Consider the following 43,198-nt stretch of genomic DNA (forward strand, 5'->3'; position numbering starts at 1 on the left):
TCCGGTCGGAGCGTCTTCCCTGTGTCTCATTTACGATGGGACAGGTCGTTGACGCAGCCGAAGGGCTGCCGGGGTGAAGAGAAGACCGGCAAAGTGGCGGCACCGGATGGCATGTTGGCCGTCTGGCGCCGCCGTCATTTTTATAGATATCAGATTCTAACGGTTGCCATGGCGCTTATTTCACTTAATCCCGGCTATTTTCACCTGGATTAAGGCAAATAACGGCGCCTGCAACCGTTAGAATTTTGAAAAGGTCTTTTTTCGTAGAATAGCCGCTGCTACAACCGTTAGATTTCCAAAGGGCGATAGCATCGCTCGAAAACTTAACGCCCCCCCCCATCCCCCCTACATTACCTCGCCAATCCAAACGTAAGAGTATGTGCCAAACGTAGGAATCTAGGTAAGATACAGGCTCAATCCGCATCTTTTGTAGTATTATTTTACCATTTTTAGAATTTTTATAGTTTTATCTGTAGATTTATGGTTAAATATTTATAAAATTCCATAATTTAATAGAAAGGCGTGATCGTCATGGCATTCGTATCCTGCTCTGAAGATGCTAATCGTATCAGCGGATTATGGGAATTGGACCATGCGGAGGACCTGTTCAGGGATAAGCTGCTGAACCGGACCGAAACGGCCGCCGATGCCGTTCAGGAAACGCTGCGGCTCGATGTAGACGGCCCTTATCCGCAAATGGCCGCCAGCGGCGCCTGGAAACACCCGCAATTGTACCTCCACTGGACCGCTAAATTAGCCGCGATTGGCCCGTCTGCCTGGGAAGGGCAAATCATTTTCAAAGACGGGGATACTTCGCAGTTTCCGTACACGACCGTCAACATCGCGCTGGAGGCAGCGCCCTCCAACCTCTTACAAGTGATTTTTTCCAACGGCAGTTCTTTTACGCATACTTCGTATTACCGCTGGGCTTCTCCCTATTTCCATCCCGTTCAGTTCGAATTTGACAGTGAAGCTGGAGTAACTCCTGTTCTGGCTATCGACACGCATGCGCACCCCAACCATCCCGCCACTTTACCGAATGAACAGCTAACGATTGAAAATGTATTCCGCCGCGCCGGCTTCGACGTGAGTATATCCGCGGGCGCAAACTCGATCCCGATCTCCGAAGCGGGGCTGGATGTGCGCTGGAGCGACGCGGAGATGCATGACGCCATGCAAAGGCATTGGTCGCAATTTGCCAATGAGCCGAAATGGGCCTTGTGGGTGTTTTTCGCTTCCCTGTATGAAGAAGGGGCTTCCGTGGGCGGAATTATGTTTGACAGCATCGGCCCGCAGCACCGCCAGGGAACGGCGATTTTCAATCGGTCGTTCATCAGCGTCCCCGCAGAAGGCGAAAGCCATCCGGAGGCATGGGTGGAACGGATGAAGTTTTGGACCGCCTGCCATGAGATGGGGCACGGGTTCAATCTCGCCCATTCCTGGCAAAAAGCGCTTGGCGAGCCGTGGATTCCTTTACGTAACGAAGGGGAAGCGCGCAGCTTCATGAACTATCCTTACAGTGTACGGGGGGGCGAAACCGCCTTTTTCGCCAACTTTGAATACCGGTTCTCCGATAACGAGCTGTTGTTCATGCGCCATGCCCCGGAGCGTTTTGTGCAAATGGGCAACGCCGAATGGTTCGACCACCACGGGTTCGAGCAACACCGGCTGCTGGCCAAGCCGACCTTCGAGCTGTTGCTGCGGGCCAATCGTGAAACTTTACGCTTTGAATTTATGGAGCCCGTCGTGCTCGAGCTCAAATTGACCAACCGGACTTCCGAACCGCAAATCATCGACCGGCATATATTGACCGACCTGGACCACATGACCATCATCGTAAAAAAACAAGGGAAAACCGCGCGCAAAATATCGCCTTTTGTCCATTATCTTCAGAAGCCGGAGCATGAAGTGCTGGCCGCGGGACAATCGGTATACAACTCGTTATTTATCGCGGTGGGGAAAAACGGCTGGGAGGTGTCCGAGCCCGGGGATTATACGATTCAGGTAGCGTTGCATTGCAAACACGAGGATATCGTGTCCAATCCATTAACGGTGCGCGTGGAGCCGCCTATGGACCGGACGGAGGAATTTTTGGCACAGGATTTCTTTACGGAAGCGACGGCCAAAACCATTTATTTCGACGGGACAAAATATGCGGAAAACAGCAACGGCGTGCTGGAAGCGATCACGGAACGGCTGCCCCATCGCAAAGTGGCCATACATGCGCAGGTGGCGTTGGCCATGCCGATGACCAAGCCTTACAAGCTGCTGGGCCAAGACGGGCGGATTCACATCATCCCTCCCGCAGTCGAACAAGCCCGCAAAACGCTAGCCCCCAGCCTGCTGGAGAACAGCCACCTTGCCGCCAATACGCTTGGGCATATCGATTACCGGCATTATATGGACCGTCTCTCCGAATCCGTTGCCACCCGGGCCGGCGATCCCCAAGCCGCTGCCGAAATCCAAAGCAAGCTGCTGCAAACTCTGGCGGATCGCCAGGTGCGGCAAGACGTGCTGGCCGACATTAAAGACAAGGAAGAAGATTACCGGAGCATGCGCGTTTAGGAAGAAAAAACGGCAAACGTTGAGGCAGTTGAAAAACTCAAGCGGAAACATAAGGACAAAAAATGTCGCTAATTCGACGGGATCACCCATTTTGAGAGAAATAAAGGAAATTTATGTCGCTATATGCTTGAATCACAGGGCGATGGCCAACTTTTGCTCCGCTCCTTGGAAAATAAGGACATATAATTCCGCTAATAGGATGAACATGCTCGATTCCGGAAAATAAGACCATGAAGTTCCGCTATTTTTTAGGAGGAGATACTCACCCGCCTCGCGGATCGCGTTATTAGCAGATCGTTCTACTAGTGTCCTTACGCCTCGGCCCTCCCGTTTTCCTGATGGAAACTGCGGGAGGGTTTTTTCGTGCGATTTTTAACCAATCCACCCTTTGATCAAAAACCAAACCACCGGCACAAGCAACGACGGCAGCATATTCAGTGTTTTACTCTCCTTGATTTTAAGAATCGACAGCCCCGAGCTGGCGATCAGGACGCCACCCACGATCGAAATTTCCGTCAGCAGGTCGGCCGTCAGGAAGGGGGCCAAGTAATCGGCGCTCATGTAGATGGCTCCCTGCCAGAGAAACAACACCACCGCCGTCAAAATAATGCCGATGCCATAGGTGGAGGCCAGCACCATCGAGGTGACCAGATCCAGAGTGGCGTTCATGAACAAATAAGTGTGGTCGCCGCGGATGGCGCTTTCGATCGGCCCCAGAATCGACAGCGTCCCGATGCAGAACAGTAAAATCCCCGTGGATAACCCTTGTCCCAAATTCGAGGTTGAAAAGCGGCCAACCAGCTTTTGAAACCTGCCGTCGATATCAAGCGCGGTGCCGATCAGGCTGCCGACGGCCAAGCTGATGATAAACAATACCGGGAACGCACTGTTTTTCATGTTGGTGACTACGGCATTGATGCCAAGCACGGTCGCGGCAAAACCGATGGCCGTAAACAGCGCGGCCTGGTATTTTTCGTTCAAGCCTTTTTTGAAAATGCTGCCGATGAGGCTTCCGGCGATAATCGCCCCAACGTTAACGAGTGTACCAATCATATGAATTCCTGGCTCCTGTCCGCGGGTAAGTCATAATCCTAGTCCATGATAACGTATTGCTGGCGGTTTATAAACCCTAACTTTGCTTTCCTCCGGGGCACGGCCGCTCCGAAGAACGGGGTTGACTTTGACACTAGTGTCAAACTTTAAAATAAGGTCGATCACGAAAGAGGAGGTTGGAATCATGGAAATCAAGCAAAGCGGCCAGCCGCAAAATCAACCAACAACAGGGGCTGCGGGAAGCGTGCAAAGCCCCGCCCCGGTGACAGTCCTCGGTCTGGGTCCGATGGGCCAGGCGCTGGCCGGCGCTTTTCTGAAAAACGGCCATCCCACTACGGTGTGGAACCGCTCGCCGGAAAAGGCTCGGCAGCTCGTGGAGCAAGGGGCCGTCCTTGCCGGTACGGCCGGCGAAGCGGTCCTCGCCAGTCCGCTAACGATCATCTGCGTGTTGGACTACAATGCCGTGGAGAGCATACTCGGTCCGCTTGGGGATGAGCTTGGCGGACGGACCATCGTCAATCTTACGGCGGACACGCCGGAAAAGGCCCGCAGCATGGCGGCATGGGCTTCCCGGCACCGCATCGCCTATCTGGACGGGGCAATTATGACTCCGACCCCAACGATCGGAACCCCCTCCGCCGTTTTTCTGTACAGCGGACCGGAAGCCGTTTATCAAGCCGCATCCCCGTCCCTGGCCAGCTTGGGCGGCACCGCCAGTTTTCTCGGCGAAGATCCGGGGCGGGCGGCCGCGTACGATGTCGCCCTGCTTGATCTTTTCTGGACATCGATGAGCGGTTATACGCACGCCCTGGCCCTGGCCACAAGCGAAAACATTGCAGCTAAAGACTTCGCCAAGTTTGCGCTCGGGATCGCAGCGATCCTGCCCGGTCTTATCGAGGAGTGGGCGGACCATGTTGAGGCGGAGCATTATCCCGGTCACGCCTCCAATATCATCTCCGCCGCGGCCGGTATGGAGCATATCATCGACGCGTCCCGGAATCGCGGCATCGACGCCAGCGTACTCAGCGCCGCTAGGGCCACGGCTCAGCGGGCCATCGATAAAGGACACGGCGCGGACAGCTTCTCGCGGCTGACACAGGTGTTTAAGCATCCGTCCGTATAAAGCCCGATTCAGCTTGCAATGATCACCATTCATATAAATGGAGGAACTACCGATGAATCCTGCGATTTCCAACCCAGCAAGCCATAATCCCGCCGACTCCCCGGTTACCGTGTTAGGTCTGGGCAACATGGGCTTGCCGAAGCCGCTCTTTGAGGCGCATCAACCGATGCTGAAAGTATTGGGCGGCCAAGCCGCTTACCTCAGCCCCGATCACGGCGTGCCGCTGCTTTACGATTTGGCGCTGCTGACCATGCTTTACGGGGCATGGTACAGCTACTTCCACGCACAAGCTCTGCTAAGAACGGCCGACATCTCCGCTACGGAGTTTTTGCCTTATGCGGAAGATTGGCTGAAGCATTTGATCGTCCCGCTGCTCTCCGATCCGGATGCGGCGGCCGCGCTGGACCGGGGAGACCATGCGACCGATGTATCCAACATGAACGTCAACAAACAAGCGTTGGATCATATCGTGCAGTTCAGCCAAAACACGGGGATTCCCGCCGACTGGCTGCTGCCGATTCAAGCGTTGGCTGCCCGCAAGGTAGCCGAAGGTTACGGCCAGGATGCCTTTACCCGGGTTTATGAGGCGATCCGGGGTTAAGCAGTCCGAAAAAAAGCGCGAGCAGAGGGCGATAGAGCCCCCTTAGCTCGCGCTTCCGTTTTTACCCTAATATGCGCCAGGCTCCTGGCGTTAGTTCGCCGCTTCGACGAGAGGCGTTTTTGCGGAAACCCGCCGTTCCTTCATTTGCTCGATCTGCCGCCCCAGCCTTAGCTTTACCGTTTCCAACTCGTTTATCTGCTTATCGACCTGGTCGATTTTTTCCTGATACAGATCCAGCATTTCCTGACAGAAGGAGTATTCCACAGGGCCCGCATCCTCGCAGCCCAGGATGTTCTCGATTTGCTCAGTGGTCAGACCCAAACCAAGATAAAGCTGAATGATGCGGATCCGCTCAACGGCGGATTCGTCGAACTCCCGGTAGCCATTATCAAGGCGCACCGCCTTAATGATGTTCTTTTTCTCATAATGACGGATGGATCTTGCGCTTACACCGGTTTTTTGGGACAACTCGCTGATCTTCATGACCTGCCCTCCTCCTTTGCTCCATTGCTACGACATATTGTAACGCCGGAAGCCTCGCGGGTCCATAACGGGCGAAAAGACGAAAAATCACAGGCATGCATGCCTGTGATTCCTTCGTTTAGCGTGGGCAAAAACATCATTAAATTATATTATTTTGCGAATGTATTATGTACTGGATCGAAAGCTTTTGGATTCGGTCCGTATTTGTTATCGCCCGCCTCGCTGTCAAGGCAATAAAATACGAGTAAAATGATACCACCGACAAAAGGAATCAATCCGAGCAAAATCATCCATCCGCTTTTTCCGATATCATGCAGTCTGCGGACTCCAACCGCCAAAGAAGGCAGCAGGACCGCCAGCATGTAAATGTAACTTAAAATCGTACCCACACTAATATCAATGAGTCCTCCCACAAAACCAAGAATGAACGATACGATCACATTGAACAGAGCAAACATCCAAAATTCTGTGCGCCGCGCTCTCCCTTGAAACCCTACGTAGTTTTTCAGTACCTTCAAATACCATTGCATGTAAAACTCCACCTCTTCTTAAATTGATTGTTAGCCTTTGCCCTCCTGCTTTAGAATATATCGGAATTATTTCAGGAATATTAATAAAATTCTTATTAAATCAGCAAAAAAGTCCTGGTGTCTTGTCCGACACCCGGACTTTTAGTACCTTAGTACCATTTCCCCTTATTTTCCTCCATGACATGCTCTCCACACACTTATCAAACATATTTTTTGCTGCTATGATTATATACAGCGAATATAGATAAATAAAATGAATGTTTATGATGACTTGCATTTATTTTTTTCATATTAAAGGAGCTACCATGAGTCTGCAAAAATACGAGATTTTGTTGAAGGCGGTTGAAACGGGAAGTCTGACAAAGGTGGGGGAGCAGTTGAATTTAACCCAATCCGCGGTCAGTCACGCGATTTCCAGTTTGGAGCAGGAGCTGGGACTCACCTTGCTCATCCGCAACCGTGCGGGGATCCGCCTCACAAGCAGCGGGGAACGATTGTTTCATTTTTTTCAAGGCATACAGCAGTTGAATGAGAGATTGCACCAAGAGATCGCCTTGATTAAGGGATTGGTGGCGGGCACCGTTAAGCTCGGCGTCTTCTCAAGCGTATCGATCCACTGGCTGCCGGGAATGGTAAAGGCTTTTAACGCTGAATTCCCCCATATTGAAGTAAAGCTGCACGATGGCCATTATCAGGAAATCGAGCAATGGCTCGCCACCGGCCATGTCGACATAGGTTTTGTCAGTTTGCCTACTCTACAGCCGCTTGATGCAACCGAGCTGAAAAAAGACCGGATGTTCTGCGTTCTGCCTCCCGGTCATGCTCTGGCAGACCAATCCGTCATTTCTTTGGATCAAATCATCAATGAGCCTTTTATTATTCCGAGCTCTGGCTGCGACGCGGACGTCCGGCGGATTTTTATGAAGTATAAGGGGCCGCTGAATATCAAATATGAACTGGAAGATGATCATGCCATTATGTCCATGGTCGAGCATGGTCTGGGGATCAGCATTCTCCCGGAAATGATTCTCGCCCATATGACCCATAACCTGTGCCTGCGGCCGTTGGAAGGCGAACATTACCGCACGATTGGACTTGCCGCGATTTCCAGAAACAATCTTTCCCCGGCCGCCGCCAAAATGTTTCAGTTCATAACGGAATGGACACAGTCATCATCTGCTCTGACCTCCAGTGGTGCTTAGGCCGGCAATGAAAGATACGGATTCTTTATTCGCTTGTAGCTGCCGAATCGTATCCGCAATCCCTTTCTCATAGGGGGTACTTGGGATTTCGCCGATGCGGCGCCGGTATTTTTCCCCGCTTAACGTCAGCGGTTCTTCCGTCAAATAAAGCATCTCCACAATTTCTTTCATAGGCTTTTCAAATAAGCCGAGGAGCGACAGGGTGATTTTCCCTACAGGCCAAATCTTGCCCTTGTAGCCTGCGGCCCGCGATGCGATCGCAACGATTTGTTCGCCGGAAATGACCCCCGGTCCGGGAATGTGCCAGTTTTCCCCGTAGGCGTCGTCGCGGCTGGCCAGTTCAACGATCATGCGCGCCGCATCAGGCAAATAGACATACTCGCGCGGCACCTTCATCGTCCCGATAAATACGCCGTTTTTGCCCGCCGCGATGGCTTCCATCGTCGCATTCAAATACGATTGCTTCGCCGACGGGCCGTAGTAGTCGGGCAGCCTGGCAATCAGAGTATTTTTCCCTCCCCAGCCGTCCCGCATAAACAATTGTTCGTAGGCATGGCGCGCCTGGCCCTTCCGGGTGTGCGGTCTTTTCGGGTGATCTTCGGTGATTGGGTCCTGCGATGCTCTGCGTCCATACGGATAAATGCCGTCGACGAGCACCGTTTTCGCTTGCAGACGCTTCGCCGCTTCCAGCACCGATTCTCCCAGCGGCGGCAGCTTCTCCGCCAATTCGTGATAAGCCACGTTCGCGCTGTTGATGATGGTGTCCACGCCTTCCGCCGCACGGACAATATCGCCTGGGCTAAACACATCCCCCTCTGCCAGCTTTAAATGGGACGGGTTTCCCAATTGTTCCGCCATGGCGCGCAGCTTGTTCATGGACCGGCCGAAAACGACCGTTTCGATGTTTCGTTTCAAGAGCTCTGCCGTGACGGGATTGCCCACACCTCCGGTGGCGCCTAATACGATTGCTTTTTTCATAAAATCGATCCCTCCATTTTAGTGATTGATTGATCAATTACTATTGCAGTTATAAAAGCTATTGTCAGCCAAATTCGCCCATTCATCAATGTTAGTGATTGATCAATCACAAATTAATCTTACCCCGTCTTCCGTCATATCGCAAGCCCTAAATGGAATCACGTTCGCTCTTTCGCTTATCGGAGCCGTCAGAATTCCTTTAGCTCCGGCATGTCTATCGCTACGGAAATGTTGCATAACATGCCCCTTGCCAAAAACAACATCGTCCGCTCCTCCGGATTTTCACTGCCGGTTTCGCGAAACGCATCCAGCACCATTTGCCGGACCTCGCTGAACCCTTGCCGCATCGCGGCCTTAATGGAATCCTCCGGGATCGTCTGGGCCTGCATCTGCAGCATGATTTCATTTTTATAAGAGGCTAAAATATCCTCGTACGCCGCAATCAGTCCGTTTTCCACCTGCTCCGAAGATGCCGTTTCGACGACTTGCCGAAAAGAGCGGATGACCCGGGACCATGAAGCTTCAAGCGCGGCCAGCAGCAAAGCTTCCTTGCTCTTAAAAAAACGAAATACGTAAGGTTGGGATATCTGGGCCCGTTCCGCTACCTGCGCAGTCGTTGCCCGGAAATAACCAATCTCGGAAAACACTTCGATCGCGGCCGAAATAATCTCTTCCTTCCGATTCACTGAGGTTGCGCCGTTTTTTGCCATGCTTTTCCCGCCCTTGGATTAATGTAATTGATCAATCACTAGTTTAAATGAAATATCCCAAGGAAGCAACCACCGGGAATCGTTTGTCACAGGCTAAACTTTTGGTATACTGTAACAAACAACTAGGAATGGGTGTCGCCTCATGAATAATGAAGATCTGATTGCTGTGCTGAAGGCTCTGTCGAATGAGACCCGCCTCAACATCCTTTGCTGGCTGCGGGAACCGGAAAAGCTGGACTGGAAGCTGCCGGACGCCATAAAACAAGAGTTTCCCGGCAGCGTTTGCGTAGGGAACATTCAGGAGAAATCCGGACTGACACAGTCGGTGATCTCCTCGTACCTTGCCTTGATGCAGAAGTCCGGCCTCCTGGAGTCCCGCCGCTATGGCCAATACACGTATTACAGGCTAAATGAAGCGGGGATCGCCGCATTTATGGAAGAGCTCGCCACCAAGCTGCAAACCGGGAGGTAACCCCAAGTTGCTTCGCGGGGTTGCATTTCGATCTATTCATCTATATATTTAGATGTATAGATGTGTGATTTTTACGATTTTATCCTAAATATAGGAGGAGAGAAATATGCCCCAATCTAAAGCTGCAGCCTTGTTCAAGCCTTTTGAAGGGGGGCGCCTGAAGCTGGACAATCGTATCGTTATGGCGCCGATGACCCGATCCTTTGCGCCGGACGGCATTCCCGGACCCAATGTGGCCGGATATTACCGCCGGAGAGCGGAAAATAGCGTTGGCCTGATCATCACCGAAGGCACGCTCATTAACCATCCGGCGGCAGGGGCCGATCATGACGTGCCGCATTTTTACGGAGAAGCGGCGCTGGAGGGCTGGGCCCGCGTCGTTCGCGAAGTGCATGAGGCCGGCGGCAAAATCGCTCCGCAAATCTGGCATACCGGCACCGCCCGCCAGCGCGAGAAATTCCCCGATTCGGACGCCGATCCAATCGGCCCGTCGGGCCTCAGCCTGACCGGTGAGCCGGTATCGGAACCGCTGACGGTCAGCGAGATCAAAGGGCTCGTTCAGGCCTATGCCCAGGCTGCGGCTGACGCGAAACGCATCGGTTTCGACGCGGTAGAGCTCCATGGTGCGCACGGCTACTTGATCGACCAGTTTTTCTGGGAAGTGACCAATAAACGCACGGATGAATACGGCGGCGACCTGGTGGGCCGCACCCGCTTCGCCGTGGAAGTTATTGAAGCGGTACGGGCCGCGGTTGGCCCCGACTTCCCGATCATCTTCCGCTTCTCGCAATGGAAGGCAGTCGATTACAGCGCCAAGCTGGCGGCAACGCCGGAGGAGCTGGAGCGCTTCCTTGCGCCGCTGTCCGCGGCTGGCGTCGATATCTTCCATGCCTCGACGCGCCGCTTCTGGGAGCCGGAGTTTGCGGGCTCAGACCTCAACCTGGCGGGCTGGACGCGCAAGCTCACCGGCAAGCCGGCGATCACGGTCGGCTCCGTTGGCCTGAACTCCGAGTTCACCAGCTTGTTCGAGTCCGGCAAAGGCGGCGAAACCGCCAGCATCGACAACTTGATCGAACGCCTGGAACGCGAAGAGTTCGACCTCGTCGCCGTCGGCCGCGCCCTGCTGACTGATCCGGCCTGGGCGGCCAAGATCAGAGACGGCCGCACCGACGAACTGCAACCGTTCACCCGCGAGTCGCTCGCCACGCTGAGCTGATTTTCGCTGAGCCACCGGACTGTAGGAGTCCGCTCAACTTCCAAGACCTTTTCGGACCAGAGCCGAAAAGGTCTTTTTGCGTAAGAAAAACGTATATCGACGTACATTCTAGGGTGACGGGACCGCAATTAGTGGAGTTTTTCCCACATTTATTCTCGTAACGGACCGTAACGACGCTAATCGCTCATTTCCCGGGTATTTCCTGACCTAACGGACACAGATGACGCTACTCAGCTCCAAATGGGGCTATTTTTGCAGATTTACCGGGAATAAGGTCGCCACTGTCCCTTAAAATTCGGAACCCCCTGTTTTTGACCAATTAGGGGCTCTGCGGTCCGTTAGCATTCACCGTTTTGCGGCTCACACCCACCTGCACTCAACCTCTGGCGCCTCGTGAAGCCCTCACTTTCAGCTTCCTTTCAATGTGTTCCTCTTATCACTATTTCCGCTTGACTTAAGGTCACCTTTAATCTATATTTAAGGTGACCCTAATAAGGAGGTGAACTTTTGGGCAATAAAAAAATGGGTCGGCCTACAGATAACCCAAAGCCTTACAGAATGGCAGTCAAATATGACGAAGAATGCAAAGAAATTTTAGAAGCGTATTGCAAGCAGGAAAATGTTAATAAAATGGAAGCTGCCAGACGAGGTATTAAGAAACTGAAGGACGACCTCAAAAAATAATAGGAAGCGGCGCGCTCTCACTAAAGACAACGCCACTTCCCTCCTGCAACCGCCTAAAAGGCAGACTGCATAAATATCCTATCATGTGCGGACTTTTCCTTCAAGGAGTTGCAAATAAGACTTGAAAGGATTGAGTACATAACCGTATTTACCGGCTTGATCAGGTACTGGAACGTAACCACATCGAAGCTCTCCAGCATATACTCGGCATAGCTCGTCAGAAACACGACCTGTTCGCTGTGCAGCTTCATCTCCCTCAACTTCCGCGCCGTCTGGATGCCGTTCAATCCGTTCATTTCAATATCAAGAATAAGGATGGAAAAGGCTCGCCATCTTTTTCGTAGTGCTCAATCAATGCTTCGCCCGCTTGGAACAAAGCGACCTCGAAGTCGATTCCGGTCTTGACGGATAAAGCAAGCAGCATCCGCTTGACCTGCTGCCTTTGCTCCTCTTCGTCGTCGCAGATTGCGATCCGGTACATGAAAACCGCCTCCCCCGCCTAACTGATTTTCTCCAGGTGAAGCAGGGGATACGGCCGGCCCGAACCGTCCAATTCCGAGCGTCCGGTCCGGACAAACCCCAGCCGCTTGTAAAATGCGTAGGCCCCGTCGTTCTGCTCGTTTACATCGACCCGCAGATGGCTGCCTTTTATTTTTTCGGCGTGTTGGATCAAACGTCTGCCCGTTCCTTTTCCATGACCATTCGGATCCACAAACAGCATCTCGATTTTCGTTCCGTCTAGCCCGATAAACCCAATAGGTTCCATGCTTTCGGCTAATTCAACCCAAATCTCAACTTCCTTTAAGGCCCCGTTTTGAACCATTTGCCGGTAAAATTCAAGATCTTGCCCGGCCAAAAATTTGTGTGTATGTACTACGGCTTGATACCAAATCTCTACTAATTGATCGTGATATTTTTCCTGATAAGGAACAATGAGATTAGACAATTCTCTACCCCGCCTTTCTTTATGCTATTACTAGTTTAAAAGGGATGGTTAACAAAAGAAAGGCCGGTTCTTTTACAAAAAGCCGGTGGTAAGCTCCCGGAGCCTGATGATTACATCGCTCCTGATTGGAAATATCCAATTGAATGGGAAATGAAGCAGAACGTAAGTAGTTAGATTGGATATTTCCAATAGACTAGGCTCAGCAGGCCTGAAACGGGGCGTTTGTGCGAAATCTATTGGATTTTTCCAATGTGGGGTGGAGCGGGTTTAAACATCGCTTCCTTCACGGCATATCGGCATAATAAATAAATCATGATTGGAGCGCCAACAGTAGAAACGATAAATTTCCATGGAAGTTCATAAGGTGTTATTATTGTGCGGTTAACTACACCGATGACTACCATTAGATTAGCGCCGAGAATAACTGAAATCGGAAGTACCCAACGATCATCTTTGCTTACCCATCGCCGTACCAAAAGCGGCACCAGTGTCCCTACAAAGGCAATTGCACCAAAAGCTAAAGCCACGCCTGCCGACAATTCAATGATTACGATTACCGATAGAATCTTGATCTGTTTTTTCCCAAGCTCCGTAGCGGGCCGGGCGAATACAATCGTAAAAGCGCCGATAAGGCCAATTGCCAACCAAGGAATAAGCCAATTCATCAGAGACCAGCCTATACCTGACGCTGGAGCATACCATAGTGAAATAAAATTATCGGTATTCTGTATAATTAGCCTTACACTAACTTCAATAATCAATAGTATTAACATGCCCGCAAACATACTTCGTATCGCCATGCTGCCTCTTTTCACTCTCGCAGCGAGAAACCACACAATTCCGCTTGTCACAATTGAACCTATTATCGAAGCCACAAAATGATGAAAAACAGAAAAATCGGATAAATAATGTGCTGCTAAGCTTAGAACAAATGCCCCGCCTCCTGTCATTCCCATCGTTCCCGGGTCCGGCAGCGGATGCCGCATTGCGCGCTGTAGAATGATACCTGACGCGGCTAACCCCATCCCCCCAAAAACGGCAGCGAGGACGTTAGGAAACCTCATTTCATAAATTACTTGATAAGCGGCGCTTTCACCAGGATTTTGAAGAGCATCCCATACATCCTTTGGGGAAGCCGAAATCGCCCCACGGGTCATGGACCAAGCTGACGTCAACAACAAAATTATTATTAAAATAATTAACAAGAGCAAATGTCTATGATGTCTATGATCCGCACGTATATCTCCCTCATAAGTAATTTGAGCGTCCTTTGTCAAAATGTTACCTCTCTCTCCGTTTATTTTCTAAGGTACTATGTAATAATTTCTTTGCCCTAGGCAATTTTCCCTCCCCAAATAAGGCTCAGCCAAGAAAACACCCTTGACTGCAAGGCCAGTCGGCCAATCCAATTTGTTTGAAGTTAACGCTAACGGTTGTAATCGCGCCTAATTAGCCGAAAAGACGGGAATTCAATTTCTAACGGTTGCAGGCGAGCTTATTTGGTGAAAAGGGCTGCGAATTCACAGAAAAAGGGCAAAATAAGCTCTACCACAACCGTTAAATTTGGTTATCCCTCCATTTTGCTGAAATAGCGGCGATTGCAACCGTTAGAATGACGGCCTCGCTTGAAGGAACTACGCCTTATTCCCTTGAAAAGAAAGGGCGTGTCTGGATTGATCTCCACAGGCGACCGAGGTCATTAAAGACAAAGCGCATGCCGACATCGGCATACGCTTTTTAAGGCTGCGACAAGTTTTTTTATTCCTCTTTGGCACTTTCCGCATATTTTTTGAAATTGTCCAAAATCGCTTGCCACCCGGCTTGCTGCATCTCGATGGCGTTGGTCTCCTCCGCTTCGAACGATTCGGTGATTTTCGTGTCGCCCCCTTGGCGAATAAAATCGATCTTCACTTTTCTGCCGTCGCCAAGCGTATAGGAAATGCTCTCGTTGATATTCACCTCATCGTATACTCCGCCGAAATCAAATCCAAAGCTGCCGTCTTTAGCTTCCATTCTCGAAACAAATTTACCGCCGGCTCTCAGATCATTCTCCGCGTATGGCGTATGCCAGTCTTCGGAAGCCTGATTCCACTTCGTAATATGCGTTGGTTCCGTCCAATACTTCCACACGCTTTCGACAGGGGCATGAACGATTGCTTCCACGGTGATCATTACCGGATTACCATTTCCCATGACATAACCTCCATTTTTGAATATATTATACTCAAGTATTACCACCCGTCATTCATTGCGAAACCTCGCGGAACGTTTTTACTCACGCCTATTTTAGCATGTACGCGGAAGCCGGATTTCTTACGGATTGCTATTTGTTCTCCATTACAAACAAAACCACCTGCAATTCATATTGAAGTTATGAATTACAGGTGGTTTTCTATTAATTAGCCATAAGACTCCCAATGTTGTTCTTATGAATATCTTCCGTTCCGGCATCCAGTGCAGTCTTGTAATAGAAGCATTTATGTTCGATAACGGCCATCGTTTTTTTAAGTTCTTCCATCTGCGCTTCTACAGCAGCTTTTCGTTCCAGGAACATGTCATATCTTTGTTGCAAGGTGGCGTCCCCTTCAGAACACCAGTCAATAAAATTTTTAATTTCCTTGATCGGCATCCCTGTGGACTTAAGACATTCTATTATTTTCAAAGCGTCGATATCGGATTCTTTAAACAAACGTGTTCCGCCGGCTGTCCGTTCTACAAAAGGGATAAGTCCCTCTTTGTCATAATAACGCAAGGTATATGGCGTTAGATTCAGTTCTTTGGCAACTTCGCTGATCGAATACGTCTTCAACATGAATCTTCCTTTCCTTAAAATATAGACCTCGAGCTAACTCTAATATATAAAATAATTATACCATAAAATCGTCACTTGACCTAGAGTTAACTCTAAGGAGTAAAATTTTCTTTGTAAGAGATTGTAAAAAATAACGATAGGAGGATTTATGAATGATTACTGCTAAAGCACGCGCTGTCGATGGTCCGGACAAACCGTTTCGAGAGGCTGAAATTAAAAGACGCGATCTTGATTCACAAGATGTTCTAATTGAGATTAAATATGCAGGAATATGCCATTCCGACATCCATACGGCTCACGGTGAATGGGGACCTGTAAACTATCCGCTCGTACCTGGACACGAAATTGCGGGAATTGTCACGGCTGTAGGACCTAATGTCACAAAATACAAGGTCGGTGACCGGGTTGGGGTAGGATGTATGGTCGACTCCTGTGGGGAATGTGAGAACTGCCGAAAAGGAGAAGAACAATACTGCCTAAATGGGAATGTCCCAACCTACGCGGGTGTGGACAAATACGGCGAACCGACTCAAGGCGGCTACTCTACCCATATTGTCGTAACTGAGGACTTCGTTGTCAGAATTCCCGACAGCATTGAGCTTGATGTCGCAGCACCATTACTTTGTGCAGGTATTACGACATATTCTCCGCTAAATCATTGGGGAGCTGGCCCGGGTAAAAAAGTAGCAGTTGTCGGCATGGGCGGTCTTGGTCATATGGCTGTCCAAATTGCACATGCCATGGGTGCCGAGGTCACCGTCCTGTCCCAAACGTTAAATAAAAAAGACGATGGCTTGCAATTGGGCGCAGAGCACTACTATGCCACAAGCGATCCGGAAACATTCGAGAAACTGGCCGGGCAATTTGATTTGATTATAAACACGGTAAGCGCCAGCATCAATTTGGATGCTTATTTCGGACTGCTTACGCTTGACGGAACTTTGGTGAACGTCGGTGCCCCTGGAGAGCCGTTGTCCCTAAATGTAATGTCCCTCATCGGTCACCGCCGTTCATTTGCAGGGTCCATGATTGGAGGCATTCGTGAGACTCAGGAGATGTTGGATTTCTGTGCCAAACACAATATTGTTCCTAAGATCGAAGTGATCTCGGCCGATCAAATTGACGAAGCCTACAAACGAGTATTAGCTTCAGATGTGAAATATCGATTCGTAATTGACATCAGCACAATGTAAGTTGTGTAAATAGCCGCCTCTTATCTGACTAAAAAGCTTGATAACTTTGAAACGCATTGTCTGCGACAGTGCGTTTTTTTACTTCGTTCAAGTTGCAGAAAGTTTCAATTTTCATATATTTACAGAATTTGGTACGTGTGCTATATTTACTATAAATCGCCGCCATGAGTTGATAGATTTCGCGATTATTTCTCATATTTTACATGGAAAGGAATGATAATTATGAAAAATTTGTTGAAAAAGGCAAGCACAATGATGCTGGCATTTACTCTGCTGCTTGGATTGTTTGGATCGATGGCAGCGCCCGTTCATGCAGACACCGCACTTTTCACGATTGAAGGCGAAGATGCTCAGCTCAGCTCCGATCTTCAAGTGGCGACTGAAATTTACGGACAACCTAAGCCCGGATTCTCGGGAAGCGGGTTTGTCTGGATGCAGAATTCCGGCACAATCACTTTTACTGTGACCGTCCCGGAAACCGGCATGTATGCGATCTCCACCCGCTATATGCAGGAGTTGAGTCCTGATGGCAGGCTTCAATATTTGACCGTTAACGGCGTTACCAAGGGTTCGTATATGCTGCCCTACACGACCGAGTGGTCAAATTTCGATTTTGGCTTTCATAAGCTGAACCAAGGAAGCAACACCATCCAACTGAAGGCCGGTTGGGGATTCGCTTATTTTGACACCTTCACGGTGGATTATGCCGATCTGGATCCCTTGGATGTGCAGCCTGTCCTCACCGATTCCGAGGCTACGTCGGAAACACAGACTTTGATGAATTATTTAACGGAGGTTTACGGCAAGAATATTATCTCCGGCCAGCAGGAGATTTACGGAGGCGGGAATAACGGCGATTCTGAGTTGGAGTTTAATTGGATTTACAATTTAACCGGAAAGTATCCGGCCATCCGCGGCTTCGATTTAATGAACTATAATCCGCTCTACGGTTGGGAAGACGGCACAACCGAGCGGATGATCGATTGGGTAAATAACCGGGGCGGGATCGCGACAGCTTCCTGGCATATCAATGTGCCCCGAGATTTCAACGCCTATCAGCTCGGGGAGTTTGTGGATTGGAAGAACGCTACCTACAAGCCGACGGAAACCAATTTTAATACAGCCAATGCGGTGGTTCCCGGTACGAAAGAAAATCAATACGTGATGATGACCATTGAGGATTTGGCGGAACAGTTGCAGATTCTGCAGGATAACAATGTGCCGGTTATTTTCCGTCCTTATCATGAGGCGGAGGGCAACGGCGGGTTGAATGGAGAAGGCGCGTGGTTCTGGTGGGCTTCGGCTGGCGCGGATGTATACAAACAGCTGTGGGATCTGCTCTATACCGAACTTACGGAGACGTACGGCTTGCACAATTTGATCTGGACCTACAACAGCTACGTGTATAGCACTTCCCCCGCATGGTATCCCGGCGATGACAAGGTGGATATTGTCGGCTACGATAAATACAATACGATCTACAACCGTTATGACGGTTTGTCCGGCGTACCCAATGAGGATGCCATTACCTCGATTTTCTATCAGCTTGTTGACTTAACCGGCGGCACAAAAATGGTGGCCATGACGGAGAACGACACCGTTCCAAGCGTACAGAATCTGACAGAGGAAAAAGCGGGATGGCTCTACTTCTGCCCCTGGTATGGCGAGCATCTCATGAGTACCGCCTTTAATTATCCGGCCACCCTGAAAACACTTTATCAAAGTGATTATGTAATCACATTGGATGAACTGCCCGATTTAATGGGTGAAAATCCAACCCCAAGCGCGTCGATCACACCTGCAAACATCGAATTTGACAAATATGCGCCGGGTCAAAGCGACAAAGCCATAACCGTGAATTTTAACGGCAATACGTTAACCGCAATCCGGGCAGGCGCCAAAACATTGACCGAGACTCAGGACTATATTTTGAACGAAAGTACACTGCTGTTGAAAAAAGAATTCCTGGCCGGGCTGCCGGTTGGCGAGCATTCGATCATCTTTGATTTTAATCAAGGAAAAGACCCCGTATTAAAAGTCAAAATTGTCGATTCAACACCAAGCGCTGCGATTACGCCCGTGAATGCGACATATGATAAAGCGGAGAATCTAGGGAAGGATATTTCCGTATCCCTTACTTTAAACGGACACCAGCTTACAAACATAACGAATGGAAATTATACTCTTACATCGGGCCAGGATTATACGGAATCAAGCGCTGCTGTTGTTCTGAGCAAGTCCTATCTTTCCGCGCTGCCGTTGGGCCAAAATGCGATAACCTTTCACTTCAGCGGAGGAAATAACGCTGTTCTTACAGTAAATGTAGTGGATAGCAGTACTCCTGTTCCCGCGGGAAACTTGACAATCCAGGCGTTTAACGGCAACACGAGTGCCTCCACCAACGGAATTTCACCCAAATTCAAAGTAGTCAACACCGGTGATTCGGCGATTCAGTTAAGTGATGTTAAACTCCGGTATTACTATACGATTGACGGGGAAAAGGCACAAAATTTCTGGTGCGACTGGGCCAGTATCGGGAGTGCGAATGTAACCAGCAAATTCGTTAAACTGGCAACTCCGGTTGCCGGAGCCGATTATGTTCTGGAAATTGGCTTTACAAGTTCGGCTGGAACGCTTAATCCCGGCCAAAGCGCAGAAATTCAAGCACGTTTCTCCAAAACCGACTGGTCCAATTACAACCAGGCTGACGATTACTCGTTTAAGGCATCCAGCAATCAGTTCGCAAACAATGAACAGGTTACCGGGTATATGAACGATCAGCTTGTATGGGGGATTGAGCCGTAAGGAAGTAAAAAAGGGGTTGGAGCAGGGGTTATACCCTGTTCCAACCCCTTTTTGTTGTGTTAAGAAAGACACTATTGTCAGATGTAAAAAAAACTCTGGGACCAATTTTGTTGATTTTATTTGGTTTGCTGTGGCATGTGATAAACTCGAAAAATAAAATGTTTGGAACCACTAGAAAGTACCGTGAAAAGAAAGTTGGAAACTAATTTATTTTCTTTTAAAAGCTCAATATACACTTTGATTATTCCAACTATGTAGTCTCGAAAAAACGTTGAAACTAAATTTTTTAATAAATCTGATTCCAATGCCTCACTTGCATCACTCCTTGGCAGTTTGTACTTCCGAAGCTAGCTCTTCTCCCAGCCAGGCGCCTTGCCGCACCAACTCGCGCTGAAGTTCACCTACATCCACGCTGCGGCTGTTGCCATCCGCTTCGGCGGCCATCGCTGCGGCCAACCCCGATGCCTGCCCCATTGCAAAACAGTTTGGCATCACGCGAAGCGAGCCTTGAACGACCCGGTCCGCAGAGGCCGCACGTCCGGCTACCCACAGGTTGTCGAGCCCAACCGGCAGCATGCAGCGGTAAGGCACGCCGTGCGACCGGCCGGGCGGCAGATGATGGATATGCATGGCGCCGGAGCTGTGAGCCATATGAATGTCGATGAAATAGGCGTTGCGCGCAATGTCATCGGCGAAGGTAGCCATGTTCATGAAATCCTCTTGGGTCAGCACATAATCGCCGACAATCCGCCGGGTCTCGCGGATGCCGATCTGCTCCCCGGTCGAGATCAGATGCGCCTGCTCGAAGCCCGGAACATAGGCGCGGAAGAAGTCGAGCTGCTGCTTGACCAGCTTGCGGCCTTCCAGAGCGCCGACGGTCAGGTCCTCTGCCTTCGAGCCGTCAATGCCGAAGACATGGCCGAAATTCACGCCTACCAGATAGTCGGCGATCCAGGCCAGACCGGATACCGAATCGCGGCCTGCCGGCAGCTTGCCTTCCGCCTGCGCCTTCTGGACCGCCTGATGAATTTGCTCCGTATCGCCGCTCTCCTCCAGATACTGAAGGAACCGCTGCCGGTCTACATTGGTCAGAAGATAACACATTGTGGCTGCCTGAAGCTCGCCCGCTTCGCCGCCTTTATGGAACGGAGCTCCCGCCATCGCCGCCAGATCGGCATCGCCGGTCGTGTCGATAAACGTCTTTGCCCGGATGAAGCTTCTGCCGGATTTGTTGACCACAACAACCCCGTTTATTTTACTGCCGGCCGCATCCATGACAATTTGGCTGACAAAAGTATGCAGCAGCAGCTTGGCGCCGCTTTCAATTACAGCTTCGTCATACACTCGCTTCAGCACCTCAGGATCGATAGGCACCCAGTCAAGCGCTGCGCCGAAGCGCTCGCGAAAACCGGGCTCGCAGCCTGCCTTCATCCGGTCAAGCAGTTCCAGACCGATGCCGCGGATGATCGCCTTCTCTCCGTCACTGTAAGGACAAAACGCCGGGACAAGGGCAACCGTCCCCATGCCGCCAAGAAATCCCCGCTGCTCAATCAGCAGGGTCTTAGCCCCCGCTCTGGCGGCTGAAATAGCTGCAGCAATACCAGCGGGACCGCCGCCGGCGACCAGCACATCTACATCCTGCGATATGGTCAGCGCCTCTGCGGGCAGATTTATCTTCATTTCGCTCATGGTTCTCCTCCTTTATTAGCTGTTTGTTTATTCATAATACAGAGAAAGTAAAGCCGGGAACGTGTATCCTCATTGCCTGTTAACGTGTAAAGTTTCGACTTCATTTCTCCGTTTCGCTGCAGACGGACATCTGGTTTTTGTATTCGCTGGGGCTCTTGCCGCTGTATTTCTTGAATACTTTGGAAAAATACGCCCGGTCGGAGAAGCCGAGGGTGTACGCCACATTCTCTACCGTTTCGTTCTGCCGGCTCAGCATCGTAATCGCCATATTTATTTTGTACTGGTTGACATAATCGGTGAAATTAACCCCCGCCAGCTTCTTGAAGTATCTGGAGAAATAGCTGGGATTTAAATGCAGATGCTCCGCCATTTCCACGGAGGTGATCATCCGGTCGGCATGCTCGTCGAGAAATTGGTCGACCGCCAGCAGGCGGACATCCTTCCCCTCGGCGGGAGCCGGAGCAAGCGTATGCTGCCGCCACAAATTCCGCAGTTCCCGTTTGGTCAGGCGAACCGCTTCATCAATATGCACAGCCTGCCCGAGCAAGATAAAAAAGCTGCTCTCGGCAACTCCGCCCGATTCAAACACCATCTGACGGACAAAGTCGCCACAGATTTCCTTCACCAGCCGGGGCTCAAGCCGCTCGGAGGCGACATGCTGAATCCACGGATTGACCGCCATATCGATCCACGCGGCATTGCCCTCCTCGAGCGACAGCGACAGTATGGCCCGTTCCTTATCCCATCTCCGTTCCGCCGTTTGCAGAAAAGCAGCCCGGAACCCCACAGCGGTAACTGCTTTATTCTCCTCGTAGAAGCTGTCGTCCCGGCATTCGCTCAGCGTGTTATACACGGTATCGAACTGCTGCAGCAACACGGTCTGCACCGAATAGAACCCCCGTACCTTAATCTTCAAATATTGCTCCGCTTTTTCCCGGACCGATTCCAGGAAATCGATCAAGGGCTGATACGAAGCATCCGGTTCGGCCACATTCCAAATGAGATAGATCCCCATATCTTCGGTCAGGATCGGCGTAATCGCCGTCGGCCCCGCAGATAATTCCACGGCAATATTGTTCACGGCAAAATAAAGCAGCCGCGCATCCCCGTAGCTGTAACGCTCGGTCAGAGAAGCGGCGTCGATATGGATGAAGCCTTGCCGGAAATAGGGCAGTTTCCAGGAGATCCCCAGTCGTTCTCCCATTAAGAGCGTATGGGCCGAGTCACTGCCCGGGGACAACAGTTGCTTCAGGAAGCTCTGCCGCAGCACCTCTTTGTTCCGTTCGACCGCCTGCCGGAACGAATAGCGCTCCAGCAGTTCCTCACGGCTGCGGAAGCGGCTTATCGCCTTGCCCAGACTGGCCTTAAGCTGCTCGGGCGATAGTTCATCCTTGATCAGATAATCATCGGCTTCGAGTTGGAACGCCCGCTTGGAATATTGGAAATCCTCATAACAGGTCAGGAAGATGAGCCGGACCTCCGGTTTGGTGATCCGAAACGCCTCGGCCAGCTCAAGCCCATCCATACCCGGCAGTCCGATATCGATGACCACGAGATCCGGCAGCGTCTCATGGAAGTCCTCCAGCGCCTGGCCGCTACTGGAAGCAGCAGCAACAAGCTGCAGCTCCAGATCCAGCACCCCCAGCAAATGCGCCACATACTCCAGCATCGGTACATCATCATCAATCAACATTACCTTGATCAAGAATAACCGCCTCCTTGCCGCTTGCTATCGGAATGTATAGGGTGAAACTCATGCCGCCTTCCTCGCACGCCGCAGCCGTCAGACGCGCCTGGTAGCCATACAGTACCTGCAGCCTGCGCGCCGTGTTAACCAGGCCTACGCTTTTGTCCTGCTGCCGGGCAGTTTCGTCCTCCATTCCGAGCAGCCGCCGGTTCAGACGGTCAGTCATATCTTGGCTGAGACCCCGGCCATTGTCGCTGATGGTGATCTCAAGCATTTTGCCCTGAAGCGATGTACGTAAGTTAATGACCGGATGCTCTGGACGGGAGGAAAAGCCGTGATAGATCGCATTCTCAATAATCGGCTGCAGCAGTAGCCTAGGCAGTTCGATCGACTCCGTTCCCTCCCCCAGCTCATAATTAAACTCAATATTCATACGGTTGCGGATTTGCATCACTTGAACATAGTTTCCCAGCACCTTGCACTCCTCGGCCAGCTTAAGCGGCTCGTCAACATGGACATAGGCGCGAAGCAGTTTCATTAGCGCATTGATCATGTTGCCATGCGGCTCATCACCGGCCAGCAGCAGGCTGACCTTAATCGAATTCAGCGTATTCAGGAGAAAATGCGGCCGGATTTGAGCGGCCAACGCCTGAAGCTCCAGCAGCCGCCTCTCCTCCTGCTCGCCCTCCACCTGCTGCAGCAGCCCGTTGATATCGTCCAGCATCTGGTTGAACGCGGCGGAGAGAACAGCGACCTCGTCTTTGCCCTTCACTGGGATTCGGACATCCCGCTTCCCGCCGACATACTGCTTGACGCTGGAACGCAGCAGGCTGATCGGCTTGTTGATGTGCCCCGCCCAGAGCATGGACAGGATCAAAAACGCCAGAAAAAACAGACCCACCACCGAAAGCGTTACCAAAAATTCCTGATTAATTTGGCTGTCGATAAGACTTCGGGGCATTTCGCCGGAAAGCACCCAGCCGGTCTTCGGAATGGAGACTTTGCTAACCAGCATGTCCCCGGAAGCTTTGGCTTCGCTCCCTCCTTTAACGGCGATAATCTCGCTCGAACGATCGGCGAGGGAGAAGATGATGTCGCGGTTCCCGGTATCCAGCAAGCTGTGAAAATACGATTTCGGGATCCCGATAAACAGCGTTGCCAGCTTCTCATGGTTGCGCGGGTCGATGATAAAGCGGGCAGCATAATAATAGTCAGGAGCCTCGCCTTCCTCACCGGAAGGAAACCACTGCAGTGAAGTCGTCTCCTTCTCGTCAAGTTTGCCGCTTTCCCGTACAAACCGCTCCGAAAGCTCCGAGAACACAGCAGTGGAACTGTCCCCCATAATAATTCGGTTATGCTTGTTGACGATTATCATCTTCAAGTTGGCATCCGTTGACTGCATTGACAAAATATCAGCCATGGAATTCAGCCGGGAATAATGGACATAGGTTTCAAAATCGGCAAAGCTTTCGGCATCCTTCAAATGCCGAAAGCTTTCCAGAATATCCGGATCGTACGTTTGAGAGAAATAAACCGCAGCGAAAGAGATGCTGTCAATCGTCTTCCCGAACTGGTTCGCAATGACCGTGAGCGTTTCCTCATTGGAACGCGCCAGTTTATCGCTTACGTTTTGCTTCACGGAAGAATACGACCAGAAGGTTACGGCGATAAAAGGAAAAAGTATAAGGATCAGGAACGAGAACTGCAGTTTGCGATGGAAAGAAAATCTTCTTAACCATTCCATATGAGACCATCCTTGTCCAAGAGGTATCCATGATTACCCCATTATAATCCCTCACCGCCGCGATTACCCTGACAATATCTACTATTTGTTAGCCTCGACGACTTTCTTTACTTCGTCCGTCATTTCCGCCTTCACTTCATCGAAGCTTCGGTTATCAAGCATATAGCTGGAAAAGCTGTTTTCGACGATCGTTTTCAGTTCAGATCCGTAAGGTACGCTGAAGGTTTCCGGCACTTTGTTCCGCGGGTCGAACAGCGTTTTTGATAAGGATTCAGTGTCGATCAGATTCTCGTTCTCTTTAAAAAATTCATTAATCAGCGCAGCGCCGTCGACACCTTTGTAGGCAGGAATTTCATGCGTATATTTGTAGGACTCATTCGCAATCCATTTTATAAAGTCGTACGCTGCTTGCTTATGCTTCGATTTCGCGCCGATCGCCAAGCCGCCGCCGGAGATATTGGTCATGCCGATTTCTTTCGAATCGACAGCACGCGGGACCGGAGCGTACACCATCTGGAAGTCATGCGGGAATTTCTCCAGTTTCAGGCCGGCTCGTACCACGTAGCTTGGCACTGCCAGCATGCTGGCGTTTCCGGCAAAAAACTGCTGCAGCACATGGTAATTGGAAGCCAGTACGTCCGCATACGGTTCCACGCTCTTGTCTTCCTTTTCCATCGCGCGACGCAATTCAAAGAAATATTTGAAAGAAGGATCATCGAAGATCGGATTAAGGTCGGCACCCAGTTGCGGGTTCGGACGTTCGGTATAAGCAATGATGTTGGCGTATTCGCCCCAAGGGTGAAAGTAGGTTCCATAGTGTCCGTCCATCGTCATCTTCTTGGCATAATCGCGGAAGTCATCCCAGGTCCAGCCCATCTCCGGGAGCTTCAGGCCCGCCTTCTCCAGGTGCTCGCGGTTGAATACGGTCAACCATTGGGTCGAGCTGGCCAAGAGTCCATAAACGCTGTCATCCAGCTTGATTACCTTGTTGTATTCGTCTTCAGGCTTCACGCCATCCTGCTCGAAAAACGAGTTAAGCGGTTCCACAACTCCGCGCGACGCGCGTTCCAGCAATTCCTCTTCGTTGCCGGTCATGAACACATCGACCACCTCGCCGCTCCCGATGAGAATGTCCAGCTTCTTCATGAAGTCCGTACTGTCGCTGTTCTGCACAAGGGAGACATATTCCACCTCTACCTTGTCCTGCGACTCATTGTATGCTTGCACGGCTTGGTAGATCGGTTCATCCGGCTTGCTCGCCTTGAAGGTGTAGAATTTGATTTTCTCCTTGCCCGCCTCTTGTCCGGCCGCCGCCCCGTTCTCTGCAGATGTATTGTTGCCGCTCTTGCTTCCGCATGCGGTAACGGAGAGAATCATGAACAGACAGATCAGCAATATTGATGTTTTCTTCAAAATCAATTCCCCCTTGTAATGGTTGCTGCAGGCTCATTATACTATCTCGTCTTCATCCATACCGTGTACAGAATTGCGGTATGCGCGTAGAAATTTTTGACCTCGGCCGGCACCCCGCTAAGCACCGGCCAAAACCGCGATTAGCCCTTGACCCCGCCGATGGCGATCCCTTCAATAACCTGCTTTTGCAGCGCCAGAAACAGCACGAGCAGCGGGATGATCGCCGCCACGGAGGCCATCATCATGACCGCGATCCTCGTACCGAACTCCTCCTGGAAGAACTGCATGCCGAGCGGAATCGTATATAGTTTCGTCGAGTTCAGCATGATCAGCGGCCCCTGGTAATCGTTCCAGGTCCAGATGAACTTGATAATCCCCACCGTCGCTAGAATCGGCTTGCTCAGCGGAAGCATCAGGCTCCAAAAGATGCGGAAGAACCCGGCGCCATCCAATTCGGCCGCTTCCAGCATATCATTATGGATGCCTACCATGAACTGGCGCAGCAGGAAGGCGAAATAGCTGGAGAATATGCCCATCAGAATCAAAGCGGCGTGGGAGTCGTAAAGCCCCATCTCCTTGATCATGATATAGCGCGGGACAAGCGTGGCCTGCTCCGGGATCATCATGAACGCCAACATCAGGCTGAATACGATTCCCCGGCCCTTGAATTCCAGTTTGGATAAGGCGTAACCGGACATCGAAGCGATGATCACCGTTGCTAGCGTGGAAATCACCGCGATCTTAATCGAGTTCATATAGAACAGGCCGAAGGAAACATCGCCCATCCATACCGTTTTAAAATTTTCGACCAGATTCCAGTCTTTCGGAATCCATTGAATCGGAAACGTCCAGACATCCCGTTCCGTCTTTGCGGCGGCGGACAGCATCCAGAACAGCGGCAGCAGGAACAAAAGGGACAGTACGCCGAAGAGTACAGTCAAAATCAGATTGCTTGCCTTAAATTTTTTCAATAACATCGCATGGGCTCCTTTCACGAAGGTCTAATAATGAACTTTCCGGTTTTGCGTAATCCAGGTAATCGACGTTACGAGCATAATGATCAGGAACAGCACCCACGACATAGCCGAAGCGTACCCCATCTTAAAGCGCTCGAACCCTTCCTCATAGATCTGATACACAATAACCGTACTGGAATAGTTAGGGCCTCCGTTCGTCAGGAACTTAATGATGTCAAACACTTTGAAGGACGAAATCGTGCTGGTAATCGCCAGAAAAAAGGTAGTAGGACCCAGCAGCGGCACGGTGATCCGCCGGAACTGCTGGATACCGTTTGCCCCGTCGATCGTAGCGGCTTCGTACAATTCTTCCGGGATACTCGTCATTCCCGCCAGGAAAATAATCATCTGGTAACCTAGTATCTGCCAGATATAAATAATCATAATCGCGATCAGCGAAAAGCTGGTATCGACCAGCCAATGCGGCGGGCTCAAAATCCCCAGTTGCATCAGCATCTGGTTGAGCGGGCCTTTGGAAGGATGATACAGCGCCTGCCACACGGCCGCAATCGCAACCGTCGAACAAATATAAGGGATAAAGAATGCCACTTTAAAAAACGCCTTGCCGTACAGCTTCTTATGGATCAGCGCCGACAGTATGATGCCGAGCAGCATGGTGAGCGGCACCGTACCGGCTGTAAACAGCACATTGTTCTTCAGCGCCAGGATAAAGTGATTATCCTTAAACAGATTAACGAAGTTGTCCAGCCCGGTAAAATGAATCGCCGACATCCCGCCCACCAGGTTCCATTCCGTGAAACTCAGGAAGAGACTGAACAGCAGCGGGAACACGGAGAGAACACACATGCCGATAACCTCGGGCGCGATAAACAACCACCCGGCCCATTGCTCCCGTCTTTTGCGCGTCCAGTAATTTTTCTTCGGCGCCGCGGCCGTCCTCTGCCCAATGGTTTGTTCACTGCTCACTCGGGTTCACCTCCTGCAACGATGACATCGAAAGAAGAATTAAGCGGGATTTCCCTGCTTTTCAAAGTGTAACTATCCATGAGAGCCTCTCTTTCCCGGCAGCCGCATCTAGCTTCGCCTGCCGTTCTTCTATGAATCTATAGTAGCAAGAGGCTTTGGGGATTACGGTATAGCCTTTCGACTCCTTGGTGTGCAATATTTTGACCTGGCTCGGTTGCTGACGAAGGCAAGAACAAGTTCCACAGCAGGGCAGGCCAAACAGGCCACCCGAAATCGGTTGGCCTGTTTGGAGGGATCGTTTATTCGTAACAGCGGATCTCAAATATGCGAGCATGATCCAGGCCGTTGGTGCCGTCGATATCCACGCGCAGCTTCACGACATGCTCCAGGTTTATCCGGCAGGCGATTTGCCGCTGGTAGTTATTCTGAATTGTTATTACCTGACGGGCTGGAGTCTCGGGATTGGCGAAAAACGCCGTCACTCGGAAATCCTTAACCGTCTCCGGCTGGGGACCCCACTCCATCATTTTCAATACTTCGTCCGAATGGGTCAGGGTCAGTCTGCGGTGCATCCCCGTGTCAAACACGAGCACGATCTCGCTAATCGACACCGGCGTTGTCCACTCCAGCTCGATCCATGGCGCGGGGTCGCCCGGCTCCGACATCCAACGGTGCGTCCCGGGGACGGCCAGCTCCGCTCTGGCGCCGCCCTCTCCATGCATCGACCGGGTATAACCGTCGGTTATGTGGGCAGCTTGGCCTTCCGGCTGTTCGGAAGAGGCGCGGACCATCGCGATTGACGCCAAATTATCCTTAGCCGGCGTGATGCCCGGCAAATAGGCGTCCTGTTTCAAGAGCCGCTGCTGAACCTGCTGGATGAGTTCCTTATCGCGAAGGGCGTCATCCATCGTTAAGCCGGATTGAACGGCCAACGCGGCGGCCGTGCCCGCGCCTTGTCCCATGGCGGCGCAGGTTCCCATCACCCGTGTGCTGGAGAAGGCGATATGCGTTGCCGATATGTTGCGTCCGGCGAACATTAAGTTTTCCACATTGGAGCTGATCAGCGCCCTGAGCGGAATGCCGTACACATACCGGCTAAACGGCTGATGGGCCGGATTCAACTCGGTGGCGTCAATGCCTTGAGGCGGATGCGTATCCATCGGCCACCCACCATACGCAATCACATCATCGAAGTGTGTCGCTTGCTCCAGATCCGCCTGAGTCAGCAAGTATTTTCCGATAAAGCGGCGCGACTCCCTTTTTCCCGGTACAAATCCGAACCAGTCCAGCGCCCAGTTCTCCGATTCAGGATGATTGCCGCTATTCTTGATATGGTCCCAAACGCCCAGCATAATCGCCAGCAGTTCATCGCGGATCGCCTCATTATCGGCTATCGTGTCCAGCATCCCGCCGAACTCGACCCACCAATAGCCATATTCCCAGGTGGAGTGACTGCGGAATTTCAGATCCTCCTCCGAAAATTTGCGCGCCCAAGAGGGCGGCGTAAAGCTCATGGGCCTGCCCATATCCCGGGTGGTGAACAAGAGCGATGACCCTTGCCGGTACGAATCCGCATGCTCATTCGCGAGCGTCTCTCCATACTCGCTTGCCGCCTCGCGCCCGGTTTTATATAACGCCCCCGCTTCCTTACCAAGCCGCCCGTCCCCGGTGCAATCCATGTATACTTTTGCAAAAATGCGAAACCGATGCTCCGTGCTCTCTCGAACCGCCAGAGCGGAAACGATTCGTCCCTCCTCCACTTCCGCGTCAATGACCGTGGTATTCAGCAGCAGCGTCAGATTCGGCTCGGCTCGGCATTTCTCGTATAGGATCAAGTCGAACATTGAGGCGCTCCGCTGAGGATTGCGAACGGCATTTTCCAGCAGGATCTCTTCCAGAATGCCGCCTTCCCGCGCCTCCGTTTCAAGCGCCTTTCCCCGTTTGGAGTTGGCCGCTCCGACTATGTGCATCCGAATTTCCGAAGAAGCGTTGCCCCCAAGTACAGGCCGATCCTGGCATAACACAACCCTCGCTCCATTCCGGGCCGCCGCAAGCGCCGCCGACACCCCCGAAACGCCTCCCCCGGCCACCAAAATATCCGTTTCCAGTGTTACCAGGCCTTGTTCATCCGCCATCAAAAGAAAATACCCCCTGTCTACAATCGAATCTCAGCACAGAAAATTCTTCTATGAGCCTTATTGTAGCAAGAAAGATAGTGAGGTACGGCATAGTTTTACGACCCGTTAATGTGTATTATTTTGACTCTTCGTATATCTTGTAATTTAAATTGGCTATACAAAAAGAAGCCTCTCCTTAATAAAATGGAAATGATGAGTAACCATCTAAAATGAGGGCTTCCAATTAAGCCATTTTTTATTCAAATAAAGAGGGGAGCCCAATTCATTCTCTGGGGCTCCCCTCTTAATGTTTTATTCATCTTGCATGTCGTTTCCACACATTCTTTACCGGTTCGACCGGGCCTTGTTTATTCCCGTCCCTTACTCCACCGTTACACTCTTCGCCAGGTTTCTTGGCTTGTCGACATCGTTGCCGCGAGCCAGCGCAGCATAGTAAGCGAGCAGTTGCAGCGGTACGACGGACAGGGCCGGCGTGAGCAGCGGTAGCGTCTGCGGAATGGCCAGCGCTTGATCGACCGATTTCAGCAGGTCAGGAACGTGCTCCTCGTGCGTGATCGCCATGACGTCAGCGCCGCGGGCTTTGACTTCCTTGATGTTGCTGACGGTTTTCTCCAGCACGGTATCTTGCGTCGCCAAAGCGATAACAGGAACGCCTTCCTCAATCAAAGCGAGCGTGCCGTGTTTGAGTTCGCCGGCGGCATATGCCTCGGAGTGGATGTAGGAAATCTCTTTCAGCTTCAGCGAGCCTTCCTGCACCACCGAGTAATCCAGGCCGCGGCCGATAAAGAACAGATGTTCATGGCTGGCGATTTGCTCGGCATACGCCTTCACCGTGTCCGCTTGAGCCAGCATGCTTTCCACTTGCTCCGGCAGCGACTGCATCGCCGCGATGATATGGGCGACCTCGCCTTCGCTTTGCGTGCCGCGCACCTGAGCCATGTACAGACCAAGCAGGTAGAACGCGATCAACTGCGAGGTATACGCCTTCGTCGAAGCGACGGCGATTTCCGGACCAGCCAGCGTGGCGATCACGTCGTCCGCATCACGGGCGATCGAGCTGCCGACCACGTTGGTGATTGCCAGTACATGCGCGCCGTTCGCTTGCGCTTCACGCAGTGCGGCCAGCGTATCCGCAGTTTCGCCGGATTGGCTGACAACGATGACGAGCGTGTCCGGCGTAATCAGCGGCGAGCGGTAGCGGTATTCCGAAGCGACGTCGTTCATCACCGGGATGCGTACGAGTTGCTCGATCGCTGTCCCGCCGACAAGACCGGCATTGTAGGCCGTGCCGCAGGCGATGACATGAACGCTCTTGAGGCTGCGGATTTTTTCCTCGCTCAACTTCAGCCCCGGAAGCACCACTTTGCGGCCGCTTTCGTCGATCCGGCCCAGCATTGTGTCGCGGTAAGCCTTCGGCTGCTCATGGATTTCCTTCAGCATGAAATGATCAAAACCGCCTTTTTCCGCGGTTACCGCGTCCCAATCGACACGAATCATTTCCCGAGAAATAAAATTCCCCTCAATCGTCATCAGTTCGACAGAATCCTTGGTCAATACCGCCATCTCGCCGTCATTCAAAATATACACATTACGCGTATAGTTGAGCAGCGCCGGAATATCGGAGCCGATGAAGTTTTCGCCTTCCCCGATCCCGATAATCAGCGGGCTGGCTTGACGCACGGCAACCAGTTTTTCCGGTTCGTATTCCGTCAGCACTCCAAGCGCATAAGCGCCGCGCATATAGCTGATCGCTTTCTGGACCGCTTTAACGATGTCACCCTGGTATTCGCGAGCGATCAGGTGCGAAATCACTTCCGTATCCGTCTCGGAAACAAAAACATATCCTTGACCGATCAGTTCTTCCTTCAAATCCAGATAGTTTTCGACAATGCCGTTGTGCACGACGGAAAACTTCTGGGTATGGTCGGTATGCGGATGAGAATTGACGTCAGACGGCTTGCCGTGAGTAGCCCAGCGCGTATGGCCGATCCCCGCCGACCCTTGCAGCGGAGCGTTCTCCAGCTTCGATTCCAAATTGGCCAAACGGCCCAGCGACTTCGAGATTTTCAGCCCGTCCGAAGTAAATACGGCGATCCCTGCCGAATCGTATCCCCGATACTCGAGCTTTTTCAGACCCTCGATCAACACCGACTGCGTATCTCTTTTCCCAATGTATCCAACAATACCACACATAATATATAGTTCCTCCGTTTCATTCTTACAAGATGGTTTTTAGGCGTAAGAAAAGAAGCGGAAGACCCTTCGCGCGGGAATCATCGAGACAGAACTATTCAATTTTCAGAAAATACGTAAAAATTCGCGGCTTTCGCCAAAAAATTTTCATGAATGTCCATGTGCTCTGTTCACCGCGGATCTGCCGCGTCTTTCGCTTACGTACACTCATGATTTGCTATGAATGTGATTTCCATCTGCCCGTAAGGTTTGTGGGAACGGTCGCCCATTCCTTTTGCCGTTACGGTTACGGTGCGATGCAGCACCGGGAGGCCCCCGCCGAACATTCCGAACACCTCCACCTCGTCAGCTTCTCTTTGCCGAATACGTCCCCATCCGAATCGTTCAAGGCTTCACCGGCATGGCTGCCTGTCAGGCCGTCACAGACCTTGGCTAATCCTGCCGTATATCAACTTGCCTCAAACTTCCACTCTCAGACTCGGACACATCCGCGCGAAATGAAGCTCTGGCGCTTAACTGCTTCCGGTAAACCTCACAACCCTCGCTTTCTTTTCTCGAATATGCTTAATTATATGCACCTTTTCGTCATTTGGCAATGATCATCTTGTCCTGTTTGACTTTTGCCCCCCTGTTTCCTTTTTCCCAGCAAAAAACCGCCGAATCGGGATCTTCTCCTCGTTCCGGCGGCTCATATTTTTAGTAATACATCAAAAATGGCTATTATACCAGTTGTTTCTCCACCACACTGACGATCTGCGACACCAGCTTCTCAAGCTCGGTTTTCTCCGGTCCCTCGGCCATGACGCGAATGAGCGATTCCGTCCCGGAAGGACGAACCAGCACCCGGCCGTTATCGCCAAGCTCCTTCTCCACCGTAGCAACCGCTTCGGCAATCGCCATATTGCCGGCATATTTGCTTTTATCCTGTACGCGCACGTTGACGAGCACCTGCGGATACTGCTTCATCACCTTTTTCAGCTCGCTTAGCGGCTTGCCGGACTTCAGCATCGTATCCACCAGCTGAATCGCCGTGAGAATGCCGTCGCCGGTCGTATTGTAATCCAGGAAAATCACGTGCCCGGATTGCTCCCCGCCGAGATTGTAGCCGCCGCGCAGCATTTCCGCCATGACATAACGGTCACCCACCGCCGTTTGCTGGGTGTTCAACTGCAGCTTATTCGCGGCTTTGTAAAACCCGAAATTGCTCATGACCGTCGACACGACCGTGCTGTCTTTCAGCTTACCCGCCTTGTTCAAGGCGTCCCCGCAAATGCAGAGGATATAGTCGCCATCGACCTCTTCCCCATGCTCATCGATGGCGATCAGGCGGTCCGCGTCTCCGTCAAACGCCAACCCCAGATGGGCTCCCAGGCGCACGACCTCTTCTTTCAGCCGTTCCGGATGAGTTGATCCGCAGTGATCGTTGATGTTCAGTCCATTCGGCTCGGCCGCAATGGCGTGCACTTCAGCGCCCAGCTCGCGGAACAGCTTCGGAGCCAGCTCATAAGCCGCGCCGTTGGCGCAATCGAGCACTACTTTAAGACCTTGGAACGAAGAAGTGATCGTCGTCTTCAGATGGTCCAAATATTTCAGCTTGGATTCGTAATCTACCGTTACCGCGCCTAATCCGCCGCCAACCGGACGCGGCAGCTCGTCAACGGACTTATCCAGCAGCTCTTCGATTTGCAACTCTGTTTCGTCCGACAGCTTGAAGCCGTCGCTTCCGAAAAACTTGATTCCGTTATCCTCGACCGGATTGTGTGACGCAGAAATCATCACACCGGCATCGGCTTTCAGCAACCGCGTCAAATAAGCGACCGCTGGCGTCGTTACGACGCCAAGGCGAACGACATCCGCCCCGATCGACAGCAGCCCGGCCACAAGAGCGGATTCCAGCATAACGCCGGAAATGCGCGTGTCCATCCCGATCACGACTCTAGGCTTCGGAGCTTGACCCGCAAGCACATATCCGCCGCAGCGGCCGATCTGAAACGCCAGTTCCGCCGTCAACTCTTTATTGGCGATACCTCTTACGCCATCTGTACCAAAATATTTCCCCATGGTTTCACTCCTTCAACAATTTCAAGCACTTCGCCCGTTCTCTCCTGTTGCACGATCCGGCAATATGCCGTTTTTCGTTCCTGTTTTTAGGCAACCGGCGTTAAACTTTACGCTCCCCCGGCAGCCCCATTGTTGGCCGATCCAACGTCGTCCCCCTGATTGGTCGAAGAATCATTACCTGCAGGCCTCTCCGCATTGTTCTCACTCTGCTGATTTCCCGGGTTCCCCTCAGTTCCCGAAGTTCCCGGGTTAGTCTGATTTTCCTGCTTCCCCGCATCCTCTTCCGGTACGGCGGTGGCCGGCTTATCTTTCTCCGTCAGCTCTACGTCAATCGTCAAGCCTTTGCTTGCGTCCGCCAGCTCCACATAGGCCGGGAGCTTCACGTTAAGCGGTAGCGTATGGTGGCCCGGGCCAAGATCGGCCAAATCCGCCGCAGCTTGGATATCGGCCGCCGCAAGCTTGCCGAGTACGTCCTCCGCTCCTAGCAGTGTAAGCGAAATTTGGCGGTCGGCTGGCCGGATGACTTTTACGTTGTACAGTGAATTCACGTTTTCCAAGGTGATCGGTATACCGTCCACCTGCTTCTGCTCAGCTGGTTTCACATGTAATGTCACCGTGACGGAGCTCGGCTCGATTTTCTCAAAACCTGCCGGCGGCGTCAAGTCCACCGAGTATTTGGTCGCATCCGAGCCGTCAAAGCGCCCTAAATCGACGGTGACCGGATAGGAACTTATGCCCGCGAGCGCTTCCTTCGTCCCATATACGGCAACGCCCTCCACGTCGGTTTCCGCGCCCGCAAGAACATAACCTGCCGGAAGCTGCCCTATGTAATGCAGTTCGATCGGCACGGTTTTATACATTTTAGTGATAGGAACATCGACATCGACGGAGCCAGGAGAAATCTCCGCATTCTCCATCGCTTTCCCCTGCTTATCATATGCCGTAAGTTTCACGCTTTTGCCTCTGACCGATTCCTTCAGCCCCGTTACGTCCACCGTTCCCTGCACCTTGCTGAACTCGCCGATTTCGCTGGACGGCAGCGTGACGTCAACGGTGCCTCTTCCGGCTACGATCGGGCTCCCCAGAAGCAGCCCGTCCGCAGGCTGCCCTTTTGTCACGATGCTCACCGGGACCGTTTTGGTTTCTTTCGCTTCAATCGTGACCTTCACGATCGAGGGCTCGATCGACACCAGCTGCACGCCGGGAGGAAGCTCATAGGTCAAAGGAAGCGTAAACGTCCCCGGACCTACGTTTTTCAAATTCACTTTCACTTTATAATCGGAAAAATTCGTCGTTAAATCAATGCGTTTTCCTTTAACCTCCATCCGGACCTTGGTCGGTTCCAGATCATATAACACATACTTCTCATCGTTTAAGCCGGCAACTTCTATATTCACGTTATCAATGATTTTCGGCTGCGCCAGCGTCGTCGAATCGACGGGCGTCCCGCTGTCCAAATGAACCATCGCCCATAAAATGATGCTGACGACCAGGGCCAATACCTTGGCAAAATTGTTGTGGGTCAGCCATTTATCCATTTTTGCCGGCCTCCTTCCTTCTACGGAAAGGTCCGCGCTTTTCTTTAACGTTTGAATCCGGCCCAAGCTCTTCATAAAGTTTGGAAATCAACGATTCCTCATTAATATCGCGCACGACTTGGCCGTTGATCGCCAGGGATATTTGACCGGTCTCTTCGGAAACGACGATCGAAACGGCATCGCCAACCTCGCTGATCCCGATCGCCGCACGGTGCCGGGTGCCGAGCTCTTTGCTGATGAACGGATTTTCCGACAATGGCAAATAGCAAGCCGCGGCCGAGATTTTGTGACCCTGAATAATAACCGCTCCGTCATGCAGCGGCGTATTCGGGATAAAAATATTGATCAGCAGCTGCGAAGAAATAAGCGACTGCATCGGAATTCCGGATTCGGTATATTCATTGAGCCCTGTATCGCGTTCAAAAACGATTAGCGCCCCAATTTTTCTACGTGATAAATAATTAACGGCTTTAATAATCTCGCCGATTTCTTTGCCGAATTGTTCTTCATCCGCTGAACTGCGGCCAAACAGCTTGCCTCTTCCGAGCTGCTCCAGCGCACGTCTTAATTCCGGCTGGAAAATAATGAAGATCGCCAGCACGCCAAAGGTAAACATCTGGTTCATCAGCCATTTCAGCGTATATAAATCAAACCACGTGCTTACCGCCCAAATGATCACCAGAACGAGAATCCCCTTGAGCAGTTGAACGGCCCGCGTTCCCCGCACAAGCAGGATCAGTTGATAAATGATGTAGGTAACGATGAGGATATCGATGACATCCTTGATGGTGTCCTGCCATGTCATATTCGAAAAATAACTCATGATGCAACCCCCGGGACTGTTCCTGACGGGCATCCTTTGCCCGCTGACAAGGAAACGATTATTTACAGCACGATGCTTGTCTCTATAAGTTTCCCCTAATTACTAGGTTATAACGATCACATGTGAGATGCAAGCGTCCGGGAAAAAATAGGCGCTTTTCGTTATCAATTACATTATTTTCCTGTATGAATAAAAATAAAAAAAGCGCCCGTTTTCCCGAAGGGGAGGCGCCAAATGTGCATCCAGCCGAACGTTTACCTATAGGCGACTTCCGTGAACGTATTGGTGATCCTGTACCAGATCCAATCCAGTGCCCGATCGATTTCTTTGACCTGACCGGAAATATGGGCGGTAGAGGCCTGATAAAACGTACCGTCAATAACCGTTAAATTGCCTTGAACTTCACCATAGATTTCGGCCTTACCGTTTTCTATCGTCAAGTTCCCGGCGATTTTTGAGTCGTTTGGCACCGTCACCGTGTCGCCATGGATGATCACCTGATCGAGATTAGACCCTTTGACCACGAGTTGGTCATCGGTATCCCAAAATGAAATAGCGCTGAACAGCATCACCAGCAGAAACATCGCGGCCGCGGTCAAGGCCGGGTGCCGCTTGATCCACATGATCCAGGCCTGCTGTTTCGGCTGATTCGGGATCTGGCTGATGATCCGGTTAACCAACTCATCGGGAGCCGAAAAATTTGTATGCTTGATGGTCGCAAACAACATCATTTCGGTTTGCTCCAGTTCTCTGAACCGCTCCTGGCAAGCCGAACAGCTTTGCATATGCTGCTTCAACGTTACGGCTTCGTCGCGGCTCAATTCGCCGTCCAAATAATCATGCATTAATGAGGAGGCTTGCTTGCATTCCATATCAGCCAATCCTTTCAGTATCAATCTATGCGGATATCCCGGCGGATCCCCGGAACCTAGTCGTCCTATCATTACATTACGCATCACAAACAATTTCGTTTCACAAAAAAACGGCAAGCTTAACCGCGATTTCAAAGCACCTTATGCTCCAGCTTTTTTCGCAGAAACTCACGTCCCCGGTGAACCCGTGTCTTCACCGTCGTTACCGGCATGTCCAACACATCGCTAATTTCCTGGAGCGACATTTCCTGCAGGTATCTTAAAACAATGACGGACTTATATTTCGCCGGCAAGCCTGCAATGGCCTGATGAATCGTCTGCTGCGTTTCCGAAAGCAGATATTCCGTTTCCGGCGTTTTATCGTCACCAGGAATTAGCGTATAGCCGTCCATGCCCTCCTGGTCGTTCATCTCGGCATCGAGATAGTAATTTGGTTTCCGCTTGCGCAACCGGTCGATGCAAAGGTTTGTCGCAATGCGGTATATCCATGTCGAAAATTTCTGTTTATCATCGTAGCGGCTCCAGTTTTTGTACACCCTTAAAAACGTCTCCTGCACGACATCCTCCGCTTCGTGCCGGTTCGACAACATCCGGTAGCCCAGATGAAACAGCTTATCCTTATATAAATCAACGAGTTCGGCAAAGGCTCCCTGATCCCCTTTTCGGGCCAGCCTCACCAGCCTTGCGTCGTAATGATCTACCACCGTATTTTCCCCCAGATCCATGGAAGGGCTTCATCATCTTTTCCCTGTACTTCATTCAAATGTTAATGCAACTGCCTGCAAAATGCAATAGAACCTACATAAAAAGCCGGCCCCTTTGCCAAAGGACCGGCATATGATGAAATGCAGCGTTTAAGCTCGTATCAGCCCGTATTCCGGAGCCCTGCGGCAATGCCGTTAATGGTAAGCAGCACTTCACGCAGCAGGTGCGCGTCATCCTCGCCTTGCTCGCGAACCGAGCGCAGCTCGGCCAGCATTTGAACCTGTAAATAGCTCAGCGGATCGACATAAGGATTCCGCAGACGAATCGATTCCTGAAGCCCTGGAACATTGTCCAGAATTTCCGAGATGCCTGCGATCTTCAGGACCATTTCCCGCGTCAGACGAAACTCTTCTTCAATTTGACCGAAGATCCGTTCCTTCGCTTCCGAATCGGAACACATGTCGGCGTATTCCTGCGCGATCACCAAATCCGCCTTAATCAAAGCAAATTGCAGTGTATCGATCACGGAGCGGAAAAACGAGAAATGTTGGTACATCTCCTGCAGCACTTTCAGATTCTCTTCTTTGTTCTGATAGAAATTCATCAGTCCGGTGCCGGCGGCATACCAGGCCGGGAACAGGTAACGGCTCTGCGTCCAGGCGAATACCCAAGGAATCGCCCGGAGATCCTCAAACCGGTCGCTGTTTTTGCGTTTGGACGGGCGTGAGCCGATATTCAATTCGCCGACTTCAACAAGCGGGGTAGACTCCCGGAAAAACTTCAGGAAATCCGGTTCGCGGAACACAAGATCCTGATATTTGCTCAGCGAAGTCTCCGAAATGCCGACCATGATTTCTTCCCAACGTTCTTCCTCGGGGTTGCACTTCTGACGAAGCTTGGCAAGCTTGTTGGCTTCGATCAATGCGGAGGTCGCCTGCTCCAGACTGCGGTAGGCGATCCCCCGCAAAGAATAACGCGACGAGAGCACCTCGCCTTGTTCGGTGATCTTGATGCCTCCTCCGATCGTTTCCGGCGGCTGCACCAGAATGCTGCGGTTCAGCGGCATGCCCCCACGGCCAAGCGCGCCTCCACGGCCGTGGAAAAACTTCAGCTTAACGCCGTATTGGTTGGCGGTCGCCGTAATTTGCTTCATCGCCACGCGCAGCTCCCAGTTAGCCGTAACCACGCCGCCGTCCTTGTTGCTGTCGGAGTATCCCAGCATAATTTCCTGCAGATCGTTCATCGCCGCCACCGATTGCCGATAGATCGGCATACTGAACAGACGGTTCATGATACCCGGCGCCGCGTGAAGGTCATCGATCGTCTCAAACAACGGCACGGATTGCAACGTGCAGGTTACACTGCCGTCCGCTTCCTTGTAGAACAATCCGACTTCTTTGGCAAAAACCATGACTTCAAGAATATCGCTGGCCGCTTCCGTCATACTGATCAAGTAGCTGGTGATACACTGCTTTCCGTACTCTTGCTGCGCCCGGTGTACCGTACGGTATACTTCCAAGCATTCTTTGGTACTTTCACTGTAATCCTGATAAGGCGATGTCAATGGACGAGGATCATTCAGGATTTTCTCTAACAGCTTGACCTTCTCTTCTTCCTCCAGCTCGGAATAGTTCGACACAATGTTCATGTTCGCCAAAATTTCCGTCATGGCGTTCTCATGCTCTTTGCTGTGCTGGCGGATGTCCAGGGTCGCCGTATGGAAGCCGAACAGCTCCACCTGGCGAATCAGCTTCTTAAGATGCGTATCTGCTACATAGTCCGCATAATGGTGGCGCAAGCTGCGGTCAATGATTTTCAGGTCCTCGATAAACGCGCTTACGTTGGCGTAGCGCTCCGGAGTGTCCTTTTTCGTATCATCCAGCAGATTGTGCAGTTTCTCCACCATGTAAGTCAGTTTAATGCGGTAAGGCTCCATCTCGTTGTTCCATTGCTGCGTTTTTTGCAGCGTTACCTGAAGCCGGTCGCGTTGAATGGAGGCCATCAGTTCGTCGGTTACATCGACGATTGTGGTGCAGAAGCTTAGATGTTTGAACAAATCGCTCAAAATATGCTGATACTCGCGTACCGCCAGCTTCCGCTGCATCCGCAGCGTTTGCCAGGTCACGTCCGCGGTAACGGACGGATTGCCGTCCCGGTCGCCGCCGATCCAGGAACCGAAACGCAAGTATGCGGGCACATGCCAATAATGCTCCGGATAATATTTGGTCAGGCAACGTTCCAGTTCCTGATATACTTCGGGAAGCACATGAAACAGCGTCTCATGAAAATAATACATCCCGTTTCTGACCTCATCGAGCACCGTGGGCTTGCGATCGCGCAGCTCGTCGGTTTGCCAAAGCGTGATCACTTCGTTTAAGAGCTTTTCTCTAAGCTGTTCGCGCTCACGGAACGTAAGGGTTGGATTATCGAGCTGCATGACATCGTCGGCAATCCGTTTGTGGATATCCAAGATCGCCCGGCGCATCGCCTCAGTGGGGTGTGCCGTCATCACGAGCTCCAGGGACATGCCCTCCATAATTTCCTTAGCTTCGACATAAGTGAAGCCTTGTTCCTTCAGATTTTTAATGGCGGCTTCGATCGTTCCCGATTGAACGGCTTCTCCAGCCGAGCGCTCGTAATCCCGTTTGCGGCGAATCCGGTTATTCTGCTCGGCAATATTAACAAGTTGAAAGTAAATGGCAAAAGCACGGATAACTTGGTGACGAATTCCGGGTTCAAGAGAATTGATCATTTCCTTAAACTCATCATGCAATTCGGGTAAAAATACAGCCCGCAGCGATTTACTGGCTTCACGAATCTTCTCGACAATATCCAAGAGCTCATTACCGCCTTGATGTACAAGGACCTCTCCTAGAATATTGCCCAAAAAACGAATGTCGCGCCGGAGCAGGTTGTTTGAGTTGCTCGTGCCTGCGGTTACTGTTAGTTCAGTCATGTTTTTCCCCCATTTCATCCCTATTCCGTCTTTCTAAAGCTTTCTTAACATCATACAATAATCTCCCCCGAAAATCTTCACCTAATTTGTTAGATTTCGCGGTAAGACGGTTAGATTCGAAACTTAGCAATGAGTAAATATTCAGGATAGCTAATAAAACGACGTGGTCACATTATTAGGCACACTATTGAAATCAAAAGAAATCATGTTCAAAATGAAAAATTAATCATTTTATATTTATGCATTATAGAGCCAACATGCCGATTACAACGCAAGCCCCTAGTGGTAGAACTTTCCATTCACTGTCAGGGAACAGAGAGGTTTGAAACGGCCTCCCGCATAAACAACCACTACCAACCTTAACACGGTAAAGCAATAAAATACAAGAATATAAATAAATTTTTTTACTCAATAAGCTACAGTTATCGGCTCAACCTAGAAATCCGCACTTGACTACTGGGTCTGGTGCCCAAACCATTCGTTTGAAATCAACAGTTCGGCGTTAGGTCTATCACAACCGTTAAGATTCTTCCCCCCACTAACGTTGTATCAACTTTTGTACGATTTGTATCCCTGATCCCTTCCGGATTTCTGCAAACGCTCAGGTTTCGAAGCGAAATTATCGTCCCCCGGAGATCTAACGGTTGTAGCAGCGGCTATTTTACGAAAAAGGACCTTTTCTAAATTCTAAGGGTTGTGAGCGACGTTATTTACCTGAATCTAAGCAAAATGGGCTGGGTTTTAGTAAAATAAGCGCCATGGCAACCGTTGCAATTTGAAATCAACGTTTCTGGAACAAATAGCGGTAGTGGCAACCGAGAAGGATAATGCGCAGAATGATAACTCGTTTGAGGAGCAGCATTTTCCCAATCGTACAACTCCGTAAGATAATAACCTGCCGCCTCATCAACCGGTCAGGTGCCGTTTCCGGTTTTGAATCCAGTTATCATAACTTTAATTTTCAAAATTATAAATTTCTGATATCTATAACAAAAAACATCATCGGAAGATGATGTTGCTGTTATATATGGAGCGGGTGATGGGAATCGAACCCACGCTACCAGCTTGGAAGGCTGGAGTTCTACCATTGAACTACACCCGCATAATACCTAATACATTAATGGTCGGGACGACACGATTCGAACATGCGACCCCCTGGTCCCAAACCAGGTGCTCTACCAAGCTGAGCTACGTCCCGAGATTTTTGGCCAAAATTTATGCCAAACATTTATTTTATTAAAATGGCGCGCCCTAAGAGATTCGAACTCCTGACCTTTAGATTCGTAGTCTAACGCTCTATCCAGCTGAGCTAAGGGCGCAAATTATGGAGCGGACGACGGGAATCGAACCCGCGACCCTCGCCTTGGCAAGGCGATGCTCTACCGCTGAGCCACGTCCGCATAATTTGGTGCGCGTGGAGGGACTTGAACCCCCACGTCAAAGACGCTAGATCCTAAGTCTAGTGCGTCTGCCAATTCCGCCACACGCGCAATTTCAAACATTTTCCTCATTTATTAAGGAAAACTGGTGAGCCATGAAGGACTCGAACCTTCGACACCCTGATTAAAAGTCAGGTGCTCTACCAACTGAGCTAATGGCTCAAGATCAAAAATGGCTGGGGATATAGGATTCGAACCTATGCATGACGGAGTCAAAGTCCGTTGCCTTACCGCTTGGCTAATCCCCATTATAATGGTGGAGGCTGAGGGGATCGAACCCCCGACCCTCTGCTTGTAAGGCAGATGCTCTCCCAGCTGAGCTAAGCCTCCGTATGTATGGTGACCCGTAGGGGATTCGAACCCCTGTTACCTCCGTGAAAGGGAGGTGTCTTAACCCCTTGACCAACGGGCCTTATGTAAAAAGCTCTCAACCGGGATCGAACCGGTGACCTCATCCTTACCATGGATGCACTCTACCTACTGAGCTATGAGAGCAAATGGCTCCCCGAACAGGACTCGAACCTGTGACAACTCGATTAACAGTCGAGTGCTCTACCGACTGAGCTATCAGGGAACATTGCTTGGCGGCGTCCTACTCTCCCAGGACCCTTCGGTCCAAGTACC

Annotated in this window: 36 protein-coding genes and 11 tRNA genes (1 of these 47 only partly in view); 10 read left to right on the top strand and 37 right to left on the bottom strand. The window is 51.2% G+C overall.

Translation table 11 applies throughout. The annotated features are described in order from the left end of the window. Both ACLD72_RS24195 and ACLD72_RS24200 read left to right on the top strand, forming a co-directional pair. Positions 1-77, top strand: the 3' end of a protein-coding gene (locus ACLD72_RS24195) for a Uma2 family endonuclease (protein ID WP_411001911.1). It extends 517 nt beyond the left edge of the window; 77 of the gene's 594 nt are visible here — the last part of the coding sequence; its start codon lies beyond the left edge, outside the window; the stop codon is at positions 75-77. A 454-nt stretch (positions 78-531) separates the two neighbouring features. Next, positions 532-2,565 (top strand): hypothetical protein, encoded by a 2,034-nt coding sequence (locus ACLD72_RS24200; protein WP_411001913.1) that lies wholly within the window; start codon positions 532-534, stop codon positions 2,563-2,565. 372 nt (positions 2,566-2,937) lie between these two features. Here ACLD72_RS24200 and ACLD72_RS24205 read toward each other — a convergent pair whose 3' ends face one another. After that, complete coding sequence (locus ACLD72_RS24205; protein ID WP_411001914.1) at positions 2,938-3,618, bottom strand: DUF554 domain-containing protein; 681 nt, start codon at positions 3,616-3,618, stop codon at positions 2,938-2,940. Positions 3,619-3,808: 190 nt separating this feature from the next. Here ACLD72_RS24205 and ACLD72_RS24210 point away from each other — a divergent pair, with 190 nt between their 5' ends. Then, a complete protein-coding gene (locus tag ACLD72_RS24210; RefSeq protein ID WP_411001955.1) occupies positions 3,809-4,741 on the top strand; it encodes an NAD(P)-dependent oxidoreductase in 933 nt (310 codons plus the stop codon). Positions 4,742-4,793: 52 nt separating this feature from the next. Beyond that, entirely contained in the window at positions 4,794-5,342 is a 549-nt protein-coding gene (locus tag ACLD72_RS24215) for an imine reductase family protein (RefSeq protein WP_411001915.1), read from the top strand. A 90-nt stretch (positions 5,343-5,432) separates the two neighbouring features. Here ACLD72_RS24215 and ACLD72_RS24220 read toward each other — a convergent pair whose 3' ends face one another. Next, entirely contained in the window at positions 5,433-5,825 is a 393-nt protein-coding gene (locus tag ACLD72_RS24220) for a MerR family transcriptional regulator (RefSeq protein WP_411001916.1), read from the bottom strand. Between the two features lie 149 nt (positions 5,826-5,974). Then, positions 5,975-6,355 (bottom strand): DUF805 domain-containing protein, encoded by a 381-nt coding sequence (locus ACLD72_RS24225; protein ID WP_411001917.1) that lies wholly within the window; start codon positions 6,353-6,355, stop codon positions 5,975-5,977. Positions 6,356-6,660: 305 nt separating this feature from the next. Here ACLD72_RS24225 and ACLD72_RS24230 point away from each other — a divergent pair, with 305 nt between their 5' ends. Further along, positions 6,661-7,557, top strand: a complete 897-nt coding sequence (locus ACLD72_RS24230; RefSeq protein ID WP_411001918.1) for a LysR family transcriptional regulator — start codon at positions 6,661-6,663, stop codon at positions 7,555-7,557. On the opposite strand, the gene ACLD72_RS24235 is transcribed toward ACLD72_RS24230, so the two are convergent. Then, the gene (locus tag ACLD72_RS24235) at positions 7,528-8,535 is read right to left on the bottom strand and encodes an SDR family NAD(P)-dependent oxidoreductase (RefSeq protein WP_411001919.1); all 1,008 of its coding nucleotides are present in this window, start codon (positions 8,533-8,535) and stop codon (positions 7,528-7,530) included. The two genes, ACLD72_RS24230 and ACLD72_RS24235, sit on opposite strands and share 30 nt — an antisense overlap. Positions 8,536-8,723: 188 nt before the next feature. Then, the gene (locus tag ACLD72_RS24240) at positions 8,724-9,245 is read right to left on the bottom strand and encodes a TetR/AcrR family transcriptional regulator (RefSeq protein ID WP_411001920.1); all 522 of its coding nucleotides are present in this window, start codon (positions 9,243-9,245) and stop codon (positions 8,724-8,726) included. Between the two features lie 142 nt (positions 9,246-9,387). On the opposite strand from ACLD72_RS24240, the gene ACLD72_RS24245 reads away from it, so the two are divergent. The 3 genes from ACLD72_RS24245 (at position 9,388) to ACLD72_RS24255 (ending at position 11,617) form a co-directional block, all read left to right on the top strand. Next, positions 9,388-9,717 carry an ArsR/SmtB family transcription factor gene (locus ACLD72_RS24245; protein ID WP_411001921.1) on the top strand — a complete coding sequence of 110 codons (330 nt, stop codon included), beginning with the start codon at positions 9,388-9,390 and terminating at the stop codon, positions 9,715-9,717. Between the two features lie 106 nt (positions 9,718-9,823). Continuing rightward, positions 9,824-10,933, top strand: a complete 1,110-nt coding sequence (locus ACLD72_RS24250) for an NADH:flavin oxidoreductase (protein WP_411001922.1) — start codon at positions 9,824-9,826, stop codon at positions 10,931-10,933. Positions 10,934-11,440: 507 nt separating this feature from the next. Next, a complete protein-coding gene (locus tag ACLD72_RS24255) occupies positions 11,441-11,617 on the top strand; it encodes a CopG family transcriptional regulator (protein ID WP_411001923.1) in 177 nt (58 codons plus the stop codon). A gap of 53 nt (positions 11,618-11,670) precedes the next feature. Here ACLD72_RS24255 and ACLD72_RS24260 read toward each other — a convergent pair whose 3' ends face one another. The 6 genes from ACLD72_RS24260 to ACLD72_RS24285 all read right to left on the bottom strand — a co-directional run bounded on the left by ACLD72_RS24260 (position 11,671) and on the right by ACLD72_RS24285 (position 15,372). Further along, positions 11,671-11,913: a hypothetical protein gene (locus ACLD72_RS24260; protein ID WP_411001924.1), complete on the bottom strand. Its 243-nt coding sequence runs from the start codon at positions 11,911-11,913 to the stop codon at positions 11,671-11,673. Then, positions 11,910-12,098: a hypothetical protein gene (locus tag ACLD72_RS24265; RefSeq protein WP_411001925.1), complete on the bottom strand. Its 189-nt coding sequence runs from the start codon at positions 12,096-12,098 to the stop codon at positions 11,910-11,912. The genes ACLD72_RS24260 and ACLD72_RS24265 overlap by 4 nt, the downstream gene beginning before the upstream one ends. 18 nt (positions 12,099-12,116) lie before the next feature. Then, a complete protein-coding gene (locus tag ACLD72_RS24270; protein WP_411001926.1) occupies positions 12,117-12,563 on the bottom strand; it encodes an acetyltransferase in 447 nt (148 codons plus the stop codon). Between the two features lie 233 nt (positions 12,564-12,796). Continuing rightward, a complete protein-coding gene (locus ACLD72_RS24275; protein ID WP_411001927.1) occupies positions 12,797-13,840 on the bottom strand; it encodes a FecCD family ABC transporter permease in 1,044 nt (347 codons plus the stop codon). 481 nt (positions 13,841-14,321) lie between these two features. Further along, positions 14,322-14,756 carry an SRPBCC family protein gene (locus tag ACLD72_RS24280; protein ID WP_411001928.1) on the bottom strand — a complete coding sequence of 145 codons (435 nt, stop codon included), beginning with the start codon at positions 14,754-14,756 and terminating at the stop codon, positions 14,322-14,324. Positions 14,757-14,958: 202 nt separating this feature from the next. After that, positions 14,959-15,372 (bottom strand): MerR family transcriptional regulator, encoded by a 414-nt coding sequence (locus tag ACLD72_RS24285; RefSeq protein WP_411001956.1) that lies wholly within the window; start codon positions 15,370-15,372, stop codon positions 14,959-14,961. 155 nt (positions 15,373-15,527) lie between these two features. Between ACLD72_RS24285 and ACLD72_RS24290 the strand changes: the two genes are divergently transcribed. After that, the gene (locus ACLD72_RS24290) at positions 15,528-16,568 is read left to right on the top strand and encodes an NAD(P)-dependent alcohol dehydrogenase (RefSeq protein WP_411001929.1); all 1,041 of its coding nucleotides are present in this window, start codon (positions 15,528-15,530) and stop codon (positions 16,566-16,568) included. A 222-nt stretch (positions 16,569-16,790) separates the two neighbouring features. Continuing rightward, a complete protein-coding gene (locus ACLD72_RS24295; RefSeq protein WP_411001930.1) occupies positions 16,791-19,373 on the top strand; it encodes a glycosyl hydrolase in 2,583 nt (860 codons plus the stop codon). 318 nt (positions 19,374-19,691) lie between these two features. On the opposite strand, the gene ACLD72_RS24300 is transcribed toward ACLD72_RS24295, so the two are convergent. From ACLD72_RS24300 to ACLD72_RS24425, 26 genes are all read right to left on the bottom strand, one after another. Then, positions 19,692-21,062 carry an FAD-dependent oxidoreductase gene (locus ACLD72_RS24300; RefSeq protein ID WP_411001931.1) on the bottom strand — a complete coding sequence of 457 codons (1,371 nt, stop codon included), beginning with the start codon at positions 21,060-21,062 and terminating at the stop codon, positions 19,692-19,694. A 100-nt stretch (positions 21,063-21,162) separates the two neighbouring features. Next, positions 21,163-22,767, bottom strand: coding sequence for a helix-turn-helix domain-containing protein (locus ACLD72_RS24305; protein WP_411001932.1), 1,605 nt, complete (start codon positions 22,765-22,767; stop codon positions 21,163-21,165). Further along, positions 22,745-24,493, bottom strand: coding sequence for a sensor histidine kinase (locus ACLD72_RS24310; RefSeq protein ID WP_411001933.1), 1,749 nt, complete (start codon positions 24,491-24,493; stop codon positions 22,745-22,747). The genes ACLD72_RS24305 and ACLD72_RS24310 overlap by 23 nt, the downstream gene beginning before the upstream one ends. Before the next feature lie 81 nt (positions 24,494-24,574). Continuing rightward, positions 24,575-25,906 (bottom strand): ABC transporter substrate-binding protein, encoded by a 1,332-nt coding sequence (locus tag ACLD72_RS24315; protein ID WP_251595238.1) that lies wholly within the window; start codon positions 25,904-25,906, stop codon positions 24,575-24,577. A 140-nt stretch (positions 25,907-26,046) separates the two neighbouring features. Continuing rightward, positions 26,047-26,883 (bottom strand): carbohydrate ABC transporter permease, encoded by an 837-nt coding sequence (locus tag ACLD72_RS24320; RefSeq protein WP_411001934.1) that lies wholly within the window; start codon positions 26,881-26,883, stop codon positions 26,047-26,049. Positions 26,884-26,907: 24 nt separating this feature from the next. Continuing rightward, positions 26,908-27,849: a carbohydrate ABC transporter permease gene (locus ACLD72_RS24325; protein ID WP_411001935.1), complete on the bottom strand. Its 942-nt coding sequence runs from the start codon at positions 27,847-27,849 to the stop codon at positions 26,908-26,910. Between the two features lie 299 nt (positions 27,850-28,148). Further along, a complete protein-coding gene (locus tag ACLD72_RS24330; protein ID WP_411001957.1) occupies positions 28,149-29,984 on the bottom strand; it encodes an FAD-dependent oxidoreductase in 1,836 nt (611 codons plus the stop codon). 363 nt (positions 29,985-30,347) lie between these two features. Further along, positions 30,348-32,180, bottom strand: coding sequence for a glutamine--fructose-6-phosphate transaminase (isomerizing) (glmS, locus tag ACLD72_RS24335; RefSeq protein ID WP_411001936.1), 1,833 nt, complete (start codon positions 32,178-32,180; stop codon positions 30,348-30,350). A gap of 197 nt (positions 32,181-32,377) precedes the next feature. Continuing rightward, positions 32,378-32,521, bottom strand: coding sequence for a hypothetical protein (locus ACLD72_RS24340; protein WP_458476189.1), 144 nt, complete (start codon positions 32,519-32,521; stop codon positions 32,378-32,380). Positions 32,522-32,900: 379 nt separating this feature from the next. Beyond that, positions 32,901-34,241 carry a phosphoglucosamine mutase gene (glmM, locus tag ACLD72_RS24345; protein ID WP_411001938.1) on the bottom strand — a complete coding sequence of 447 codons (1,341 nt, stop codon included), beginning with the start codon at positions 34,239-34,241 and terminating at the stop codon, positions 32,901-32,903. 107 nt (positions 34,242-34,348) lie between these two features. Then, a complete protein-coding gene (locus ACLD72_RS24350) occupies positions 34,349-35,779 on the bottom strand; it encodes a YbbR-like domain-containing protein (RefSeq protein WP_411001939.1) in 1,431 nt (476 codons plus the stop codon). After that, positions 35,772-36,602: a diadenylate cyclase CdaA gene (gene cdaA, locus ACLD72_RS24355; RefSeq protein WP_251595222.1), complete on the bottom strand. Its 831-nt coding sequence runs from the start codon at positions 36,600-36,602 to the stop codon at positions 35,772-35,774. Before cdaA ends, ACLD72_RS24350 begins: the two co-directional genes overlap by 8 nt. 254 nt (positions 36,603-36,856) lie before the next feature. Continuing rightward, positions 36,857-37,474 (bottom strand): zf-HC2 domain-containing protein, encoded by a 618-nt coding sequence (locus ACLD72_RS24360; protein ID WP_411001940.1) that lies wholly within the window; start codon positions 37,472-37,474, stop codon positions 36,857-36,859. A 131-nt stretch (positions 37,475-37,605) separates the two neighbouring features. Further along, on the bottom strand, positions 37,606-38,178 hold the full coding sequence (gene sigW, locus ACLD72_RS24365; protein ID WP_411001941.1) for an RNA polymerase sigma factor SigW: 573 nt from the start codon (positions 38,176-38,178) through the stop codon (positions 37,606-37,608). A gap of 161 nt (positions 38,179-38,339) precedes the next feature. Beyond that, complete coding sequence (gene ppc / locus ACLD72_RS24370; RefSeq protein ID WP_411001942.1) at positions 38,340-41,135, bottom strand: phosphoenolpyruvate carboxylase; 2,796 nt, start codon at positions 41,133-41,135, stop codon at positions 38,340-38,342. 1,028 nt (positions 41,136-42,163) lie between these two features. After that, positions 42,164-42,237: transfer RNA gene (locus tag ACLD72_RS24375), tRNA-Gly, on the bottom strand. A gap of 19 nt (positions 42,238-42,256) precedes the next feature. After that, a tRNA-Pro gene (locus tag ACLD72_RS24380) sits at positions 42,257-42,333 on the bottom strand. Between the two features lie 44 nt (positions 42,334-42,377). Further along, a tRNA-Arg gene (locus ACLD72_RS24385) sits at positions 42,378-42,454 on the bottom strand. Between the two features lie 6 nt (positions 42,455-42,460). Then, positions 42,461-42,535 (bottom strand) — tRNA-Gly (locus ACLD72_RS24390). Positions 42,536-42,541: 6 nt separating this feature from the next. Then, positions 42,542-42,625 (bottom strand) — tRNA-Leu (locus ACLD72_RS24395). 35 nt (positions 42,626-42,660) lie between these two features. Then, positions 42,661-42,736: transfer RNA gene (locus ACLD72_RS24400), tRNA-Lys, on the bottom strand. A gap of 11 nt (positions 42,737-42,747) precedes the next feature. Beyond that, positions 42,748-42,822: transfer RNA gene (locus ACLD72_RS24405), tRNA-Gln, on the bottom strand. A 6-nt stretch (positions 42,823-42,828) separates the two neighbouring features. Next, a tRNA-Val gene (locus ACLD72_RS24410) sits at positions 42,829-42,904 on the bottom strand. 7 nt (positions 42,905-42,911) lie between these two features. Next, positions 42,912-42,986: transfer RNA gene (locus ACLD72_RS24415), tRNA-Glu, on the bottom strand. Positions 42,987-42,996: 10 nt separating this feature from the next. Then, positions 42,997-43,069, bottom strand: a tRNA-Thr gene (locus ACLD72_RS24420). A 3-nt stretch (positions 43,070-43,072) separates the two neighbouring features. Next, positions 43,073-43,148: transfer RNA gene (locus tag ACLD72_RS24425), tRNA-Asn, on the bottom strand. Positions 43,149-43,198: the final 50 nt, after the last annotated feature.

It is taken from the genome of Paenibacillus lacisediminis, assembly GCF_046567315.2.

Bases quoted from the DNA above. Each gene is read 5' to 3' on its own strand.
- ACLD72_RS24360 (WP_411001940.1), bottom strand. From the start codon at position 37,474: ATGGAATGCAAGCAAGCCTCCTCATTAATGCATGATTATTTGGACGGC.
- ACLD72_RS24220 (WP_411001916.1), bottom strand. From the start codon at position 5,825: ATGAAGATCAGCGAGTTGTCCCAAAAAACCGGTGTAAGCGCAAGATCC.
- ppc (WP_411001942.1), bottom strand. From the start codon at position 41,135: ATGACTGAACTAACAGTAACCGCAGGCACGAGCAACTCAAACAACCTG.
- ACLD72_RS24300 (WP_411001931.1), bottom strand. From the start codon at position 21,062: ATGAGCGAAATGAAGATAAATCTGCCCGCAGAGGCGCTGACCATATCG.
- ACLD72_RS24280 (WP_411001928.1), bottom strand. From the start codon at position 14,756: ATGGGAAATGGTAATCCGGTAATGATCACCGTGGAAGCAATCGTTCAT.
- ACLD72_RS24260 (WP_411001924.1), bottom strand. From the start codon at position 11,913: ATGAACGGATTGAACGGCATCCAGACGGCGCGGAAGTTGAGGGAGATG.
- ACLD72_RS24330 (WP_411001957.1), bottom strand. From the start codon at position 29,984: ATGGCGGATGAACAAGGCCTGGTAACACTGGAAACGGATATTTTGGTG.
- ACLD72_RS24240 (WP_411001920.1), bottom strand. From the start codon at position 9,245: ATGGCAAAAAACGGCGCAACCTCAGTGAATCGGAAGGAAGAGATTATT.
- ACLD72_RS24320 (WP_411001934.1), bottom strand. From the start codon at position 26,883: ATGTTATTGAAAAAATTTAAGGCAAGCAATCTGATTTTGACTGTACTC.
- ACLD72_RS24350 (WP_411001939.1), bottom strand. From the start codon at position 35,779: ATGGATAAATGGCTGACCCACAACAATTTTGCCAAGGTATTGGCCCTG.
- ACLD72_RS24200 (WP_411001913.1), top strand. From the start codon at position 532: ATGGCATTCGTATCCTGCTCTGAAGATGCTAATCGTATCAGCGGATTA.
- ACLD72_RS24205 (WP_411001914.1), bottom strand. From the start codon at position 3,618: ATGATTGGTACACTCGTTAACGTTGGGGCGATTATCGCCGGAAGCCTC.
- ACLD72_RS24225 (WP_411001917.1), bottom strand. From the start codon at position 6,355: ATGCAATGGTATTTGAAGGTACTGAAAAACTACGTAGGGTTTCAAGGG.
- glmM (WP_411001938.1), bottom strand. From the start codon at position 34,241: ATGGGGAAATATTTTGGTACAGATGGCGTAAGAGGTATCGCCAATAAA.
- glmS (WP_411001936.1), bottom strand. From the start codon at position 32,180: ATGTGTGGTATTGTTGGATACATTGGGAAAAGAGATACGCAGTCGGTG.
- ACLD72_RS24230 (WP_411001918.1), top strand. From the start codon at position 6,661: ATGAGTCTGCAAAAATACGAGATTTTGTTGAAGGCGGTTGAAACGGGA.
- ACLD72_RS24295 (WP_411001930.1), top strand. From the start codon at position 16,791: ATGAAAAATTTGTTGAAAAAGGCAAGCACAATGATGCTGGCATTTACT.
- cdaA (WP_251595222.1), bottom strand. From the start codon at position 36,602: ATGAGTTATTTTTCGAATATGACATGGCAGGACACCATCAAGGATGTC.
- ACLD72_RS24235 (WP_411001919.1), bottom strand. From the start codon at position 8,535: ATGAAAAAAGCAATCGTATTAGGCGCCACCGGAGGTGTGGGCAATCCC.
- ACLD72_RS24310 (WP_411001933.1), bottom strand. From the start codon at position 24,493: ATGGAATGGTTAAGAAGATTTTCTTTCCATCGCAAACTGCAGTTCTCG.
- ACLD72_RS24265 (WP_411001925.1), bottom strand. From the start codon at position 12,098: ATGTACCGGATCGCAATCTGCGACGACGAAGAGGAGCAAAGGCAGCAG.
- ACLD72_RS24250 (WP_411001922.1), top strand. From the start codon at position 9,824: ATGCCCCAATCTAAAGCTGCAGCCTTGTTCAAGCCTTTTGAAGGGGGG.
- ACLD72_RS24290 (WP_411001929.1), top strand. From the start codon at position 15,528: ATGATTACTGCTAAAGCACGCGCTGTCGATGGTCCGGACAAACCGTTT.
- ACLD72_RS24245 (WP_411001921.1), top strand. From the start codon at position 9,388: ATGAATAATGAAGATCTGATTGCTGTGCTGAAGGCTCTGTCGAATGAG.
- ACLD72_RS24215 (WP_411001915.1), top strand. From the start codon at position 4,794: ATGAATCCTGCGATTTCCAACCCAGCAAGCCATAATCCCGCCGACTCC.